The following is a 57,671-nucleotide window of genomic DNA, read 5'->3' on the forward strand; positions in this document are numbered from 1 at the left end:
TTGTTTCTCAACAAGTTTTAATCAACATCACCGCCGATGGATGTGCATTCTACAGCATTTTAGAGGGGTTGCAACACTTCTAAAAAACATTTTTTATCGTGTGTTTATTTTTCAAACCAATAAAAAAATAAGTTATTGTTATTTAATAACAATTTATTTTAATTATTTTTCTATTTTATTTAGACCCCTATTTAAAATCTAGCCAATTTAATATTAAGATATTGTTTTATATAAATTTTATTTAAAAAATTACTTTCAATATCAAGTTTATCGTTCAATATTAATTCTATTTCTGTCTTCTTATTCGCCAAGGTACTGTTCAAACATACAAAATACGCTGCAAAGCTCAATTTCTTACTATTCAAATTTTATAAAAGCTTTTCCTAACGTATCTTTGCTTACCTCCAAATAGTAAAAATCCATTGTTGTACAACAATGGCTTTTTTAACTTCATTTACTTTTATAAATACGAAATGATTAGAACTTCATACTCACACGTGCCCAATAATTACGACCAATATTATTGAATTGCTCATCAGCTGCAAATCCAAAGCCTGCACTACCGGCTTTATTTAGGTGCTCGCTATAGGTTTTATCCAATACGTTATCAATGCCTACAGAAAGATCCACTCCATCGCGAACATGGTAGGTGCCATTCAGTGACAAGGTTGCAAAACCACTGCTTTCAGCTAGATCATATCCCACAATATTGCCTTGATCTTTACTGATACGATTTTGACTATCTACCACACGCCATAATGCACCTAAAGTATATTGATCTTGCACATAGCGCAGATTGACACGCCCTTCTAAAGGAGAGATTTGCGGTAAAGGTTTATCATCGGTAGTGTTTTTACCCCATGCATACATAGCACTGACATCGGCCTGTAGATGATCGGTAAATTGGTAACCAATCCCTGCTTCAGCTCCGGCAATCGTGGCATCGACATTTTTAGCACCCGCTGTTTTACCATGGTTCATCATTCCAGGCATGCTATGCACGTGATAACTCATCAACACATAATCATTAATTAAACCTGCATAAGCAGAAACCCAAGAATTCAGGGCGCCATGCTCATGTTGATAGCCCAAATCCAGCTGTAAGGTTTTTTCGGTATCGATTCCATTAAAGGCATTCACTGTACCGGCATTTCCATGAGCTGTACTAAATAACTCCCAATAATCCGGCATACGCTCGACATAACCTACGCCAATATAGGTTTTGGCATCATGTTCCGGATGCTGATTTTCAAAACGAATAAATGCACTGGGTAGAGTTTTATCCAATTCGCGGTTATAGCCACTGATGAGAGATTCCGTACGCAGGTCCTTTACATTGACTTGATCTAAACGAGCACCACCGACCCATTTATTTTGCTCACTCAACTCATAACTAAGTTCGCCAAAAGCGCCATAAGAGCGGAATTTCATATCTTTACTACGCGCTTGATCTTGATAGGGGGTCATTAAGCTGCCGCTGCGCTTGGAATGTTCATTATTTTGACTATCCAAACCGCTAATAAATTGCAGCTTGTCCCATTCATGTGTCACAGCCAGACGCGCATTTAAGGTTTCTCGTGCGACGTTTGAAGCCATTGGCATACTCATCATCCCACTTGGTTTGAATTCACGTAAGCTAAAATTATCCATGACATGATCGTTAAAACTATAGTTCACCTGTGCTTCGATTTTCTTGATCACCTCAGTGACATTTTTCTTTTCTACACGAAGCCCAAGGCTTTCACGTGCAAATTGAGAACCATCCATTTCACGACCTGCATAGACCGCTTCGCCATCTGCTTTCCCGCCAGTAAGTTCGATCCAAGTATTTTCATCAGGCGTCCAACCTAACGCCACATCAGCATTCCAGCGTTGCCAATCCGAAGGAACCGTGTTGCCCTCCCCATCTTTATAACTATCTGAAACTGAGCGATTGGCATTTAAGCGAATATATTTTTTCTCATCCCCGACTGCCGCTTCGACATTATAATCAAGACGACCGTATGAACCCATCAGCACACTGGCTTGACCTCGGTAAGGCTTATCTTGACTCAGTTTTTCGGCTTCGCGCTCAAAGATGACGGTCGCAGCCGAACCAGTATTGGCATATTGCACCGTTTGCGGTCCTTTAATCACCGAAATACGGTCATAACTTTCAGGTGAAATATAAGAAGTCGGCGCATCCATACGGTTTGGGCAGGCCCCCAGATTTTCTGTGCCATCGGCTAAAATTTTAATCCGCGAACCAAACATGCCACGGAAAGTCACATCACCATTGGTACCGCCATTTTTGATCGAACTAAATCCCATAATACTTTGCAGATAATCAGCACCATCACTGGCTGGAATTGGCTGAATCGGCTGTTTAGCATCTGCACGCACAATGAGTCCATTGGCATCATTGCCGGAATGAGCTGTTGCCACAATCGGTGCTAAAGTTTGAACGATGGTATTTTGTTGCTCGGCAAATACCGAAGCTGAATAACAAGCCACACAAATTGCAGCCGCAAGAGGCTGTAAATAAAATTTAGGCTGAGCCATTTTTAAATCTCACTAATACATAAATACAACTGGGCTGGAGTCATCCAAGACCCAGAAATTTCAAATGGTTGATTTATGCAAATAGTGGCGGGGCTCGCCCTTGGGGCAGCAGAAAGAGTCGCTGTAAAACAAACCAGACATGACTAAACGTCTTTTGGAATGCAATTAAGCGAATTTGAATACGGTCTAAAACTTCTTTGACGTCTAATTCAGGGGGTAAAACCAAATTACCGTAGACGGTACAGTACTGACACTTATGACTGGCATCATGATCATGCCCAGCATGCGAATCATGCCGTTGAGTGTCTTGAGTTACTTGATGATGGGAGTGTTCAGAAGTTGAAGTTTGATGAATAGGAGTAGCGCTGAGTAATAATGCACGCGTAATGGTTTCACAGACCGGAGCAATCTGATATTGCTTCGGAAGCAAAGGCTGTAAAAAAACAGCAATCTGTAAAAATACCGCTATACACGATAGCAGCAGACCACTACGCAAAAGCACCAGCAGACCCTAAAATTTGTCTAACTTAAGTATAGCAAAACCCAATCGGAATTGGACTTTGTAAATGTTCATTTTACCTGCCAATTTGGGCTTAACGTTTTACCGTAACTTTCTCTTTCTGGCGTTGACGAATAGTTTTTTCGACTTTTTCACGTGCACGTTGACGTTTTAATGGCGATAAATAGTCGACAAATAACTTACCATTTAAGTGATCCATTTCATGTTGAATACAAACAGCGAGAAGTTCGTCTGCTTCTAGCTCAAATGACTGACCTTCAAGGTTAATTGCCTCGATTTTTACACGTGACGGACGCTCAACTTTATCGTATATTTGAGGCACTGATAGACAGCCTTCTTCATAGGGCTGAGTTTCTTCAGTTAATGGGGTGACTTTGGGGTTAATAAATACCATGGGTTGATCTTTATGTTCAGATAAATCCATGACAATCAGCTGAATATGATGATCGACCTGTGTTGCAGCCAAACCAATACCAGGCGCTTCATACATGGTTTCAAACATATCTGCTGCAAGCTGACGAATTTCATCAGTGACTTCTTCGACTGGTTTAGCAATGGTACGAAGACGGGGATCCGGGAAACTTAAAACAGGTAATAAGGCCATACGGTGTCCTCACTTATGCCATTGATCAAAAAACAAAATGAAGGAATGCTTCATCAAAAAAATGTGTGTAATATCGTTATTATAACGCAACTACATACATAATTTTAGGAATTATGATAATGAAAAAGGTTTTGAAGGGCACACCAAATTTTAGTGCCTTGGGGTTTAAAAAACAATTATTGGCACTTGCCGTATGTGTAAGTGTTGGAATCGGGATGGTAAGCCTTGCTGAAGCAGCCCCGGCCCGTAATATCAACCCACCTGCCTTAAAAGCCGGAGCACCACAAGTTTATGTGGTGAAAAAAGGTGATACTTTATGGGATATTTCTAAAAGATTCTTAAAGAATCCGGTACGTTGGCCTGAAATTTGGGCAAGCAACAAACATGTGAAAAATCCGCACTGGATTTTCCCGGGCGACCGTCTGCTCATGTGTACCTATAACGGCAAACCAATCATCGGTAAAGATGAAGGTGATGGCTGTGAAGGGATTATCCGTCGTTATACGGGTGGTACGGGTACAAAACTTCAACCTCAAGTTCGGGTTGAATCTTTAAACAACGCCATTCCTGTCATTCCACTGGAATACATTAAACACTGGTTAGAACGTAGCACCATTGTGGCGCCTGAATCTATTACAGGTACCCCATACATTTTAGGTACTGCGGATCAACGTGTTCTTGCTGCCAAAGGTCAAACCGTTTATGCACGCGGAAATGGCTTGGAAGTTGGTCAACGCTATGCAGTTTATCGTGAAGGCGAACCGTATATGTTTAGCGACGCCAAGGGTAAAAAGTACAATGCTGGTCTTGAGTTAATTCAAGTTGCTTCTGGTGTGGCTGTAAGCGGTGAAAATGACATTACCACCCTTGAACTGACTGATACGTATAATTCTGAAGTACGTCGTGGTGACCGTGTTCTGCCTGAATATGATGCAATGCTTCCAACCTTGTTCTACCCAACCAATGCAGAAGATGTGGTTGCCGGTGGCCAAGTGGTTCGCGTAATGGGTTCCATCGGAACAGCTGCAAAACACAGCGTAGTGACCATTGACCGTGGCAGCTTGCAAGGCGTCCAAGTCGGACATGTGCTCACAGTGAACCAAAAAGGTGAAATCGTAACTGATCCGAAAACTAAAGAACGTGTTCAATTACCGGGTCAACGTATTGGTAACATTATGGTATTCAGAAGCTTTGAAAACTTAAGCTATGCTTATGTGCTTGATAGCGAATTACCGATTAAAGTCGGTGCTGGCATTCAGCCACCACTGATGGATGACTAATCCTTATATCTAGAAATGAGGCTGCAATTCGGCCTCATTTCTAGGGTCTGTTGACAATTCGTCTATGTTTGCGACGACAAGTATTTTTTAAAGGATATGAGACGTGAACTACACAATTTAGTCATTCGAAGTGCGTAGTTCACAACGACATAGCATCAAAAAATACTCTAGTCTCCAGCTTCGCTTTGCGCTGCAAACCATTTATGAACTGGCAACAGACCCTATTTTAAACAATAAAAAGAAGACATATTTAAAGGTCTCGTTATGCTCAACTCATTAAGCTCCGTGCAGCTGGATTACATTCGCTTGTGGTTTCTGGTTCAACACTCGCTGACCAGCTTTTATAAAATTAATGCACACTATACCCATCTGGCCGAGGCAACCCTGCCTGATCAAATTGAAACGTGGCAAAAGCTTGGCATTCACAAAAATCATATTCAACGCCTGCGAGATTTTCACCTTGCCGAAGCACAGTTGCAATTTCAGCATTGTATTGCTCTGATTCAAAAAAATAGCGATTTTATCCTTACGCTCGACCATCCCGACTACCCGACTCAACTGTTACCCTATGCAGATAAACCGCCTATTCTGTTTGGTCAAGGAGATGCTCAAGCCTTGTTGCAACCGCAAGTTGCCATTGTCGGTAGTCGCAAACCCAGCAGTCATGGACGCCAAGTGGCTTATGATTTTGCTTTTTATCTCAGTGAAAAGGGCTTTTATATTGGTAGTGGTTTGGCGCAAGGGATTGATGAAGCCGCACATCAAGGGGCTTTACGTCATAGTCGAACTATTGCCGTAATGGGCACCGGCTTAGATCAAACCTATCCGACCCAGCATCAGCAGCTGCGACAACAAATTGTTGCTCATTCGGGTACGGTGGTGACTGAATTTTTACCGGGAACACCGCCTTTACAACACCATTTCCCACGGCGTAATCGAATTGTCAGCGCTTTAAGTCTGGGCGTAATTGTTGCTGAAGCCACGTTAAAGAGTGGTTCACTGATTACGGCCAAACTTGCTGCTGAACAAGGCAAATCGGTGTTTGCCATTCCAGGACATATTTATAGTGAGCATCATCAAGGCTGTCATCAACTGATTCGGGAAGGTGCTATTTTGGTCGAGCATCCTGAACAGGTGATTGAAGACTTGGCCCTCCCCACCCAATGGCATACTCAACAGCACAGCGAACAAACAAAAAATTCACATAGCCTTGAAGCACCAGCCGAATTACCGCCTCACTTAACGTCACTGTATAACCAGCTGGATTGGGTGGGGCAAAATATAGATGAGATTATTGTTAAACAGCCATTAGATATCGGCACACTGACCAGCCAACTGATGGAATTGGAATTGCTGGGCTTATGTATGCAGCAGGCGGGTTTGTATCTACGTTGTCGTCCAAGCAAATAAGGTTCACAATAAGCCTTTGAATATATTTGAAGGAATAAAATCCAATGATTACCACCTCTGTTGCCGAAGCTGCTGAATGTTTAAAACAAGGACATGTTTTAGCATATCCTACAGAGGCAGTTTGGGGCTTAGGCTGTGATCCTTTTAACCAACAGGCTTTTTTGGAAATTTTACGTTTAAAACAGCGTCCGATGGAAAAAGGGGTGATTTTACTGGCGGCTCAGATCGCACAAGTTGAGCATCTCTTAGAATCCCTCACCGCAGAAATGCGTCAAAAAGTGCTTGATTCATGGAGTCATCGCTCTCCCGGTGAACGAGCAACCACCTGGTTACTGCCTGCTGGCAACCATATTCCCAACTGGATTAGAGGTAATCATTCTAAAGTGGCCGTCCGTGTAACCACCCACCCTTTATGCGTAGCGCTATGTAATGCATTTGATGGTTTTATTGTATCGACCAGTGCCAATCCTGCCGGTGGCCAACCTGCCCGCTCACTGCAAGAAGCCAACCAATATTTCTCAATGCAAATCGATTACTTGAATGGTGATTTAGGGCTTAGCCAAGAACCGAGCCGCATCATTGATGCCGAAACAGGTGAAGTGATCCGCGCTTAAGCGGGGGTCATTTCATGATTTGATAATAAATGCTGATTTTTAGGCAAAAAAAAGCTCAGCCATATAGGGACGGCTGAGCATAAAAAGGATGTGCATAAATCACATCCAGAGGGTCGGTAAATCTGGTTGCAAAAGTCTAAATATTGTTAAGAATAACTTAAACATTCACGATATATATATTATCTAATAAATTGTTTTGTAATACAAATATCTTATTTATTTTATAAAACACTTAAAAACTATGAAACATTCATCATATTTTCTTAATAAGTTAAATTATCTCACTATTTTTTAATTATGTTTTCTTCAAATCACTGTTTTCTGTACACTGAGAAACCATGATTCATAGCCAAATTCGATGAAGAATAAATAAATAAAATAGATTCGTTTGCTTATTTTTTAAACCAAATTTTAACTTCAGCATTCAGTTTTTCTGCTGTCTTGACTGGAATTACTTTCTTTTGTGCCAATAAAATTCCCAGCAAAATGATGACTCCCCCAATACTGTGATAAATCGTCCACGCTTCTGCTAACCACACATAGGCAATAATTGCAGTGCAGACCGGCATTAAGTTCATAAAAATACTGGTTCGGTTCGGCCCAATCATTTGTACTGCCAGCATCCAGACGAATGGTGCAATCAAAGAGGGAAAAATTCCGGCATATAGCACACTGCCTAGATTGTGTTGATCAACTGGATCCAGTCCTAAATATAAAACAAAGGGTAAATGGTAAAGCAAGGCAAAAGCGATCTGCACATACAAACTAATCATCAATGGAATTTGGAGTTGCCACTTTTTAAGAAATACTCCATAAAAGGCATAGAAAAACACAGCAAGCACCATCATGGCATCGCCCAGATGTCCACCTGACTGAACCAGATTGAGCAGATTTCCCTGTGCCATCACATACAACAAGCCGATAAAAGATAAAATGCTGCCTACCACTGCAAAACGGTTGGGAATATCCTTCAACATAAGCATGGAAACAAAAATGGTAAACACCGGAATAAAGGCATTGATAATGCCCATATTAGTCGCAGTCGTATAATGTGCAGCGGTATAGCCCAGCCCTTGATACAACACCATGCCAAAAGCACTTAATACTGCGAGCTGTTTCCAATGTTGCATAATCAATTGACGTTCACGCCAGACTTTAACCAACATAAAAGGCGTTAAAACCACAAAGGCTACTAACCAGCGATAAAAACTGATACTGACCGGAGAAATATAGTCAGCGACATACCGGGTCACAGTAATATTCAAAGACCAGATTAAAACTGCCAGTAATGGCAAAGCCAGTGCCCACCAGACTGTTTTATTTTGCTGTGTCATACCCTTTCCCGTACCTGAATATTCGATATTCATTTTTACCGAAGTCTGAAATAATTAGAATATCGAATTTCAGACATCAGTATTGAGCTACAGACACTGATTGATCAGGTTGTGGTTATTCAAATCAGCTTCAGAATATTTCCATCATCAATCGATCAATAAAAAATGAGCACAAGGATTTTTATATGCTAAAGCATATTGAACAGTATATAGAAGTGAATGATTTCTTTTATCAAAAAGATGAAATTGTGGCGCCACACAGTTCTTTATGGGGTGATTTTAATTTTAGTCTGAACGGTATTCTGGAATATGAAATAGAAGGAAAAAGGTATCTGTCACCACCCAATTATGGTCTGTGGTTGCCACCAAAAACCGCGCATACCTCGATCGCGCTGGATGAACAAATTACTCACTATGTCTGTATTCGAGTGCATCCTTACCTGTGTGAGCATTTTTCTGCTTGCACCAAAACTTTAAGTATTCGCCCTTTTCTGCGTCATCTGGTGCATGAAATTCTGGGACAAAAACAGCAAGACATAACCACGCCCCATTATCAGCATTTATTACAGGTATTATTTGATCAACTGAAAACTGCACCTGCCTATGAGCATTATTTACCGCAAACCAACCATGTTTTGCTTCAGCCCCTATTACAGCAATTGGCCAGTCCAGAGCTATTTCACAAAAGCTTGCAGCAACTTCTTAGAGATTCATCCATCAGCGAACGACATTTACTGCGTTTAAGCCAGCAGGAATTACAGTTGAGTTTATCTGAGTGGCGCAATCGGGCCAAAATTTTATATGCGATCACCCAGATTCGCCAAGGCAAAACAGTAAAAAAACTGGCCTATGAATTGGGATATCAGCACAGTTCCAGTTTTATTGAATTCTTTAAGCGTTATACCGAACAAACCCCTGCACAATTGCGTGACATCTAAATTCTCATGTTATTAAATAAGTAACTCTTTTTGCAATTTGCAGCAGCTTACCAACAAAAACACCATAGTCAGCAGCCAGTCAGATATGCGACTTTACTGTTTGGACTCCGCCTAGTATGTGCCATATTTTTTAAATTTGAATGAATAGAATCAGGTTTAGTGATGTAAACCTGTGAGGATGCATTATGAAAAAACGATTATTAGCTTCACTGTGTTTTGCCACTTTGGCATTAACAGCATGTGATAAAAAAACAAATGAAGCACCTGCATCGTCATCGACGAGTAGCTCAGCGGTATCTACTCCTGCTAGTGCTCAGCCTGCAACTGTTGCCTTAAGCTCAAACAATGCTGCAGATATTAAAAACGATTTAAACCAGATCGAAACCCTCTCTACCAACCGAACCCAAGAAGCTTCTGCTTTGCAAAATAAAGCCAATGAAGCCGCGCAAAAAGGCGATAAAGCTTCTTTAAATACAATTGTTGCAGAAATGAAAACCTATATTGGACGCTTTAACCAAGACCTTGATGCTTTAAACCTGAAAAGTTCAGAAGTGGATGCATTACGTAAAAAAATTAAAGAATCCAATAATGTGGGTGTAGAGTTTTCTGAAGCAAGTATTGCCAATACCCCTGACAAGAAAAAAATAACCGAGCTTCAAAACCGTGTTGCTGCATTGCAAAAAGAACTGGTTTCCGAAACCCAAGCTTTGCAAAATAAAGCCAAAACAGCACCCTAATCTAAGCTTGATATTAAAAAACAGGTCTATTGACCTGTTTTTTAATTCTTTTATCCCAAATAAAATTAATCTACAAATCAAAATAAATGCTTGTCGATAGCGTTAATAACCGTTAAAACAAAACAGTGATTATCTCAAGTATTTAAGGACAATAGAATGGGCCATTCCGTTTATGACATTCCTGTCAAAACTATTCAAGGCAATGAAACCACACTGAACCAATATCAAGGTAAAGTTCTGCTCATTGTAAACACTGCCTCTAAATGTGGTTTAACGCCACAATATGAAGGTTTAGAAAAACTATATAAGGACAAAAAAGATCAAGGACTTGAGATTTTAGGTTTTCCGGCCAATAACTTCCTGGCACAAGAACCAGGTTCTGACGACGAAATTCAAGAATTCTGTTCACTCAATTATCAAGTAGATTTCCCGCTTTTTTCTAAAATTTCGGTTGCTGGTGAAGATAAGCATCCGCTTTATCAAACTTTGACTCAAGCCATTCCAGAACGTACTGGTGAAGGGCCGTGGTGGAAAGATCTGGTCGATTATGGTTTAACACCGAATCCAAAACCGGAAGTGCTGTGGAACTTTGAAAAATTCCTAGTGAATAAACAAGGTGAAGTGGTGGCACGTTTTGCACCGGATATTACAACGGATGATGCCCGTATTGTTGATGCAGTGAATGCCGAACTTGCCAAATAATTTGTAACAACAATGTAAGCATCTACATACCGTGTAGGTGCTTATTTTTTTATTATAAAAACAATAATTTAAAGTAATGAAAATCCATCTTCCCTACTTCATATTTCATCCTTTATTTTAATTATTCAATAACACGACGTTCACTATCTATCAATGACTTAGGCATAGGATGAACTTATCAACCAACCGCCATATAGACAAGGTGAAGTATGAATACTCTAGTCAAAGCAATTGTTTTATCATTTTCTACTGCTTTAGTTGCTGCACCTGCAATGGCTGCCCCACAAGATCATTACGGTCAATCTCATCAAGTTCAAAATCACCATAAAGCACCTGTTCAGCAACATCACCATACTGTCTATAAAAAAGCGGTCAATCCGTCACATGACTGGAGAGTGGGTCAAAAAGTCCCAACTCAATACTATAGTCAAAGCTATAAAGTGGATCACAAAAAATTTAAAAAATTGAGCAAACCCGGTAAAAACCAGCAATGGATTAAAGTGAATGGCGATTATGTGTTAACCAATGTCATGAATCATAAAATCATTAAAATTATTAGCAGTTAATTTCAACAATCTTAGTCAAAAAAGAGTGCTTCGGTGCTCTTTTTATACTTTAAAAATAAATTTGTTATCGCTTTGCAACAATCAGTTTTTTCTCCACATTTCGCCCTTATATTAACAACCATTAAAGTAAAGATATGAATTGATTATGAAAAAAATCATCCAAAATGTGGTTTCTCCTTTTGTGATGTTTAGTGCGGGTCTGTTATTGATTGGTTGTGAACAAGCAAACTCACCTGATTCAACAGAAACCCAAACTTCACAATCAAGCGAAATATCTGAACAGCCATCTAAAGAATCAGCTACAGAATCGGCAGCAACCTCTAAGGCTGAGCTGAAAAGTGGCAACATGTTTTATATCGTGCGTGACGTTGCGGATATGCAGCTTAAAGCCGGTGATTATGTTGAACAGCTGAAGCAAACTCAAAGTGAGTTGCAAACCGCAATTAATGATAAAGATCAACAGCAGCTGCAAGCTACTGCCAAAAATCTGCAACAGGAACTGACTGGATTTAATCAGGCATTGACTGGCTTGAACCTGAAAAGTCAGGAGATTGATTCGATTCGTCAAAATATTATGCAAGCCAATCAGCAAGTTTTAGCTACCCCGTTGTTAAATGGTGATGTCGATTTAAGTCAGGTCGATTTCAAGAAAATTGAAAAACAGATGGGCAGCATTCAAATGGAAATGATCAAACTGGCTGGTATGATCATTCCACAAGGTCAGGATGAATCAGATCAGAATGAACAAGACTCAAATGAACAAAACCAGGAAAGCTAATATTTCAACCAGTTTCGACCCATTCAGCATAACTGGGTGGGTCGAAATTGATCATTGATATTCTCTAGAGTTTTCTACACTGATATCTGCTTTCACCGTGCTATGAACGATTATCTCTGGTGCTTCTTTTAGAGTTAGACTTATTATAAAAATTTCATCATCTTTATGCATTCTAACTACAACTAAAATAGATAATTTAAGTCCTGTCATTCACGGTAAATTTCGCCATATCCTTCATTGCATGATTTAATCAGGTCTCTCTTTCTAGTTCGCAGATTTTTTCATGCAACTGATTATTTTTACTGGTGTTCAGGCTTCGGGTAAATCTTCTTTTTATTTACTGAATTTGCATCACAGCCATTTGCGGATTAATCTGGATATGCTGAAGACCCGGCACCGTGAAAATTTAATTTTTGAAGCGTGTTTAGCCAGTAAAGCCAAATGTGTCATTGATAATACCAACCCGACAAAAGCAGATCGCGCACGTTATATTGAGCGTGCTAAAGCTGCTGGCTTTTGAAGTGATTGCTTATTATTTTGAAACCGATTTAACCAGCACTTTAGAGCGTAATAGTTATCGTATCGGTAAAGCCAATATTCCTGAAGTCGGGGTTCGAGCGACTTATAAAAAACTGGAAATGCCCACTTTAGAGGAAGGCTTTACTGAAATTTACGTAGTGAAAATCATCGGTAATGGCGAGTTTTCTGTATTGCCTATGTCCTGCTAATCTTTTCTGATCAATTGATTTTACTGTTCACGCCATGTTTTAAAAGCAGTTTGCATCGCTTGCTGTGCTTCAGGTTTGGCTAAACGGCTTTCCATTATGGAAAAATCACCTTTATAAGCTGCAGCAACCATGGATTTTGCTAGCTCCTGAATACCCGCTCGACCCTGCTGTTTATAGGTTTGAATTTCATCCTCTGTTAAAACCAAGTCCCAGCAAGATACGACTGAACTCATATCTACAGCAATGCCGAGATAATACTGTTCAAAGTCTTGGTAAAGTTCCCAAAAGTGGGCTTCATGTTCAATGAGGTTCATAAGATAAAATTTGTGAATGGAATGAATTCAACTTAATACAGGGGATGAATAAAATATATGCAACTTTAGATATATCAATTAAGAAACTCATGCTTTTAATTGGGCATAAAAAAACCACCCTTTCGGGTGGTCTTTCAATCTCGAACCGTCTCTTATTGAGCGCGGTTTTTGATTTTGCGGATGGTTTCCAACTGAGCAGCAGTTTCTGCAAGAGCAGCCAAAGCAGCAGCAGAGTCCAAATCGCTCTTTTGATTAGCTAGCAAAGTTTCAGCATTTTTACGCGCTTCAAGAATTGCAGCTTCATCTAAGTTTTCAGCACGAACTGCAGTATCTGCAAGAACCGTAACAACATGCGGTTGAACTTCTAGAACACCACCAGATACATAGATCAACTCTTCTGTACCGTTTTCCAAAATAACGCGGATCGCGCCAGGTTGGAGCAAAGTTACTAGCGGAGCATGGCCAGGCATAATACCCAACTCACCGCCAGCACCTTTTGCAATTAGCATCGTTACAGTGCCAGAGTACAAAGACTCTTTTACACTTACAACATCACATTGCATAGTCGCCATGAGAATCTCCTAAATTAGAGCAGCTAATTAAAGTTTCTCGGCTTTAGCAATCACTTCGTCAATACCACCAACCATGTAGAACGCTTGTTCTGGGATGTGATCGTATTCACCAGCGAGAAGACCTTTAAAGCCACGAATCGTTTCTTTAAGAGATACTAATTTACCAGGAGCACCAGTAAATACTTCAGCTACGTGGAACGGTTGAGAGAAGAAACGCTGGATTTTACGCGCACGGTAAACAACCAGTTTATCTTCTTCAGCAAGCTCGTCCATACCAAGAATTGCGATAATGTCTTTCAATTCTTTATAACGTTGAAGAACGTTTTGAACTGAACGAGCAATTTCGTAATGCTCAGCACCAACTACTAGTGGATCAAGTTGGCGTGAAGTTGAGTCTAGTGGATCGATCGCTGGATAAATACCAGAAGATGCGATGTCACGGCTCAATACAACAGTTGCGTCTAAGTGAGCAAACGTTGTAGCAGGCGATGGATCTGTTAAGTCATCGGCAGGTACGTATACCGCTTGGATTGACGTAATAGAACCAGACTTAGTAGATGTAATACGTTCTTGAAGAACACCCATCTCTTCTGCAAGAGTTGGTTGGTAACCTACTGCAGATGGCATACGACCTAGAAGTGCAGACACTTCGGTACCAGCCAATGTGTAACGGTAAATGTTGTCAACAAACAACAATACGTCACGGCCTTTACCGTTTTCGTCTTTCTCGTCACGGAAATATTCAGCCATAGTCAAACCAGTCAACGCTACGCGTAAACGGTTTCCTGGTGGCTCATTCATCTGACCGTAGACCATTGCTACTTTGTCAAGAACGTTAGAATCTTTCATTTCGTGATAGAAGTCGTTACCTTCACGAGTACGCTCACCAACACCAGCAAACACAGATAAACCTGAGTGAGCTTTCGCGATGTTGTTGATTAATTCCATCATGTTTACAGTTTTACCAACACCGGCACCACCGAACAGACCAACTTTACCGCCTTTAGCAAACGGGCATAGTAAGTCGATGACTTTAATACCAGTTTCTAAAAGGTCAGTAGAAGCCGCTTGTTCAGCATAAGAAGGTGCTGCGCGGTGAATCGGTAAACGTGCTTCAGTCGCAACAGGACCAGCTTCGTCGATTGGTCGACCAAGAACGTCCATGATACGACCCAAACATGCAGTACCTACAGGTACAGAGATTGGAGCACCAGTATTAACTACGTTCAAACCACGCTTAAGGCCTTCAGTAGAACCCATTGCAATAGTACGAACTACGCCATCACCAAGTTGTTGCTGAACTTCTAAAGTAGTTTCAGTACCATCAACATGGAGAGCGTCATAGATCTTAGGAACGCTGTTGCGTTCAAACTCGACGTCGATTACCGCGCCGATGATCTGAATGATACGACCGCTATTCATTGCTGTCTCCTCAATTCAAAATAATGTTAAACGGCAGCGGCACCACCAACGATCTCAGAAATTTCCTGAGTAATCGCGGCTTGACGCAGCTTGTTATAAATAAGTTGTAGGCTCTTGATGATGTCACCTGCATTGTCGGTCGCAGCTTTCATTGCCACCATACGTGCAGATTGCTCACATGCGATGTTTTCAATCACACCCTGATACACCACAGACTCGATATAGCGAACCAACAAACCATTTAATAGCTCTTCAGCCTCTGGTTCATAAAGGTAATCCCAACCGTATGAACGGTTCAGATTCTCGCCTTCTTCAGCCGCTGCCAAAGGAACGAGTTGCTCAATCTTTTGATTTTGAGTCATGGCATTCACAAAGCCGTTTGATACAAGATAAATACGATCTAACTCGCCTTTATCATACGCATCCAACATCACCTGTACAGAACCAGATAACTGTTCAAGACTTGGAGCATCACCCACCTGAGTGGTTGCACCTAGCACTTTACCGCCGTAGTTTTTAAAAAACGAAACCGCTTTTTGACCAATTAAAGCAAATTGAACTTCAATTGACTGCTCTTGTTGCTGTTGGACGTGTTTAACCACTTTCTTGAACAGGTTAATGTTCAAACCACCAGCAAGGCCACGATCTGAAGACACAATGATATAGCCAACGCGTTTTACCGGACGTTCAACCATATAACGGTGTTTGTATTCAGGGTTCGCTTGGACCAAATGAGCAATTACACGGTGCATATTTTCGGCATACGGACGGCCTTGAGCCATGCGCTCTTGCGCACGACGCATTTTAGAAGCAGCTACCATCTGCATCGCACGCGTAATTTTCTGCGTCGACTTGATACTAGCTACTTTGGCGCGAATTTCTTTTAAATTTGCCATACGCTTAACCTAGTATTCGAAGGCTCTTTCAAGCCTCCGAAGGTTGATTCCGTGAACCAAGCCCACTAGCTTTTAGCAATTGCTAAAATTAGTAAGTTTGAGTCGCTTTAAAGCTTTCAATACCAGCTTTGAATGCTGCTTCGATTTCTTTATCCCAAGCACCAGTCTCGTCAATTTTTTGCATTAACGCAGCGTGTTCTGAACGGAAGTAAGAAACAAGCGCAGCATCAAATGCAACGATTTTCTTCACTTCAACGTCAGTCATATAACCTTCGTTAGATGCATAAATTGAAACAGCTTGGTCAGCAATTGAATATGGAGCATATTGTTTTTGCTTCATTAATTCAGTTACACGTTGACCATGTTCAAGTTGCTTACGAGTTGCTTCATCAAGGTCAGAAGCGAACTGAGCAAACGCTGCCAATTCACGGTATTGCGCCAAAGCAGTACGGATACCACCAGACAATTTTTTGATGATCTTGGTTTGCGCAGAACCACCTACACGAGATACAGAGATACCCGCGTTCACAGCAGGACGAATACCTGCGTTGAATAATGATGTTTCTAAGAAGATCTGACCATCTGTAATCGAAATCACGTTGGTCGGTACGAATGCAGATACGTCACCTGCTTGAGTTTCAATAATCGGCAATGCAGTTAATGAACCAGTTTGGCCTTTAACTTCACCGTTAGTGAATTTCTCAACGTAGTCAGCAGATACACGAGAAGCACGTTCAAGTAGACGTGAATGTAGATAGAACACGTCACCTGGATACGCTTCACGACCTGGTGGACGACGTAAAAGCAATGAAATTTGACGGTAAGCAACAGCTTGTTTAGACAAGTCATCATAAATGATTAACGCGTCTTCACCACGGTCACGGAAGTATTCGCCCATTGTACAGCCAGAATACGGAGCCAAATACAGCATTGCTGCTGGATCAGATGCACCTGCTGCGACAACAGTTGTATACGCCATAGCACCAGTTTCTTCCAGCTTGCGTACAACGTTAGCGATAGTCGATTGTTTTTGACCAATTGCTACGTATACACATTTAATGCCAGAGTTTTTCTGAGCGATGATCGCGTCGATCGCCATTGCTGTTTTACCAGTTTGACGGTCACCAATGATCAACTCACGTTGACCACGGCCTACAGGGATCATTGTATCTACTGATTTATAACCAGTTTGTACAGGTTCATCCACTGATTGACGCCAAATTACGCCTGGTGCTACTTTTTCAACAGCATCAGTTAATTTTGCATCAATTGGACCTTTAGCATCAATCGGGTTACCCAAAGCATCTACTACACGGCCTAAAAGTTCTGGACCAACCGGAACTTCTAATACACGACCTGTGCAACGCGCTTTTTGACCTTCTTGAAGGCTTAAGTAGTTACCTAAAACAACGACGCCCACTGAATCCTGTTCTAGGTTCAGTGCCATACCAAATAAGCCGCCGTCGAATTCGATCATTTCACCGTACATTGCATCAGCAAGGCCGTGAATACGCACAATACCGTCGGAAACCATAACAATGGTCCCTTCGTTCTTAGCGGTTGCGCTGGTGTCCAGATCGCCGATACGCTGTTTAATGAGCGCACTGATCTCGGATGGATTCAGTTGTTGCATTGCGCTATACCTCAATCTTTTTTAAGTTCAGTCTTCTTCTATGCAGTAATTTTTTACAAAAAATTACGCAAGAAGACGAGTCCGCATTTTTTCAAGCTTGTTAAGTGCAGAGTCATCTATCACTTGGTCGCCTGCACGAATAACCACACCCGCAATAAGGGCTGGATTAACTTCTACAGTTACATTTACTGCAGCGTTAAATTTTTTCTCTAACGCTTGAGCCAGTAATTGTTCCTGTACAGAAGTCACAGGGAATGCTGATTCAATCACAACATCCACAGTGTTGTTATTCTGTGATTTGAGCAGTTCATATTCTGTTTCAATTTCAGGTAACAACGCTAAACGATCGTTGTCTGCAAGAAGAGTCAAAAAGTTTGACACTTCTTGAGTTTGATTCTCACCTAAAACTTTTGCAAAAACACTGACCTGCTCAGCAGGAGTAAGCTCAGGGCGATTCAAATAAGCGGAAAATGCTTCGTCTTGCACCGCAGCACTGAGCACTTGTAACACATTCGACCAATTGTCAGTTGCACCTTGCTCAGAAGCGAAAGCAAATGCTGCTTTTGCGTACGGGCGTGCCAACGTCAAGAGTTCAGCCATAATCGCCTCGCTTAAAGTTTAGCAGCCAGCTGAGTAAGCATGGCATTGTGAGCTTCCGCATCAACTTGCTGGTTCAGAATTTTTTCTGCGCCAGTAACTGCCAAGGCAGCAACTTGTTGACGTAATTCTTCGCGTGCAGCATTGATTTCAGTGTCAACAGTTTCTTTCGCCTGTTGACGGATACGCTCACCTTCAGCAGATGCTTGAGTACGCGCTTCTTCGATCAATTGTGCACCACGACGGTTCGCTTGCTCGATCAATTGAGCCGCTTGTGCTTTTGCCGCATCTAATTCAGCTTTCACTTGAGCTTGCGCATCGGCAAGGTCAGCTTTTGCTTTTTCAGCAGCATTTAGCCCATCAGCGATACGACGCTGACGCTCACTAATCGCATTGATTAGTGGTGGCCATACAAACTTCATGCAGAATGCGACAAACATCGCAAATGCAATCGCTTGGCCAATCAATGTGAGGTTGATATTCATAGCTATTCCTCAATAGTTTAATTTAGGAATTAAGCTGATTAACCTACAAATGGATTAGCGAAGATGAAGAACAAGCCAATACCAACACCGATCATAGGCACAGCATCAAGAAGACCTGCGATTAAGAACATACGAGTTTGAAGTTGTGGAGCCAATTCTGGTTGACGTGCAACAGCTTCAAGGAAACGGCCGCCTAAAAGACCAAAACCAATCGCAGTACCTAAAGCACCAAAAGCGATCAAGATAGCAGATGCAATTGCAACTAGACCTAAAGTGAGTTCCATGAAAAATTCCTCAGAGGTTAGGTTTTACCCAATTAAATTAAAAATTGTACCCAACCATCTTATGATAGTTAGGCAATTACCATTAATGCTTTTCGCTTGCCATGCTCAAATATACGATAGTCAGCATCATGAAAATAAATGCTTGTAGCGTGATAATTAAGATATGGAAAATAGCCCATGGCACAGACAATGCCCATTGGATCCAGAACGGTAGTAACGCGATAAGGATGAAGATTAACTCACCCGCATACATGTTACCGAACAGTCGCAGAGCCAATGAAATTGGACGTGCAAGGAAAGTTACCAATTCCAAAAGCAAGTTAAATGGAATTAAAAGCGCTTTAGCGATTGGATTCTTTGGATTGAACGGGTTCAGCGCCAACTCACCAACAAAGCCACTCACACCTTTTTCACGAATACTGTAGAAAATGATTAGAGCGAATACAGATAAAGACATCCCTAATGTGATGTTTGGATCTGTTGTTGGTACGATTTTGAAATACACACTATGTGGATCCATTCCGAATACATTGCTACCAATAAGCGTAGCTAAATGAGGAATGAAATCTACCGGCATCAAATCCATTAAGTTCATGAGGAAAATCCACACGAAAATGGTCAGTGCAAGCGGTGCAATCAAACGTGACTTTCCGTGGAAAGTATCACGAACACTTGAATCAACAAACTCAATGATCATTTCAATTGCTGACTGGAACTTGGTAGGAACACCAGAGTTTGCAGCTTTCGCTACACACCAGAACAACAAACAGAAAATCAGACCAAGTCCGATAGACCAACCCATTGAATCCAAGTGAATAGCAGTGAACCCCATCTGTTGAGCTTCTTCAGCAGTCTCAGCCAACTTCCACGAGCCATCAGGCATCTTGCCATAGGTCATATTGGTCAAGTGATGCTTGATATACTCGGTCGAAGTGAGGGCATGTTCTTCAGCAGCCATAAATCACACCTGGTCAATGTCAAATACTAAATAGAGTGAACGAACATCGCGTGCTGCCTGATATCTCGTCCATCTCCTAAAAAACTTTTCAATTTTTTGTTGTGCTTAAACCCGTTTTTGTAGACGTGACGCTAAAAAAGGAGCGACCCACGACATGGCTTGAACGAGGATAAAACCACAAAACAACGCTGCCGCTGACAACGGTTTAACGTTACTTAAAATTAAAATGAAACCAACGATCACAATTGCAAACTTGCCCATCAGACCTCTATACATGTTCGAAAGAACCTGCTTTGAAGCTCGCGCACCTGCAGCTCGAAACGATTGCCAAGAAAAATAACAACTTGCAAGCCAGCACACCAACGCACCAAGTGCAGCGCTGTAAGCTGCAGTTGAGTCTTTCAGGACCCACCCTATCAAGGCTGAAACAGGAATCATGCATGCTTGTAAGATGACCAAAGCTTTCGCTAATCGTCGATCAATCATGCGACTAGTTCGGCTCATTATTTATTCACTCACAGCAATCATGCTTGACAAGTTTAGCTGATGATCGTTTTTAATCGCAGGCATTATAGAGTTACACCCCTGAACATGCAATCTTTTCCCGACCTAAGTCTGGTTTTTTTCAATGATTAAGTTGCTTTGTTACTAATCAATCACTGTTTATTTTTTGTATTACTTTCGTGCATTTAGCACACAGTTATGGGTTTGCTCGGCAAGTTTTTTCCAAGCCACGACAAAATCCCCTGCCCCACTCATACTTTCATCTACTGCTTGGAAGGTAATCGGATTCAATTTTTGGTATTGGTTTTTACTGGCATGTCCTTCTGCCAACAAGCACATATTACGATTTGGACGGCTATCATTTAGGTATTTAATTTGCGCCATGGTAGGTGCAACATGCGGATCATCGGTCAATGCGCCAGCGAATTTCAAATTTAAGGCACGCTCTAAATATTGATAAGCATCGTGATATGCCCAGTAAGTCTTTGCAGATGAGTTGGTATTATATTGTTGTGCAGTGAGTAACATCTCTTGTGCAAAGCGCTTGGCGTTCGCCCAATAGAGATCTTTATGTTCAGGTAATTGTTGTGAACGCAATGCAGCTATAAAGAAGCCAATCCGCACCGCATTATTTGGATCAAGCCAGACATGGGTATCCACAGTATTGTTTAAAGCGACCCTACGGGTATTGCGCTGCGGCAACGTTTGCACGATACCTGACTCTAAAACAGAAATAGCTTTGGGATTATCAGACAACAGCTTATCAAGCGGTGCTTCATGTGCCTTACCCAGCCAGATCACCAGTGATGCATCTAGAATGGCTTTGCGATGTGCAGGCGTAAGGGTGACATCATGTCCGGTTTGATCTGCCAATAACAGTACAGGCTTTTCAACCCCTTGCGTGATTTCTTCAGCAATAAGATAAATTGGATGCGTAGAGACCACTAAACTCTGTGACCAGCTTAAGGTACTGAATAAAGCAAGTGCACAAAATGCAAAGAAACGGGACATGAAAGAAGATCACCAAATATTCAACAGGTGTTATAATATAACAAATCGACAAAAATACCTACGTCTAATCGAAACCGGTGTCGCTTCATGTTAAGATTTAATGTCCATTTGTTTTTATAAATTTCGCACTTGAGGTTGGCTATGAGCTCATGTTCTCACGAACATCATAATGCATTACATGGCGTACATGACCATCATAATGTCGAAACACGACTTGCTGAAGCGGAAAGCCTCTGTATAACAAAAGGCGCGCGTTTAACTCCGTTACGCAAAGAAGTATTAGGACTAATTTTAAATGCCACAGGTCCTATGGGGGCATATGACTTATTGGCTAAAATCAAGAGCGATTCAGACCGCCCTGCTGCCCCACCGACGGTTTATCGTACTTTAGACTTTCTATTAGAAAAAGGCTTGATCCACCGTTTAACGTCTATTAATGCCTACATTCCTTGTTGTCATCCGCGTGAGGGCCATCAGGCTGCATTTTTAATTTGTACCAATTGTAAAAATGTCACAGAAGCCTCTGCACAGGGTTTATTAACACAATTAGATGCGCTTTCAGCATCTGATCAATTTACTGCACATCACAGTATTATTGAAATTTCTGGGATATGTCAGCAGTGTCGCAACAAATAATAACCGCCCTTCCATTGATTACATTAGACAAAATCAGTGTACGTATCGATGAGCGTGACATTTTAAAAAATGTCGATTTCGCCTTGCATGAGCGAGAAATTGTCACGCTGATTGGTCCGAATGGTGCGGGAAAATCTACCCTGATTAAAGTCCTTTTAGGGATTGTTAAAGCCAATGCAGGCAAAATTCATAGCAATAAAAAATTAAAATTTTCTTATGTACCACAAAAGTTTAATCCGTCGCATAGTCTGCCTTTACGCGTAAGCGACTTATTGGCTTTAGAAAAATGTGATGCCAATAGAAAAGCAGAAATTATTTACGATACCGGTATTACTAAATTACAAGATGCTAAAGTTCAGCAACTCTCAGGTGGTGAACGGCAACGTGTCTTGTTGGCACGTGCTTTACTGCGCCAACCCGATGTTCTGGTTCTGGATGAACCGATGCAAGGCTTAGATATTCAATCTGAAGCTGAACTATATGAATATGTTAGAAGCTTGCCGCTCAAATATGGCTGTGCGGTGTTAATGGTATCGCACGACCTGCAATGGGTCATGCAAGGAACCCATCGCGTGGTATGTTTAAATAAACATATCTGTTGCAGCGGCTTACCTGAAAACGTGCAGAAACATCCAGAGTATCAAGCCATTTTTGGCACCAACCGAGCATTCTATCAACATCATCATGATCATTGCGCGCATGGCGACAGTGCAACTCCGTGCCAACATGACCCCCGCCCTCATATTCACCCAGAACCGGAAGCTTAAGCCATGATGGAATGGTTACAACTATTGTTACCTGCATGGACCATGGGAACTTTACTGGTGTTTCTAACTGCGCCACTGGGTTGTTTAATGTTATGGCGACGGATGTCTTTTTTTGCCGACACCATGGCACATGGAACTTTACTAGGTGTAGCGATTGCCGGTGCCTTAAGCCTGCCGCTATGGTTAGGCGTGACTGCGTTGGCATTTTTATTGGTCGGTATTTTATGGGTGCTGCATGACCCTCGTCTGCCCAATGATGCACTGCTGGCTCTTTGTTCAGCCACCTTGCTCTGCTCTGGTTTAATGTTTATTCAACATATTCCAAGTTTGAGACCGGAACTGCTCAGCTATTTGTTTGGCGATCTGCTACAAATTTCATGGTCAGATCTACCTATGTTTGCTTTTGTCATTATTGCGGCTTTAGCTGTGTTGTATAAAAACTGGCAAGCACAAATTCAAATTGCGATTGATCCTGACATGGCAGTCAGTGAAGGCGTGAATGCTAAATGGCAGCGTCTGGTTTTTATGTTGTTATTGGCATTATTTACAGTTTTAGCACTTAAAGCGGTCGGTTCATTGCTGATGGGTGCTTTACTGGTGATTCCAGCATTAACTGCACGCTTACTGGCTAACTCTCCAAAACAGATGGTGATTTGGGCTTTTGTGATTGCACAAATCGGGATTAGTGTCGGTTTATGGTCAAGTGCAGGTTTAGATACCTCGACCGGCTTAACCATTGTGCTGACCATGGCAATTTTATTTGCGCTGATTTTTGCAGTGCAGAAAATGAAGAAGATTGCTTAGTCTTTCCTTTATATCCATTATTTTTTTAAGATGCTTTTTATTTTCCAACAACCTCTGCCTAACCCTCTCCTTTCAAGAGAGGGAAAAATCTTTACTAATTACTGATTAAACTCAGTAATCCGGCTGCACAGCTAAACAACACAGCAAAAGTTCGGTTCATATATTTCTGCTGTTTTTGAGATTTCAATAATCTTAAAACTTTAGCAGCCAGACCGGTATAGCCCGCCATCACGATCAAATCAATTGTGACCATGGTTGCGGCCATAATCAGATATTGAATCCCTTGTGGTTTGGACAAATCCAAAAACTGTGGCAATACTGCAAGTAAAAACACAATCGCTTTGGGATTACTCATATTGATCAAAAAACCATGCAAGACCAATTTGGCAATTGATTTATCCGGTTGTTCCTGTTGAATTTCAATCGACTGAGTCGGTGCTTTCCATTGCAGATAAGCTAAATACAATAAATAGCTTACCCCGAACCATTTCACCACTAGAAAAGCCCAAGGCGTCGTTGCAAAAAGCACCCCTACCCCAGCAGCCACAATTCCGATTTGTAGCAATAATGCGAGTTGTAAACCTAACGCATTCCAGTAGCCACGGCGGAAGCCATAATTCAAACCACTGGACATAGATGCAATTGCACCTGCGCCAGGTGAAATGCTAATCACCCAACAAGCCAACATATACGCTAGCCAAACTTGGTAAGACATAAAATATAAGCAGATAAAAATTTGTGACTATTATATGACTTTTTATCTTTTAAATGCTTTAAAAATCAACCAACAAAAAATAAGTTTTAGACTATTCACCTCTGCAGTGATAAGGCACAATAAAGCCAGCCACGTATTTTATAAAAATTGTTAGGAGCCATGTATGACTGCCCAATCTGTAATTTTACCATTACCTTCAGATCATGCCCGGTTTATTGTTTTGCGTTTAAAAGACTTAACAATTGATGAGTTAAAAGAAAAACTTGAAGATTTATTTACTACACGGGATCGTTTAATCACCCAGCATCCTAACGCGCAAATTAAGACGGGTGTCGCTTTTGGTCCTGAACTTTGGGCAAAACTATATAGCCAGACACCTGCAGGTTTTAAACAACTAGAGCCGATTCAAGGGTCATTTCAAATGCCTGTTGCCGCTGCTGATCTATTGATTCATGTGGCATCTCAACGCACTGACATTTGTTTTGCTTTAAGTCAGTCTTTCTTTGAAGGGATTCAAGATAAAGTTGAAGTACTGGATGAACGTGTATGTTTCCGTTATTTCGATGGACGTGATATTACCGGTTTTATTGATGGAACTGAAAATCCACAATTTCCCGATGACCGTGCCGAAGTCGCTTTACTGGGTGAAGATGCCGGAATTTTTGCCGATGGTTCATTTGTATTCGCCCAACGTTATGCACATAATCTGGAAAAATGGAAACAGTTAAAAGTTGATGCCCAAGAAAATGTGATGGGTCGAACCAAGTTAGAATCGATTGAAATGGATGATGAGGTTAAACCGAAGAATGCCCATATTGCCCGTGTAGTGATTGAGGATGAGAAAGGCGAAGAAATGGAAATTTTACGTCACTCTCTTCCGTATGGAGAAGGTCGAGGTGACCAAGGTTTGTTCTTTATTGCTTATACCAAGAACTTAGAAATTATCGACCATATGTTAAAACATATGTTTGGTACAGCTGGCGACGGTATTCATGACCGCCTGCTTCACTTCGTAACGCCGATGGATGGGGCTTATTATTTTGCGCCGAGTGAGGAGTTGTTAGAAGAAGTTTTGGAAGGTTAATTTAAAAAGAAGCAGCTAAAAATTCAGCTGCTTCTTTTTAACTAATTTTTAGATATCAATTCTGCAGTTTGAATACCAATATTTTCACAACCTAGGGTAGAAGATAGGCATTTTAACTTTTTATTTAAATTTACTTTAAATGTTCCGATTTTATTTTTTTCAGCATATTTTATATTGGCTAAATATACATAGTTACTAGTTTTAGTATTAAATGTAAATTGATCTTCTTGCAATAAATCAATTTTACCATCTATTGTATTACTATCTGAGTTCAAAACATCAATTAACACATAATTATTATTCTTAATATCATAAATATAGGTTTCAACAGAATTATTTCTATATGGAGATTCCACATAATCAATAATACTATTTTTCCGTACTCTAAATGCAAATACATCTTTATCATTATATAGAAGATGAAAATCAACATCTGATTTTAAAGAGACTGTACTTCTAAAAACTCTATAGATACCTGAATTATTAAGAACCTCTACTCCATAATTTTTTAAAGTATATTTAATATTTTTTTTATTCTTTTCTACATTTCCATAATCCACCAACTTAACTTTAAGTTTAGAGTTAATCATAGAGTATTTATTATAAATATCAATATATTCTATTGGTTTATTTACTTGTATTGAGTCTTGTTCTATATCATTCCATGAATTATTTGATTTAGCAAAAACATTAACAACAAAAGCATTACTAATAAAAATTATTGCAAAAAAAATTAGTTTTTTCATAATTAACCTATTATATTAATTTAGTATATTAACTGAGCATCTATAAAGGGTATGGGATCTATTCTTCCTACTAAACCTTTACCCAGTAATGCTGAGCTTCTTGCTTCAAAATGTAAATGTGCACCTTTAGCGATAGTAGTCATAGTATTCGCATTACCAGTTGCTCCTGATAATCCTAATTTTTCCCCCACATCAACTATATCATCTACATTCACTTTAATATCCGATAAATGAGCATAAAAAAAGTATATATATTTACCAGTTATATTTTTTTGTGCTTGTTTTTTCTGCTTATCTGGCAAATCACTAATAGCAACTTTTAGAACAATCACTTTGCCATAATCACCACCAGTATTCTTTGCAAAAACAATCGTTCCACTGCAAACAGCATAGATCGGATTTCCAGGATTCACTTGTAAGTCAACACCTTGATGATTTTTTTTACCATTATCTCTGACCTTGCCAAATGTAGCCCCCTTTGCATTAGCTAAACCTGCTGTTCTTAACTTACAAATATTTAAAGGATTATGCCAACCGTCTGCTCCACCTACTTCATTTGTTCCACCTTGCACTGTAGTTTCTATATTTCTTATTTTTTCTTCTTTGGAGGGATTATTAACTGGAGCTGAGTTTGATGCTTTAGGAGTCGGGTTAGGAATAGCTTGCCCTTTTAACAGTTTAATCGTTTCATCCATACTTAAGTTAACACCAGAAGTTTTTCTTTTATCTACAACATACTGATATATATTAATATGACCATCAATATAGTTCCTTAGCCAAGCCCCATACGCTGCCTTTGCATTATTGTTATATCTTTTTAAAATTTCATCAGCTTGTTTAGAATCCATCTGGTTATAAAGTAAATGCTTGGCTCTATCTTGGCTAAAAGAATTATTTACGAATTGTCTAGCACCGCCGGCACCTTCATGATGTAAAAGATAGGCAAACTTAGCCATAGCACTAGGTTCTATTAAATTTTGATATGGTAGTTTTGAAGTTTTAAAATTACAAACAGCATACGCCGCAGCAGCATCAATTGACATTTCACCATCATACCGAAGATCTAATTTTGCTTGTCTCGAAAGACTAGAATGCTTGGCAACAAACTGACCTATTAAAGAATTACTATTGCTGCACATTTCTAACCAAGTACCTTCGAGAAATTGGGTTAACCCGGCAGCCTTACTTTTTTTATTGTAACTTTTCTCATTCCATTCCCCTGTATTTTTTTTTGCAGCTTCAGCTTCTATAAATGCAGTTAATGCCTCAGGAGCAAAACCATGTTTTTTTGAAGCACTAATAATATATGCCCTATATTTATTATTAATGGGCTTCAATAAAAGATTATCTTCTGTAAATTGAGATGCGATTACATGTGTACTATTTCCATTTTCTGTTCTTTTTTGTTCATTTCTATCGTGAGGCATTTGGAATTTTTCTGATGACGTTACAGTTTTAGCTTTACTTGGACCTTGAGATATGTTATTTACACCATCAATAATCGGTTTTCCAATACTTTTTAAATGTTTAAGAATACTTAGTGTTGAATCTTGAGCTATTCCTTCTTTTGGGTAATGTGTTCCTTTAACTTTTACCTTACGAGAGGTTAAACGTAGAATTTTTGTACCTATTGGCAAACTTTTATGATTAGCAATAAGGTCAAAATCTCCCTGAATATTCTTAAAATAAACCTTTAAACCTTTTGAATGATCTTCCACTAAAATATTATCAAAATTAGCATTTAATGTATTTTTAGTTATTGTTTTACCATCAAATTCCAGTTTAATTGTTGCTTTTAAGATGGGATTAAAAGATAAATCCATTAAAACTATTTTTAGTTTAGTTTCATATTTATCAATATTATTTTGATCTTCAACTAAATGTATTTTTTGTCCTATATGTAAATTATGAATTTTTTTAGCTGATATTGAATTGATTCTACTTAGCTCTTTTACTGTTATTTGATATTTTTTAGAAATACCCCAAAGAGTATCTCCAGCTTTAATCACATGAAAATTTGACATAAACACACCTTTTTTATAATTCATCTACTTCGCCTTGTATGCCATGATCACCAACTTCAAACTCTTCTTCACTATCTGAATCAATTTCATCATTTTCAAAAATACTTGACCAATCTTCAAATCCTATTAGAGCCTCATATTGTCTTGATTCACTTTGTATAGATATATCACTTTTCCCTTTTGAATTAGTTTGACCTTCCCAAATTATTTCTTTTTTATCAGGTGTATACATTTGTATTTTTGCATTTTCTATCCCTGTACCCCCCAAACTACTAAATAAAAAATCTACTGCAATGGGTCCAGCTTTCGGTAATTCATGAACCTCATAAACAACTTTCCCCCCTCCCACAAAACTATGCTGCCCCGCCTTACTTTCAAACTTGCCACCCGTAGTAGTAAAAATCCCTTCACCATTAATTTTTAACTGCGAACCGCCAGCAGTCAGTACAATTTCTTTCGGACTGATCATTTCAATCTTATCTTCGGTCGAAATCAGCTTAATGACTTTGCGTGCAATGAGTTCAACTGCATCATCTTGAGCTTGTAATTCAACCTTTCCTTTTGCAGCGAAAGCCCTGAATCCCTCTTGTGCTGCAAAAAGACTAATTTTTTTACTCGCATGTCCAATCAAAGACTTTTGCGTACTGAAACTAATGCTCTCTCCGGCACTATGATTAATTTGTCGATCTGTAGAAATATAAATATTTTCATTGCTGGAAAGTGCAATCGAATGAGGCGAAGCGAGTAGCATTAAAGCCTGTTTAAAATTATCCGCCTTTTCTTTTTCCCTACTTTCAATTTGCTCAAGAAAAGCCTTTAAATTTTCCAAAACATCCAACGGATCTGTCAGCTGATTTTCCGCAACTTGACTCAATACCTGAGCATTATGCAAACTCGATTGCAGTTGCGTGCTTGCTTCATTTGTACTGAGGTGTTTACCACTAGCTTGATCTTGATTATGTGTCGAAATAAGTAGACCTTTACCCGCTCGTAGGGCTCCCCATTGATCTGTCCTTAACTCAAAACCTTCGCCACGACCATCACTGGTCTCGGCAGCTTTAGGGTGGCTCAAGTTACCGAGGTTCAGCTGACTTACACCATGGCTGCTGTGCAATTGGGTACTGATCTGTCCTGCCGTATCATCAAAACGGAGCTGGTTAAAGCCGGCACCACCCACCTCTTGAGAGCGAATACCGCTGAGCTTTTTCGTATCAGGTAGCTGTCCTTGAATATCGAACATGGTCTGATGACGTTCAGCTTCATGAATTCGCCCGACCACAAAAGGTCTATCCACATCACCTTCAAAGAAATCAATCACTACAATTTCACCAACTCGAGGATGGAATCGCGCGCCATAACCTTCCCCTGCCCAAGGGGTCAACACATCTACCCAGGCCGAGTCAGTATCATTATCATTGCTTCCGGCTCCGCCATCATGACCATGGTCGTCCGCACGCGTAAACAAGAAGCGCACCTTGATGCGGCCCCATGCATCTACAAAAATGGTTTCACCTTCAGGCCCAACGACTTTGGCACGTTGTGGATAGGCCGCAGGTCGATGCATTAAAGGACTATATTCAGGCACCACGGGGACATTGCGACGTACCACATACAGCTCATTGGCTTGTCGTTCATCACCTTGATGTTGCCAGCGGCTTAAAGTTAATAAGGCATCAAGCTGACGCAGAATGTCTTTGGGTAAATTATTCTGGTTATAAAAAGCTTTGCCTAAAATCAGAAATTCTTTATCTGAACCTGAATGCCGGTCAATTTCTGGATGATCGATTAATTCAAACCAGTAGCCTACCTGGGCATCACGCACGCTACTCTGCGCAGTGAAATATTTGGCCTGCAACGCTTGGTACTGGCCCAGCTGCTGATTCAATTTTTCTAACTGCTGACTGCCTGAAGTGGTTGCTTGATCCGCACCGGTTAAATCGGATGTCCATGCAGGGCTAATGCTCCAGGCTTGCTCCAAGCTTAAGGTTTCATTGTCCTGCAACTCACTATGTTGATGATGACTGAGCAGGCTATCGGCTTGATCTTGAGACAGACTGCTGGCTTGCCAACGCTGTACCTGAATTGCGGTGGATTGCAAATAGCGTTCGGCGATAAAACTGGTAATGCTATCCAAGCGTTCTGTAGCATGACTGCGATGAAATCGGATTGATCTTCTGCTTAACGCCTTATATTGATGATTATCATCAATCAAACGCAGTTTCTGCGGCTGAATCGCTGAGGAGGACACTGCAACTCTGTGTTCAGATTCATCAATTAGCCAGTTAATGCCTTCACTGCGCCACAGCCGTGTCAGAAATTCATAATCGGTTTCATTGGATTGCATCACAAAAGGACGGATATCGTATTCTCGGGTTAAGCCTTGGGTATTTAGACTTAAGCTGGCTGCAAATAAGGCACTTTTACCTTGCCATTCTTTAAACAGTATTTCACTGATATCACGCACGCTTTTGTTCATAAACACACGACTATTGCGGCGCTTGTGCCAGAGTGCTGTCGCATCTTCAATGGTGATTTTATAGAGCGTGAGTGCCCCATCACTTTGACCTTGGCTGGCGCCCGTAACCACACCTGTAATTCGGGAGAGTTCACCTAGATCAGTCACTTGGTCGACAGCTACTCGCCCGCCTATAAATTGCTTCAGGGGAATATAGGCATTGGTCGACAGGCAAATCAGTTCTGCTTTCAGCCCTTGATTGATTTGATGTTGTCCTTCAATTCTTTGAATAAAGACCTGAGGATTGAGCAGTTGGTTGGAAAAATATAAATGCAGGGCACGTTTTTGCAAACTTAAGCCCATAGCTTCAATCACAGTATGGATCGTATTTAATATAGTCATTTATTATTCTAATAATTTTATTTTTATTCGTGGCTGTATTCTAGGAAATGTTGTTTTTTTAGTCTAGTGCATTTTTTGTTATTTTGATAAAAAGCTGCATTCACTTAAATGGATCAGATGAGTTAAAAAATGTAGCGATTAAATCAGACTTTTATTTTTCAGCCCCACGCTTGCTGCTACACTAAAAAGAATAACAATATTCAAGAGTTCGGGTCATGATTGACATCCATTCCAAACTACCTGCACAAGGTGTCACTATTTTCAGTGTGATGACTGCAATGGCACATCGCCTGAATGCCTTAAATCTCTCTCAAGGTTTTCCAGACTTTGCAGCCCCGCCTGCCTTATTAAAAGCCTTAAGCCAAGCCACTTTAGATGGCTTTAATCAATATGCACCAAGTGATGGACTGATTTCGCTACGTGAACAATTGGCACATCAATTTTTAAAACGTGATCAATTGGTGATAGATCCCATCTCTGAAATCACCATTACCCCCGGCGCAACCATTGGAATTTTTTGCACTATTCAGGCACTCATTCATACCGGTGATGAGGTCATCATTTTCGATCCCTGTTATGACAGTTATGGACCCAGCGTGAAACTGGTTGGCGCTAAAGCAGTCCATATTCCTTTGCTTGCGCCCGGATTTTCCGTGGACTGGAATCAAGTCAAAGATGCCATCAGTGACAAGACCCGCATGATCATTGTGAATACTCCCCATAATCCGACCGGAGCGACTTGGTCTCATCAGGACTGGTTAAATTTAATTGAACTGATTCGTGACAAGAACATTGTGGTGCTGTCCGATGAAGTCTATGAACATCTAGTTTATGATGGTCAAAAGCATTATTCCGCACTGTCTTTTCCTGAATTGCGTGATCGAAGTATTGTGGTCGGCTCTTTTGGTAAAACCTTCCATGTCACTGGTTGGAAAACCGGTTACTGTATTGCCTCACCCGAACTGATGAAACTATTTAGACAGGTGTATCAATTTGTCAGTTTCTGCGGTGTCACACCCATACAGATGGCACTGGCGACATTTATGCAGCAACATCCTGAACATATTGATCAGCTTGCCGACTTCTATCAGGAAAAACGCGATCTTTTTAATTCTGGCATCCGCAACTCACGCTTTCATTTTACCCCGTCGCAAGGAACTTATTTCCAGAACTTAAATTACAGCGCCATTCGCCCCGATTTAAACGATGTCGAGATGTGTAAATTTCTCGCTGAGCATCATGGCATCGTTGCAATTCCAGTTTCGGTTTTTTATCAGCAAGCTCCCGAAAATTTACGTTTAATCCGTTTTTGTTTTGCCAAAAAAGATGAAACCCTAGAACAGGCATCTGCCATTTTATCCGCTGTTTAAGTTCATGATTTTTTCATCATTTCAAGCCTTAGTTACTTAATCACTAAGGCTTTTTTAAGCGAACTCAGGTAGGGTGAGCTTAAGTCTGAAAATGATAAAAATACCTTTTACAGGACGTTCAATGCCTCATCATCAACCATTACTCAATCAACAAAAATTATGGAAAACTTTTTTAATTTTCCTGTTGCCATTGATTGCGACCAATATTTTACAAAACCTATCTGGAACCATTAATACCATTTTTGTCGGGCAAATGATGGGGGTAAATGCCATTGCCGCCGTGGCTGTATTTTTTCCGATTTTGTTTTGTCTGATGGCTTTTGTGATTGGTCTTTCAGCGGGCGCGACGGTATTGGTTGGGCAAGCCTGGGGCGCTCAAAATGTTGAAAAAGTCCGCTGTGTGGTCGGTTCAACCCTGTTCATGACTTTAATTGGCGGTAGTATTATTGCCCTGTTGGGAGTGTTTTTTGCTGAACATATTTTGCTTGCCTTAGGGACAGATCGGGATGTGATGCATCTTTCATTGCCTTATGTACAGTGGATGCTTGCCGGCAGCCCCTTGCTGTTTATCTATATCATTTATACTTCAATTTTGCGCGGTGTCGGCGACAGCACTACACCGCTAATTGCTTCTGGTATGACTATTCTGATTGGCGTATTCATTACTCCGGTACTAATTGCAGGGTATTTTGGCTTTCCTAAAATGGGCATTGTTGCACCTGCCATTGCCACCATTGTCGGTTATCTGGCAGTACTAATCTTTTTGGCCCTGTACTTAAATAAAAAAGATCATCCTTTAAAACCTGACCGTCATCTGCTCGGCCATATTCGTCATCAACCTGAACTCAGTAAAATTATTCTGCGTTTAGGCATTCCAACCGGTATTCAAATGGTCACGACATCCGTTGCCGGTTTGGTGATTGTAGGCTTGGTGAATCGTTATGGTTCACATGCGACCGCCGCTTATGGTGCAGTCAATCAGGTATTGAATTATATTCAGTTCCCTGCCCTGTCTATTTCTATTGCCGCTTCCATTTTTGCCGCTCAAGCCATTGGTGCGGGGAAATCGGAACTCCTGAACAAAGTGACGCGTACTGCCCTCGGTATGAATATCCTGATTACCGGTGGTTTGGTGGCTTTGGCTTATCTATTTTCAAAATATTTGATGGCGCTGTTCATCACTGACCCGACGGTGGTTGTCCTTGGGCAGCAACTTTTATTTATTGTGTTGTGGTCGATTATCTTTTTTGGTGCGAGCGCCATTTTTGCTTCAATCATGCGTGCCAGCGGTACCGTAACTGTTCCAATGATCATTAATATTGTTGCCATTATTGGCATTGAAGTGCCATGTGCCTATTTGTTCAGTCAATGGTGGGGTTTACAGGGCATCTGGTATGCTTATGCATTGGCTTTTGTCTGCTTGTGTATTCTACAAGGTCTGTATTATCAGTTTGTGTGGAAGAAAAAAACGGTTCAAGCCCTAATTTAAAAATCAATTTAAGCCAGTTATTGCCTTTTCCAACCACCTTACAGCACGCTGCCGGGTGGAGTCATCCGCAGTCTCGTTCCCAGAATAATTTAAGCATTAATTACGTTATTGAATTGGCAAAAACTGCAGTAAAAAATTGATTTGATGGATTTTTTTTGCCAATGGTTTATCGGTGAATAGCAACCATAGTGCTTCTAAAAACAAGCAAAGGATGGGTTTCAAACCGGTAATATTATTCGTGGCCATTTCAGCAGTCACCAAACACATTGGTTTTATTGCCACGTCCTCGACCCCCTATGAAGAATCCTAGCGTTTGGTACCTAAATATGCCTCTTTAGACCATATCAGTAAAGGTCATGTGACACGAAATGTGGTGACTACCCTTTCCGCGGATACGGCACGCAGCTTTGGGTTTACTGCGCATCTGGACGCAAAAGTCCGTTGCGAACGTGCGGATGATTTTATTGAAGTGACACAAAAATTTGGAGATTGCTAGGAAGTGGATGCTTTCTTCTACACTATGCGGCTGGTTTGCTCTTTAGTCTTTTTTTATTTACTGAAACAAACTTCGGATAATTCACATGATCAATAATCCAGATCATCCAACAGGGATTTTTTAAATCTATTTCTGTTAGCGATAGCATCTCTAACCACAAATGGGCATACAAATCAGGAACTGAACTGAACTGAACTGAACTGAACTGAACTGAACTGAACTGAACTGAACTGAAATCATGTTGACCATGCTTAAGCGTTGCGGTATTGCTTTTAAATTATGTAAATTGCATCTAGGCAGTGGGCTATTTTTCATATTTTCGTCTTTGCTGTTTCGCAAAATGCATGCCCACTCTATAAGATTTTTTTGATCTAACTTATTTTTTCTATTATTAAAAAATTTGATTTTAACGTAATTTAAGTACTGATATTTAAACCCTTACTTATTTAAATTCTGTTAGTTTCTCTATTTTTATTTCTTATTTCTAGATATAAGTTCTTTTTGATTTCAATCCTGTTTTAGCCAGTTTTGGGGTATTTAAGGCATAAAGAAACCCGCTATTTGCGGGTTTTAATATCTAGGTTTTAAGCCGATTTCTTGTTCCTATTGCCTAATTTTGTGGCCAATGCAATAACACGCTGATACCCGGTCGGCAAAATACGCTGCATCAAATCAACAGCTTTAGCATCATTACCAATCAATAAACGGCGCTTGTCTTTTTGCACAGCCTCAATAATTTGACGCGCTGCTTCTTCAGGAGGACAGCGCAATAATTTATTAAAAGATTTTGCTGATCTTTCAGGATGCATGCCTAGGCTTCGAATACTGTCATTCATTTTTGCTGCATTGGCAATATTGGTACGAATACCGCCTGGGTGAACACATAGCGCACTCACCCCACAGTTTTCCATATCCAGTTCCTGACGTAAGGATTCAGTAAAACCACGTACTGCAAACTTGGTGGCATTATACGCAGACTGGGTCGGTTGAGCCGTTAAACCAAACAGACTGGAAATATTGATGACATGGCCTTCACCCGATTTCTTGATTAAAGGTAAAAACTCTTTGGTACCGTAGACTACGCCCCAGAAGTTAATGTTTACAATCCATTCCAGTTCTTCATAACTTGCCCCTTCAACAGTTGAACCTAGGGCAACTCCGGCATTGTTAAAAATCATATTTACTGAACCATGATCCTGCACGGTATCTGCAGCCCATTCTTTCATGACATCACGGTCAGCCACATCAAGCTTTTTGGTGGTTACGCGCACATGACTTTGTTTTACCAATTCAGCAGTTTGTGCCAAGCCTTGTTCATTCACATCACTTAAAGACAAATGACAACCTTGCTTGGCCAAAAGTACAGCCAATTGCTGACCAATACCTGAACCGGCACCGGTAATCGCAGCAACTTTATTTTTAAAATTCTTCATTACACATCCTTATTCAATTTTTTTCTGCGCCACCTATCTAAACATTTCGATTCTTTTTCTGTAGGGATGATGTGCAGTTCATCCCTCTAATATAATTTTGACAATCATCATTGTCAATATAATATGGAATCAATCGCAAGATCAGACAGCATCTGTCCATTTCGAGCATAGGTCTACGATTAAATTATTGTTAACATAGGGCAAACCTGGATTTAATTCGGCACACGACATTTATGACTGAACAACACGAAAATCTTGAAGAAAAACAAAATAAACCCTCAAAAACCAAAGAACGCCAATTTAAAGGCCTGTCTTTAACTGAGCGTAAACAGGCACGTCGTGAAAAGCTGATTGAAGCGGGTATTGAGGCTTATGGCACGCATGGTTTTTTTGCGGTGACGGTAAAAGATATTTGTAATGAAGCCAAATTGACTGAACGCTATTTCTATGAATCTTTTAAGAAAAGTGATGAACTTTTTCAAACCATCTTCTTAAAATTGATTGATCAGTTACAACACAATGTCATGCAAGCCATCATGCAGGCATCAACCGATCCGCGAAAAATGATTGAATCTGGCTTAACCGCTTTACTCACCACTTTAAAAGATAATCCAGGTATGGCACGAATTATTTATATTGATGCCATGCTGGTTCAGGAGCTGCATAATCAAGCCACCATTCATGAAACCATGTTGCGTTTTGACCGCATGATTCATGCTTTTGTCATGTTGATGATGCCGCACATTAACCGTTCTGAACGTGAAATTTCTTTAGTCGCAACTGGGCTAAATGGATATGTCACACAAATTGCGATTCGCTGGGTAGTCAGTGGCTTCAAACAATCGATGCAAGATGTTTTATCGTCTTGCAGTCTTGTTTTTCTATCTTTACTCGATACTTTTTCAGAAAAAGAAAAAATAGTGAAAAAACAAAGTTGATCTTAAAATTTAGGTTAAAAATCATCACAATCTATTGAAATAGTTAAATTTATATGACTGATTTATTTTAAATTGTTTATTTTTTCGCATAAAAATTGTCACATTTCTTTGCTAAAATTGGCATATAGCCCTTTTCTGCAATGATACTGTCATAATTAATCTTTGTAATAAGCCTGTCATAAATACAAAACGGTTCACCGTTAACATCAAATAGGATATTGCGTTGTGAAAGATGACTATATATTAATCGTCGATGACGAACTTCCCATTCGAGAGATGATTCATACATCTTTAGACATGGCAGGCTTTCAATGCTTACAGGCAGAAGATGCCAAACAAGCCCACCAAATGATCGTGGATCAACGCCCTGCGCTTATTTTATTAGATTGGATGTTACCAGGTGGTATCAGCGGAGTTGACCTCTGCCGTCGCTTGAAACGCGATGAAAGCTTAAATGAAATTCCAGTGATTATGTTGACTGCGCGCGGTGAAGAAGACCATAAAGTACAAGGTCTCGATGCAGGTGCAGACGACTATATGACCAAACCTTTCTCGACTCGGGAACTGGTTTCACGCATTAAAGCGGTGTTACGTCGTGCCAATGCATTAAGTGGCGAAAAAACCATTGATGCCAATGGCCTGATCCTTGATCCAGTCAGCCAGCGTGTCAGTTATGGAGACAGTATTTTAGAGATGGGACCTACGGAATACCGTCTATTGGCCTTCTTCATGACCCATCCAGAACGTGCCTATACCCGTGCTCAATTGCTTGACCAGGTTTGGGGTGGTAACGTATATATTGAAGACCGTACTATTGATGTGCATATTCGCCGTTTACGTAAAGTGCTGGAACCTTTTGGGGTAGATCGCTACATACAAACCGTTCGTGGCACAGGTTATCGTTTTTCTACCCGCACAGATGTCGCTTTAGGTTAGTCGTTTTTTAGGTAAATTGTGTTTTATGTATGAACCCTACCCTGTCCCAGAACTTGCACGAGACCATAAACGATTCCGTTACAGCAGTTTATGGACTTTTGCCAAGCAAGACTTACGTTTACTCGCCTTTTTACTGCTGATAGCAGGTTTAATGGGTATCGGGATTGGGTATTTCTGGATTTTTATTTTTATCGCTTTCGCGATGTTTTTTGCTTTGCAACTCCGCTCACTGTATTTGGTGAATGAATGGATTTCTAACCGCCCTTACGATGTCCCACCCAATTTGGGGGGGATTTGGGGTGCCTTGCTGTTTAATGTTTATCGCGCACAGCGTCACGAACGTATTGTCCAGGCAGAAATGGTCGGCTTAATTGATCGCGCTCAATCGTCCTTGGTTGCATTAGCCGAAGCTGTGGTTTTAATTGATGAATTACACCAGATTGAATGGTGGAATCCGGCAGCGGAAAAGTTGCTCGGCATTCAACCTTTAGATCGTGGTCGTAATATTTTAACCTTGCTGCGTCAGCCAAATTTTATTGAATATTTCAACCATATTGACGAGGCACCTGATGGCTTAAAAATGAAATCTTCCGCCTTTGAAGATCATTATGTCCAAGTCAAAATGACCCGTTTTGGGGGCGAAAGTCGTCTATTGGTGGCTTATGATGTCACCCGCATGCATAACCTAGAACAAATGCGTAAAGACTTTGTCGATAATATTTCGCATGAATTACGTACTCCCCTAACCGTACTCAGTGGTTATATTGAAACCTTTACCGACCAGGAAGATTTAAATCCGCGCTGGAAACGTGCTTTTGACCAGATGCAGGCACAAACCAAGCGCATGAATGCCTTGGTCAATGACTTGCTGTTACTCTCACGTTTAGAAAGTAGCAAGCAAATTGCCAAAAACCAGATTATTGAAATGCCAAGTCTGATGAACCAACTGTTTGATGATGCTCAAGCCTACAACGTTGACTACCATCACACGCTGAATCTGGATATCGACAGTCATTGCGACCTGATTGGTTCAGATACCGAACTTGCCAGTGCCTTCAGCAACCTGATTACCAATGCCATTAAATACACCCCTAAAGGCGGAACTGTTACCATGGGCTGGCATGATGACGGTGAACACGGCATCTTTACGGTTGAGGACACCGGGATCGGGATTGACCCGAAACATCTGCCGCGTTTAACCGAGCGTTTCTACCGTGTCGATAGTGCACGTAGCCGTCAAACTGGCGGAACCGGTTTAGGACTGGCGATTGTGAAACATGTACTGATGCAACACGGCGCATATTTAGAAATTGAATCGAAAGAAAATCAAGGTTCGACCTTTAAAGTAATCTTTCCTAAAGAACGCCTCTATCACATGAGCTAGAGGTACAGCATATCTAATTCAACTCAAGCCAAGTTCTGTTCTTTAAACTTTGCTCGCTGATAAGCCGGACGTTCCGCCAAACGTTTTACATAAGCCGCGATATAAGGATAAGACCCTGATGTTCGTGACTGCAGGGCTTCAAGTGGAAAACCCATCTGAATATCGGCAAAAGAAAATTCGCCTGCCACATATTCATGCTTAGCCAAATAGTCTTCCAAATAGTTAATATGATCTTTTAAACGCGGCTGAATGAATCCGGCTTTCACTCCTCCAGTAATTTTTTTTGCAACCGGTTTCACCAGCCAGGGTACATGTTTTGGTACATTGCTCATCACCAACTGCATCACCAATAAAGGCATGAGTGAACCTTCCGCATAATGCATCCAATAGCGATATTGCTGCTGATCTTTTTTATTCTGCTGTTTAAATTTCTGCTGCTGATCATAGGTTTCTTGCAGATATTGTAAAATCACCGCAGATTCGGCAATGGTTTGATCAGCATCGGTCAATACCGGCGCTTTGGCTAAAGGATGAACCAGTTTTAACTCAGGCGGCGCAGCAAAAGTGGGTAAGCGCTTATAAAACTTGACCTGATAATTGAGGGCCAGTTCTTCTAAGGCCCATAAAATTCGAAAAGAACGCGATTGATCTAAGTGGTGCAATGTAATCATTATTTTGCTCTCTATTTTTTCTGCTTTGACTATACGCATAGCCCTAAAAAAATGACATCCTGCTTTACACAAAATGTCATTTTTATCTGTATATCAACTTAGACAAGTACCGTATGAATCTCTAGGCTACGTAACAATGTTTTGGTCACTGGTGTCTTACTGCTAATGTCTAAAATTTTTTGCTTTAGCTCATCCGATAAGGGCTGTGCAAAAGACAAACGGCGTTCAATCCACTCTTTGCCTTCTTTATTGGCATTAAAATCGGCTTCAACAGAAAATTCGCCCAGCTCTATGCCTTTATGACTGGCATACATTCGCAGCGTAATCATAGTACAAGAAACCAAGCCTGAACAAATAAAATCATAGGGTGCAGGACCTTTATCTTGCCCCCCAAAAGATTCAGGTTTATCGGTCATCAATGAGTGTGTACCCGTCCTGATCTCGCCTGACCAAGGTTCAGCCAAGCGATGTACTTCAGCATTTGCAATAATGGCCATAAGAATCATGATTCCTAAATGTTATCTTTATTTAAAATTTTATCTTTATCTAGAGGCACGCATTTTATCTGGGAATGTAGGTGCTTCCAAGCGTGGTCCTGGATAATCAGGAATATTACCAAAGCGTTCATGTTGTTCAATCCAGTGGTCACGTGCCTTGCAAAGTTCTTCCTGAGTACGGCCGACAAAGTTCCACCACAAAAGTATTGGCGACTCAAAAGGTTCACCACCCAACAACAAAATACGACTACCCTTATGCAGCTAGATTTCAATTTCAGTAATCCCGGGCTCCAGAACGACCATATTGTCTTCAGTCAGTTCATGACCATTTACGACAGCAGCCCCATCTAAAGCCATGAAACCGTATTCAAATTTTGGATTGAGCTTAATTCGGGTGGTGGTCGATTCTTTTGCGGTTAAATCTACCCCGAGTAATTCTGTATGCACGGCTACCGGCGATCTGGTTTTTAAAAACTCACCCACCAATACAGTAAATTCAACCTGATCTTTTTCAACCACAGGGAGTTCTGGATAATGGTCAAAGCAGGGTGCCATATTTATTTTATCATCCGGCAACGCAATCCAAAGCTGTGCAGCATGCATATGGGTTTCCGTCTCCGGTGTAACTTCAGTATGTGAAATACCATAACCTGCAGTCATTAAATTGACCTGCTTTGGGCGAATCAACTGTTTTGTACCCAGACTGTCAGTATGCATCATGGTGCCTTCAATCATCCAGGTGAAGGTCTGCAAACCGATATGTGGATGAGGGCCAACATCCAGTCCATCACCTTGCGGAAACGTCACGGGACCGGCGTGATCCAAGAAACACCATGCCGCAATTAAGCGTTTATGGCGACTTGGCAAAGCGCGTTTAATCACGGTTCCCTGACCAATTTCCGCGCTACGTAAAGGAAATTCCTGAATAAATTGATTTACATATTTTTCACAATCATCTGAATCGGAAAGCTCTGTATAGTTGCTATTGGTCATATTTGTATCCTGAATCGTACGGCCTAACCGTTTTTTAATGGCCTGAATCTATTGTTATGATCATATAGACTGTTACGGATTCAGCCTATAGCTAAGTTAATACGCTGAATACTATGTATAGGACAATATGAGTTTTGAAATTTTCCTTCATAAAACAATCCCTTCACTTTTTATATACGTCACTATTTATCTCCTATTCATATGAATTTTATACATAAATAAAATTTTGTCACAATTGTCTGCTTTATTGATTGTTTAAGTTATATACAAAGTCTATTCCCCTCCCTATTATTCTTGCTCTATGAATCCCACACAGAAAGGGGTATCTTCATGTTGAGCGGAGATCAAAAAAATTCTTATAACAATAATAAAAATCCTCATCAGATTGGGATAAATGAGGCTAAAAATTCAAATTATGAAACTGCTTATATTCTACCTAAGCAACTGTGTACGATTGAAAATCGAAAAGTGATAGAACAGGAATTACAAGATCCAACCACACGCATTCCAGATCAATTTCAACAATATTACTTGGACTATCAAAATAAACACCAACGACAATTTTTAAAATGCGTCAATTTTATTGGTCAGATTACATTTTTAAGTTATTTCTTTGTAGACTGGTTGCTCATACCTGAAATTGGTATATTTTCAGGTATTTCACGGCTCATTCTTGTACTCTGTGCCATCTTAATCAACTGGCTTGCCTTCCGTTACTGCAAAAATATTAAAATTCTAGATAGCTTGCTTCCCCTATCCGTCGCAGCAGCAGCAGCACTGTGGCTAGGTCTTCTGGTTTTGTCACATAGTGCACTTGTGACCACCTATATATATGCTGCCGTAATTTTTATTTTATTGGGCAATTTATGTGTACAAGTCTCCTTTCGAAATTCAATCTTTACTTCTTTGCTGATTAGTGCGGTCATTTTTCATGGCGTATTTCAACTGATCAGCTTGGAGGAAACTGTTTTATTTTCGTTCATCTACGCCCCTATTTTATTACTCAGCATGTATATCAGCTGGAATAATACTTTAAATTCAAAACGCAATTTTTTGCGGGTTCTATTAAATGATTGGAACTACTATGCCCTAACTGAACTGGCGCATACAGATGAGTTAACACAACTCAATAATCGTCGACAGTTTTTGCAGGTTGCTGAACAAGCCATTCAGAAATGGCCAAAATATAATTTAGCCTGTTTATTGATGCTCGATATCGACTTTTTCAAAAACATTAATGACACTTATGGACATGATATAGGGGATGAAGTCCTTCGAATACTTGCTGAAATTGCTCGTAAGGAAATGCGACACACCGATGTATTAGCACGTTTTGGCGGAGAGGAATTTATTGCATTACTGCCAAATACTACACTGGAGGATGCTGTCGCGATTGCGAATCGCTTATGCCGCACCATTGAAAATCATCAAATCTGTATTAAAGATAAGTTCTTTTTCAATTTTAGTGTCTCGATTGGGGTATCCCAACTACAACCCAATCAAAATGATCTGAATTTACTGATTAAAAATGCCGATATTGCCCTGTACCAAGCCAAGAAAAATGGACGTAATCAAGTCGCTATTTATACGTGTGAATAATTAAAATAAATCACTAAAAAGTTTCTTCATCAAAACGGTCTTGGTCGATTTTATAGATATGAAAACTTCGCTCAACTTGAACACCCAGTTTAAATTCGATCATGAGTGACGTGAGTTTATCGCCATCAATTAATACAATTCCAGATTTTTTAGCTGATTCATTCGCTTCTTTACTAAAATTTGATGTCGTTATAAATACACCTTTCTTCGCTACTTGATCCGCCAAAGCACCTTTGAATTGTTGAATATCCGGACGCCCAACAGTATTTTCCCAACGCTTGGCTTGAATATATATTTTATCCAAACCTAGACGATCTTCACTAATCACACCATCGATACCGCCATCGTTGGTTTTACCAATTGCTTGAGCTGCATCTTGATGTGATCCGCCATATCCCATTGCAACGAGTAAATCGACAACCAATCTTTCAAAAAAAGATGGAGAGTTCTCTTTTATAAATTTAAGTAAATCATTTTTTAAATTTAATGTTAAAAGATTGATTGTATTTTGAATCGTTTCTTCAGGTGTTTGCGTTTCTTGGTATTTTTTTTGATGTCCTTCGTCATTACTAACTAGGCTATTTTCTATCTCAACTTTATTTGATCTACTAAATTTAAAATCCTTGAAACTGTCAAACTGAGATAAAAAAATCATTCGTAATCGAGTTCAAGCCATTTAAATCAATTGTCTTACCTAAATCACTGATCTCACAAAATGCTCTTTTAGGCTGTTGTACTAGACCTGCTTTTACCAAATATGTTTTTGCCCACGAGACTCGATCTTTAAATATATTTTTACCACTTGGGAGTGATTGACCTAACTCTTCATCTGATAGATTAGAACTCGCTGCTAATAAATCGACTATATCTGAAATTTTTATTGGCCTATTTTGTTCAGCTAAAATTTTCATCAATGGCAACATGAGTTGATCATAGGTCGGTAAAGGCATTCTTATACTCATTAAAGTATTATTTTTATTCGGTATAAAATAAGAAAGGACGCTAAAGCGTCCTTTCTTAATAGGTGTCTATTTATTTAAACACTGCCGCGAGCATCTTGCACAAAATTCAAAGCAACCCTTTGAATTTTGCTCATGGCGTAAAACTGGCAAGCAGCAGTGATATCCGAAATCCTTCACTGCCGCAGGCACAGCCTTTGGCCTAAAACTGGCAAGCAGCAGTGCTGCTTGCCAGTTTTACTCCCATTCAATCGTTGCTGGTGGCTTAGATGACACGTCATATACAACACGTGAAACATCTTTAATTTCGTTCATAATACGAGTCGAAATCTTATCAACCAGTTCATATGGAAGATGAGCGAAACGTGCTGTCATGAAGTCAACCGTTTCAACCGCACGAAGTGCAATCACCCATGCATAACGACGGCCATCACCCACTACCCCAACAGATTTAACCGGTTGGAATACAGCGAATGCTTGAGCCGTCTTGTCATACCAACCGCTGGCACGAAGTTCTTGCATGAAAATGTCATCCGCTAAACGAAGGATGTCAGCATATTCTTTTTTCACTTCACCCAAAATACGCACGCCCAAACCTGGACCCGGGAATGGATGGCGATAAAGCATCTCGTGTGGCAAACCTAAAGTGGTGCCTAAACGACGTACTTCATCTTTAAACAAGTCACGAATTGGCTCAACCAATTCAAAAGCTAAATCTTCCGGTAAACCGCCCACGTTGTGGTGTGATTTAATCACGTGTGCTTTACCGTTTTTAGTCGCAGCAGATTCGATCACGTCAGGGTAAATCGTACCTTGAGCAAGGAAGTTCACGCCATCTAAACCACGTGCTTCTTCAGCGAAGACTTCAATAAATTCACGACCAATGATTTTACGTTTTTTCTCAGGATCAACTTCACCTGCAAGTGCAGTTAAGAAACGTTCTTCAGCGTCAGCACGAATTACACGGATACCCATGTTTTTCGCAAACATGTCCATCACTTGCTCGCCTTCGTTTAAACGAAGCAAACCGTTGTCTACAAATACGCAAGTCAATTGGTCGCCAATCGCACGGTGTAAAAGTGCAGCTACTACAGATGAATCTACGCCACCTGAAAGACCCAGCAATACTTTTTGGTCGCCGATTTGAGCACGCAATTGTTCAACACGCAGGTCAATAATATTTTCAGAGTTCCAGAGATTACGACATCCGCAAATGCTATGGACAAAATTAGATAATAACTCTGCGCCTTTGGCAGTATGGGTTACTTCTGGGTGAAACTGGACACCGTAGAAACGACGTTTTTCATCGCTTACTGCTGCAAATGGACAGCTAGGTGTGCTGGCAGTCACAGAAAAACCTTCTGGAATTGCACTTACTTTATCGCCATGGCTCATCCAAACATTCAGTTTGTTTTCACCATCGTTTAAATCGCCTAGAAGTTGGTCACGGACTAAAACGTCAACTGCAGCATAACCAAATTCATGCACTGTACCTGGCTCTACTTTACCGCCAAGTTGTTCAGACATGGTTTGTAAGCCATAGCAAATACCCAATACAGGTATACCCAAGTTAAATACAACTTCAGGTGCGCGTGGACTACCTTCTTCATGAACACTTTCAGGACCACCAGACAAGATGATACCGTTTGGATTAAATGCGCGAATGTCTTCTTCAGACATGTCATAGGCATACATTTCAGAATATACACCAGCTTCACGTACACGACGTGCAATAAGCTGACTGTATTGAGAACCGAAGTCCAAGATCAGGATGCGGTCTTCAGTGATTTGAGTATTGGTAGTCATGACGAACAACTATGTAAGGCAAACGAAATAAGCGCTGCATTCTATCATTTTTCGTCGCATTAAGCACACTATTCGCACAAGGCCTGCATTCAATTGATTGCATTATATTTCGATCATAAAAAAGCACCCTTTTCGAGTGCTTTTCTATTTTGCATTTTTTATTTTAACTGCATTTATATTGATCTGTTGATGACGACAAGTTTTGATTTCACTACTGGTTGTACCACATCCATTTATCCGATTGATTGTCCATTTTTCCAATTTGAACCCCATCTATTTCCGTCGGCTGTCCCATATGAGTATCCACTTCACCAATCACCTTAACTTTATCGCCTGCTTTCAATCCCATCGGTTTCCATAAGTCAGCATCCACTTCTATACTAATTTCACCCGAGCTATCTTTCAGTTCAAAATGATCCTCATGTGTTTTTCTAACAATTACGCCAGAAAGCGTTACCGCAGTTTCATCTGGGAGTTGTTTTGCTTCTGCAACAGTCACCATGTTTTGAGCAGCTTCACTCATGATCACCTGATCACTTTTACCTGCCCATGCAGATGCTGTAGAAAGAATTGAACCCGTAACAAACAGTGCCAATAACATTTTGTTCATGATTGACTCCACTATTGCAGCTTCAACCATTATTGAAACAAAATTCGGGCTATCTGTACGCAGGTTTTATGTATGGTACGCAGCATTTATGTAATTACAAAAATGAAATAATGGCACTGATATGATCCTGCTATTTGCTCAATTACACTGAGGGTTTCTCAAGCATATTATCCATACTGAATTTTCCTGCACCATGCAGCATCAGGAACAATAGTCCGCCAGTCATAGCCATGTTTTTCATAAAGTTAATTGCATCCTCAGCCCCACCATGGAACAGAAAAGCAGTGATTAAACTAAATCCAGCTAGACCCAATGCGGCCAAACGTGCCTGAAAACCCAACAGCAAAGCCAAGCCACCACCAAACTCAACCAAAATGGTTAAAGGTAATAGCATCCCAGGTACACCCATCGATTCCATATAACCCACCGTGGCATTATAAGCCGTGATTTTTCCCCATCCTGCCATAATAAAAATATAAGCCATAAGCACACGTGCGATCAGGCTAATCAAAGCATCACTTTGTGAGCCTTAAACCAGATTTTTTACCACAACATTCGGATTGAACATGAGGCCACCTATTCGATATTTTTTAATGATGAATTCATACTAGGCTAATTTTATTGCTGAATAAAGCAGCAATTTGTATATACATCGTTGCAAATATAGAATGATAAAACCGGAATTTATTTCCTTTTTTATACTGACTTTCCCCCCTTAGACTGCTAGGATTTCAGCACATTTTCGCTGTCTGTGACCCCATGGAACTGATTGATTTTATATTACATGTTGATACCCATCTGCTCGAATTTATCACCAATTATGGCGTCTGGATTTATGCCATTCTTTTCCTCATTATTTTTGTGGAAACCGGTTTGGTGGTTATGCCATTTCTACCGGGTGATAGCTTATTATTTGCTGCAGGTGCATTAGCGGCGTCAACTGGAGCAATGGATCCTGTTGTTTTGATGATTCTGCTGTTTATTGCTGCCGTATTAGGTGACACGCTAAATTATCATATTGGTAAATATATCGGACCACGTGTTTTTGAAATGGAGTCACGTTTCATTAACAAACAGCATTTAACCTATACGCAAAAATTTTTCGAAAAACATGGTGGTAAAACCATTATTTTTGCACGTTTTGTGCCTTTTGCCCGCACCTTTGCTCCATTTGTCGCAGGTGCCGGCAGCATGAATTACAAATTTTTTCTGACCTACAACCTGATTGGCGCGTTCTGCTGGGTCGGTTCATTTATTACTTTGGGCTATTTGTTTGGTAATATGCCGATTGTCAAAGACAATTTCACTCATCTGATTTTTGGCATCATTATTATTAGTGTATTGCCCGGCATTATTGGTTTTATGCGTCAAAAGCTGAAAAAGGCACATTAATGGACCTGTGAAGACAGCGCTAAAACTTAAAAGAAACGAATCACCACAGGTAACATACACACCAGCAATAACATGGCCGATCCTTTATATAAAAGATCGGCTTTTATTTGCTTGGATTGGCCTGCCAAAATTGCACTTCCAAACGACATCCAGAACATCACTGTAGGCAATAGCACCAAACTGAATGCTGCAAACACCAAGACAAAATTGGTTGGATTATTCCAGGTTTCAATCGGTAAAATGCCCGTGGCAAACAATAAGGCTTTAGGGTTTTTAAAGGTGGAAAAGAACAGTTGTCGAGGACGGATAGAAGGATGACGTTGATTATGCTTTTCTAAATCTGAAGCTTTCCATAGATGGAAAGCCATCCAAACCACATAAAGAGCACTAAAAAAATGCACAATGTGAATAAAGTTAGGCCAGACTGGACTACATAAATGAATCAGCAATGCCCATAAATTAATCGCATAAAAATATCCGAGCAACTCTGCTGGAATAAATAAACTGGTCTTGGCAATGCCTTGTTGATGTGCAGAGCTTGCAAGTAATGCGTTAGTTGGACCTGGGATCATCAGAACCGCAATCATTGCCAACACAAAAAGCCAACTCTCAATCATAAAGACCTGATATCACCACTAGAAGAGTGGCACACCTTATACGAAAGTCACAAAAAGTAACAAGTATTTCGATCAGAAAATCATAACCTTATACGTTTAAATTTCATTCTCAAAAAACCAAGTATTTGATATTAAAATTATTTTCTTGAAACATTTTGCTAAAATTTTATCACTCTGCTGTATCTTTAATCCACACAACAGAGTGATTATTCAAATCATTTTTGTACTTTATTACGAATAATAATCGGACAATTTTTGAATTGAGCCGCCTGAACCACAGCTTCCTGTTCGCCTAACAGACGTGATAATTCAGTTTTTTTGGTATTTGAAGACTGTCCCATATTGACTGAAACACTTGGGCCAATACCCCAGCCACCACGACTGCCCCAACCACCGCCAACACCGACACCCACGCCTACACCAGTGCGCTTCGGTGTCTGTACACCATTGTCGACATATTGCTGAATGCGGTTATATTCACTTTGTAATTGTTGACAGTTCAATGCCTGATACTGCGTTGGTGATACATAAGTCGGTTTGACCGTGGTCGCACATGCAGCTAATACAAGCGTACTACCTAGTAACAGGGTTAAATATATTGTTTTCATGGAAAACCTCAAATCTTTTTTTGCTCAATTTCATTGAACAATGATTGATAGGCTTGCGTCAATTTATGATCAGTAGCCAAATGAATTAAAGGCTGATTTTTAAGATGTGATTCTTTCATTAAAATGGACGGCGGCAACATACTTTCCAAAACAGGCAAACCTTCATCTTTGAGTTGTTGTACCACTTCACGTGGCAATTTTGCCTGAGCTTGAAACTGATTCACCACAATGCCTTCAATTTCCAGACGGTCGTTATGATCATCTTGGGTTTCGATGACATTTTCAATCAGGGTTTTTAAAGCACGTTTCGAGAAAACATCACAATCAAAAGGAATCAGTACCCGCTCGGCGGCAATCAGTGCAGATAAAGTAAAGAAGTTGAACGCGGGTGGCGTATCAATATAAACCCGGTCATATTGTCCAGCCAACTGTTGCAAGGCATCACGTAATTTATAAATTTTATGTTTCGATTCCAACGCATGTGCCAGTGTACCCAAGGTCGGACTGGCAGGAATCACATCCAAATTCTTAAAGGGTGATTGATGGACATAGCTTTCCAGGCCTTTGGAACGATTCTTTAAAATTGAACCAATCGCATTGCTTAAAAGCCCCTTACTTTGGGTATTGCCCAGAACTTCTTCAAAATAATTTTCAACATTCGGCTCCAATGCAGGTTTATCAACCGAGTAAGTCGCATCATCTCCCAACAAATATTGGCTGGAATTGGCTTGAGGATCGAGATCAATCAGCAAAGTTTTAAAACCTTGATGTGCACTGATTGCCGCTAAATTTACGGCAATACTTGACTTGCCTACCCCACCTTTTTGATTAAAAACCACACGTGTCCGCATTGCAGCCCTCTATGCTTTATATTTATGTATTACTTACAGTTTAACCTACCCGCCTTGCTTCAAAAACAATTATGTCTAACAATTAACCGAAATTTGGCTTAATAATAACTAGACCAATAATTCCAATCAGTGCTATTACAGCAATGGCTAAGCCTGCGCGACGTTGTGCCAATAAAATACTGTCATCTTTTTTATACGCTTTGATTAAAGATGAAAACAAAACCAAGAATAAAACCACCTTGGCATAGAACCATGGTTGCACTTCAAAATTTTTAATTACTAAAGAGGTTACACCAGTCAATATAATTAAGGTCATTGACAAATGTTGAAGTGCCACCAAGAGTTTCCATGCTACAGGATTAGGCTGATTCCCTTTAACCCCGACAAACAGAGTAAAAGCCCGAGCAATCACCACACCAATCAGCAATGCCACAATGCTCATATGTATAATTTTAACTGTCAACTGCATGTCCATTGTTCAATATCCCTTATTCAGATTTGGGTGCCTGGGCACAGTCAGGACTCGGCGTGGCTTGCCCTTCCCATTCCGACGGAACAAAAGCGTGGATTGCCAGTGCATGAATACGGCTTGGGCTCAGTAAATCACCTGCAGCAGCATAAATTTTTTGATGACGTTGCACTAAACGTAAACCCTGAAAAATATCACTGACCACAATCACTTTAAAATGCGATTCTTTACCCGGGAAATAACCGCCATGACCTGACGATTCATTTACCACTTCTAAATGTGTCGGAGATAAATCCTGAAGGCGTTGAATCAGTTGTTGTTCTAAAGTCATAATCATATTCCCAAATTACTTAAGCGCTGGGTTGATTATAGCCTGTTCCGCTTCAATCTTTACCCTAAACCCGCTAAATCATTCAACAGTTTTAATGAGTGATCATTCTGATTTAGATTATTTTTGCTTACAAAATCATCAAAAGCCTGAAAAATGGTTTTATTTTATGCAATTGATACAAGTTTTTTCACAAAGTTATTGACCCTGTTTTTGCATACTGTATTATACACGGCATGCGGGAATAGCTCAGTTGGTAGAGCATAACCTTGCCAAGGTTGGGGTCGGGAGTTCGAGTCTCCTTTCCCGCTCAAATTTTTAAGTGTAAGTTTTTTATAAAACTGCTCAATTTGCGGAAATAGCTCAGTTGGTAGAGCATAACCTTGCCAAGGTTGGGGTCGAGAGTTCGAGTCTCTTTTTCCGCTCCAAATTCAAAAAGCCCTTACCGGAAGATAGGGGCTTTTTTTATATTGATTTTTAAGTATATTTTATATATTTCATTCAATATATCTCAGGTAACTTTATTATTTCTCATCGCAATATAATTTAGCTTTGTGACCCAATCGTGCCCAACTTTTATAAATGATCTTAAATTACATTAAATTTTCTTAAACTATTTACAAAATATCCAGTCATATCATTTCGCTTTCTTAAAGTCTATTTTAAGCAAAAAATTGTGACCGTGGCCATTTTTTTATGACCAAACAACTACCCAATACCATGATTATTAATAATTTTATTAAAAACAAATAAATCTCTGACTTAGATATCTACATGCTCACAAATACGATCAAGTGTATCTAAGTCGATTCGGGTCAACTCTCCATTATAAAGTTTATGCAAAGTCGTTTTATTAATTCCAGTACCACAAATTAAATCAGTAACCCGCATTTTTCTTTCTGCCAATAAAATTGGTAATTTGCAAATAACCAATAAAAATTCTACCAATCCAATGAATTCTTGCAAAAATACAATTATGACATCTACCTACCTTGCCGCCCAACAACTGGCTGAAAAAACTCAGTACGACGCCCGTACTATTTGCAACCAACTTAAAGACAGTATCTTTAATGAAGGTGTTCACTACATCCGTCCTTTTGGTGGTTAATGTGTGCTGATAAAAACGTAGGCTTGAACTTGGTAAACAACAATATTCATGAGGAGTTTACATGAGCAAAAAACAAAAGATTTATAACGATCAATTCAAAGCTGAAGTCATTAAATTGATTAAACAGAAAGATGACAATGTCAGTGCTACCGCACGTGAACTTGGCATCTCAATGCAGACACTTTCAAATTGGTTCAACAAGGCAAAAACCGGAAGGCTAGCAGGGACAAAACAAGATAATCCAAATCTTATTGCCCCTATTAGAAGAAAACAAAAAAATGAAGAATCTGCTTAAAATTGCTGAAATGGAGCGAGAATTCTTAAAAAAAGCGGCAGCGTACTTCGCCAAAGAAAGTCAGTGAAGTACGCACTAATGAAAAAGTATAAATCTTCTTTCCCGATTAGTTTCTTGGTTCGTCAATTGAGTGTTTCTGTTTCAGGTTTCTATGATTGGTTGCGTAACGGATTGAGCCGTCGAGCTATACAATTTAATCAAAAATCAATCCTCGTTAAATTAGTGCAGCTAGAAACTCAAGAAATTTATGGGCAATTTACTTGGCGCTATTTTACTGATTTTCTCCGCAGCCATCTTGTCTTTACAGACACAAAAAACCCGGCAGGTGTCGGGCTTTTTTCATTAAATTTAGGAAGCGAGCAAATTGCGCAAGACATAGTGCAAGATACCACCGGCCTTAAAGTATTCCACCTCATTCAAGGTATCAATGCGGCACAACACTCGAAAATGGCTACACGTACCATCGCTATCTTGCACATCAACTTGCAGCATTTGATGCGGATGAATATCGTCCGACAAGCCTAAAATTGACAGTGTTTCATGTCCGGTTATGTTCAATATCTGCCGGTTCTGACCCTCTACAAACTGTAAAGGTAACACCCCCATGCCGATCAGATTGGAACGGTGAATCCGCTCAAAACTTTCAGCAATCACCGCTTTCACTCCCAATAGGTTGGTGCCTTTGGCCGCCCAGTCACGTGAAGAACCAGTGCCATATTCTTTCCCGGCAATAATCACTAGTGGGGTTTGTTCTGCCTGATAGCGCATTGCCGCATCATAAATCGAGAGTTTTTCTGCACTTGGAATATGCAGGGTATTGCCACCTTCCTCCCCACCTAGCATTTCATTTTTGATGCGGATATTGGCAAAGGTGCCTCGCATCATCACCTCATGGTTGCCACGGCGGGAGCCATAAGAGTTAAAGTCTTTTGCATTAACCCCCTGTTGCTGCAAATATCGTCCAGCCGGACTATCTTTTTTGATATTGCCTGCAGGGGAAATATGGTCCGTCGTGACTGAATCGCCCAATACAGCCAAAATCCGTGCCTGTTTGATCTGCTGAACTGGTCGCACCGGCTGATCAATTTCTGCAAAAAAGGGTGGATGTCGGATATAGGTCGATTGTTCATCCCAAGCATAGGTTTGACTTTGTGGAATCTGGATCGCTTTCCACTTAGCATCGCCTTCAAATACTTCCGCATATTCTTTATGGAACATCTCGGTATTCACGTTCTGCAGTGCGGCATCGATTTCCACCTGTGTCGGCCAGATATCTTTTAAATAAACCGCTTGGCCATCAAAGCCCTCACCTATCGGCTCAGTAGTGAGATCAGTTCGAATATTCCCGACCAAACCATAGGCAACAACCAAGGGTGGAGACGCTAGCCAGTTTGTTTTCACCAATGGATGCACCCGTCCTTCAAAGTTACGGTTTCCGGAGAGCACTGAGGCTACATTCAAATCGAAACATTGCACAGCCTCTTCAATCGCTTCAGGCAAAGGTCCCGAATTACCAATACAGGTGGTACAGCCATAACCAACCAGGTTATAACCCAGCCGATTCAAATAAGGCATCAACCCTGCTGCATTGAGATAATCGGTGACTACCTTGGAACCTGGAGCCAGTGAACTTTTCACCCAAGGTTTCCGCTGCAAACCTTTTTCGAGTGCTTTTTGGGCTAATAGTCCTGCTGCCAACATGACACTGGGATTCGAGGTATTGGTACAGGAGGTAATGGCTGAAATCACCACATCGCCATGCTGCAACGGATATTTTTTATCATCAATGACGCAAAAAGCACTTTCATGGGGCAGATTGGCTTGTTTCGCTTCAACAGCCATGCCTCCCCCCCCTTCATTTTCCAGACGCTCTTTTTCCTCTTTGACCGGTTTCAACGTCAGTTCCATGAAGGCATCAAAGGTTTTTGGTACTTGCGACAATAGCACACGATCCTGTGGACGTTTCGGACCCGCCAGACTGGCTTCTACCGTTGACATATCTAAAGCCAGAGTGTCTGTAAAGACTGGTTCATCCCCCGGATTGCGCCACAATCCTTGCAACTTGCTATAGGCCTCTACCAAGGCAATTCTTTCGGGCTGACGTCCAGTTAAACGTAAATAGGAAAGAGTCACCTCATCAATCGGGAAAAAGCCACAGGTAGCGCCATACTCGGGTGCCATATTGGCAATAGTGGCACGGTCAGCCAATGGTAAATCGGCCAGACCATCGCCATAAAATTCGACAAATTTTCCAACTACGCCTTTTTTGCGCAGCATCTGGGTAATGGTCAGCACCAGATCAGTTGCTGTAATACCTTCTTTGAGTTTACCGATGAGCTTAAAACCGATCACTTCCGGAATCAGCATGGAGATCGGTTGGCCCAGCATGGCCGCTTCCGCTTCGATGCCGCCTACCCCCCAACCTAATACGCCTAAGCCATTGATCATGGTGGTATGTGAGTCAGTACCGACCAAGGTATCAGGAAAGGCAAAGTGCTGCCCCTCGACCTCATTGCTCCAAACAACTTGTGCCAGATGTTCCAGATTGACCTGATGGCAAATCCCGGTTCCTGGCGGTACCACGCGAAACTGATTGAGCGCCGCCTGTCCCCAACGCAGAAACTGGTAGCGCTCGCCATTGCGTTGCATCTCAATTGCAACATTCTGCTCAAAAGCTTGCGGGCTGGCAAAGTAATCGACCATCACCGAGTGATCGATGACTAAATCCACCGGTGACAACGGATTAATTTTTTCCGGATCACCGCCGGCTTTGGCCACCGCTGCACGCATCGCGGCAAGATCAACCACTGCGGGAACACCGGTAAAATCCTGCATCAGCACCCGTGCCGGACGATACTGAATTTCCTGTTCTGAGGTTTGGTTGTTTAACCACTCTGCCAGCGCATGAATATGCTCGGTTTTCACCGTGAGCTGATCTTCAAAACGCAGTAAATTTTCCAGTAAAATTTTTAAAGATTTTGGCAGCCGGGACAGGTCGCCCAACTGCACTTGCAATTTGGATAGGTTGAAAATCTGATAGTGTTCTGAACCGACGGTTAATGTTTCTAAGGTATTAAAACTATTGATATCACTATACTTAGCCATCTAGTTTCCCTCCGGCTTGAGATGTTATTTTTATGATCACAGTCAACTACTTCTTTACTTACTGTATGCCAACTGCGCGGCGGGTTTGTTATTATTTATTATCGGATTGCGCTAGGCAGTTAAAATGCAGGGCTGCTAGATTGTAAAGTCTAATTAGATTTCTTTAATCTAATAGGATCTAATCAGCTAATACAGCACTTCATTACCAATCTATCCTATCAACCGGTACAGTTCATTTAGCTGCCTTTACTGTGGCTGAGTTTAAATCAGCCAGAACTTTAAACTACAGTAACTTTTCTTGGCGTTGCACACTTTTGTACCAACAATGTTCGCGAAAAAGTAATTGCATTCAAGCAAGCAGTCTTCAATGTGGTTTTAATAATCGAGATGATTATTGCAGAAAAAATTCACTTCTGAGTCCCAAAATAGGCAATCGAAACTCCCCCCTGCCTACGACGTTACTTTTTGCGAAGGCTCAATTGGATATCATCAGATGGATATTATGGGTGAAGCATTGGGTATTCCTCGACAAACCATTGTAAAACTAGGCACGCAAGAGGCAGATCTTTCTGTTAAAGAAGTCGATGAAATTATTAGCTCTATTTGTGAGGTTGCAAGCCGATTCAATAAAATCACTCAAGAAAGATTACCTGAGCAGATTAGATCGGAGACTCTCCAAATAATCCAAAGCCGGATTGAAAATAAATTGACCTTTTAACTAAAAAATAAATACCGATCATTCATCAATATTTTGATTACTTCTACTTGCGAAATTGAGTACTCAAAACCAACTTTTTACCAATCAGTAAAAATTAAAAATAGTAAAAAATGTATGTTGGCAATTATTGTTGAATATAAACAACTTTAAAAGTGACCAACTTCTTTTTACTCTACCCTACATTAAATTACATCCAAAAACATTAACAACATAAATATATGTTTTATATATATTTAATTTAGTGTCACTTTAATAAATTTAATGTAATTTATGTCGGTGAATCTTGCCAAGGTTGGGGGGTCGAGAGTTCGAGTCTCTTTTTCCGCTCCAAATTCAAAAAGCTCTTATCGAAAGATAGGGGCTCTTTTTCATGCCGTAACAGTTTAAAATCCAATCCATCATTCCCATTTTGCATAAGCTTTTCGTCATTTACGCATTTCAATCGCTTAAAGATTAGGCATAATCTTACCCTTTTAAAATACCCCCTCTTTTCAAGCATTCCACGACTGTGTATAACAATGGACAGTTTAGGGAAATCAATAAGCATAGGCAAATGACGTCAAAACACGTTAGACTATGCAGCAATCAATGCAAGCAAAATGTCATTTGAGACAAAAAGAAGGTGAAGATTGATGCCGCTCAATACCGTTGAAGAGCTCGTAGCAGATATCCGTGCAGGAAAAATGGTCATCCTGATGGATGATGAAGATCGTGAAAATGAAGGTGATTTAGTCATTGCGGCCACACACGTACGTCCGGAAGACATCAACTTTATGATCACCCATGCACGTGGTTTAGTCTGCCTGACTTTAAGTAAGGAGCGTTGCCAACAGTTAAATCTACCTCTTATGGTCGATGCTAACGGCGCACAACACGGTACCAACTTCACACTTTCAATTGAAGCCACGAATGGCATTACTACAGGTATTTCCCCTGCAGAACGCGCACATACAATTCAAACTGCGGTTGCGGCACATGCAAAACCGGCGGATATCGTACAACCCGGTCATATTTTTCCATTGATGGCTCAACCAGGTGGTGTATTGCACCGTGCCGGTCATACTGAAGCCGGTTGTGACTTGTCTCGTTTAGCAGGTCTTGAACCCGCTTCTGTAATTTGTGAAATTATTAATGAAGATGGCACAATGGCACGCCGTCCAGACCTTGAAGTTTTCGCAGAAAAACATGGTTTGAAAATTGGTACGATTGCTGACCTAATTCACTATCGTATGACCAATGAGCAAACAGTTGAACGTATTGATCAACAAATGCTAGATACCGAATACGGTACCTTTGAATTGTTCCGTTACCGTGAACTGGGTAATCCAGATATTCATTTGGCTTTGGTCAAAGGTCAGCCCAAAGAAGGCATCACCACTGTGCGTGTCCATGGCTTCAATCCGGCACGTGACTTACTTAAACTGAATAAACAAGATGGCGAACCCGCTTGGAATTTAGATAAAGCATTGAAAACGATTGCCGATAGTGATCGCGGGATCTTGGTCTGGATTGGTCAACGCCACCTACAAGATTTAGGCCCTGCACTGGACAGCTTAACTGCACCGAAACCAACAAAATCCAATGCTGCCCTTTCACAGCAATATCAAACCATTGGGGTTGGCGCACAAATTTTACGTGATTTGGGCGTTGAAAAAATGAAGCTGCTTAGCTCTCCATTACGTTTCAATGCACTCTCAGGCTTTAACTTAGAAGTGGTGGAATACGTCACCGCACAACAAACATCTTAAGAAATAAACGAGGTTGCTATGGCAGTTCGCCGTATTGAAGGTATGTTACATCTCGCGAGCGAAGGCCGTTACGCGATTTTAGTCGGTCGCTTTAATAGCTTTGTGGTTGAACATTTACTAGAAGGTGCAATTGATACATTGAAACGTCATGGTGTATCAGAGGATAATATCACTGTTGTTCACGCACCTG

56 protein-coding genes, 2 tRNA genes and 5 pseudogenes (1 of these 63 running past the window's edge) are annotated in these 57,671 nt (G+C 40.6%); 28 read left to right on the plus strand and 35 right to left on the minus strand.

Annotation, left to right across the window (positions count from 1 at the left end):
- Window positions 1-477 precede the first annotated feature (477 nt).
- The 3 genes from AC3CAU_RS14470 to def form a co-directional block, all read right to left on the minus strand.
- Window positions 478-2,541 (minus strand): TonB-dependent copper receptor, encoded by a 2,064-nt coding sequence (locus AC3CAU_RS14470; RefSeq protein WP_447053894.1) that lies wholly within the window; start codon window positions 2,539-2,541, stop codon window positions 478-480.
- Window positions 2,542-2,614: 73 nt separating this feature from the next.
- Window positions 2,615-3,043: a DUF2946 family protein gene (locus AC3CAU_RS14475; RefSeq protein WP_447053893.1), complete on the minus strand. Its 429-nt coding sequence runs from the start codon at window positions 3,041-3,043 to the stop codon at window positions 2,615-2,617.
- A gap of 91 nt (window positions 3,044-3,134) precedes the next feature.
- Window positions 3,135-3,665 (minus strand): peptide deformylase, encoded by a 531-nt coding sequence (gene def / locus AC3CAU_RS14480; RefSeq protein ID WP_131217705.1) that lies wholly within the window; start codon window positions 3,663-3,665, stop codon window positions 3,135-3,137.
- A gap of 119 nt (window positions 3,666-3,784) precedes the next feature.
- Between def and AC3CAU_RS14485 the strand changes: the two genes are divergently transcribed.
- The 3 genes from AC3CAU_RS14485 (at window position 3,785) to tsaC (ending at window position 6,969) form a co-directional block, all read left to right on the plus strand.
- Window positions 3,785-4,945, plus strand: coding sequence for a LysM peptidoglycan-binding domain-containing protein (locus AC3CAU_RS14485; protein WP_447053892.1), 1,161 nt, complete (start codon window positions 3,785-3,787; stop codon window positions 4,943-4,945).
- 264 nt (window positions 4,946-5,209) lie between these two features.
- Window positions 5,210-6,355 (plus strand): DNA-processing protein DprA, encoded by a 1,146-nt coding sequence (gene dprA / locus AC3CAU_RS14490; protein WP_447053891.1) that lies wholly within the window; start codon window positions 5,210-5,212, stop codon window positions 6,353-6,355.
- 44 nt (window positions 6,356-6,399) lie between these two features.
- A complete protein-coding gene (tsaC, locus tag AC3CAU_RS14495) occupies window positions 6,400-6,969 on the plus strand; it encodes an L-threonylcarbamoyladenylate synthase type 1 TsaC (protein ID WP_131217708.1) in 570 nt (189 codons plus the stop codon).
- Between the two features lie 392 nt (window positions 6,970-7,361).
- On the opposite strand, the gene AC3CAU_RS14500 is transcribed toward tsaC, so the two are convergent.
- Window positions 7,362-8,303 (minus strand): DMT family transporter, encoded by a 942-nt coding sequence (locus tag AC3CAU_RS14500; protein WP_447053890.1) that lies wholly within the window; start codon window positions 8,301-8,303, stop codon window positions 7,362-7,364.
- Window positions 8,304-8,461: 158 nt separating this feature from the next.
- On the opposite strand from AC3CAU_RS14500, the gene AC3CAU_RS14505 reads away from it, so the two are divergent.
- The 6 genes and pseudogenes from AC3CAU_RS14505 (at window position 8,462) to AC3CAU_RS14530 (ending at window position 12,752) form a co-directional block, all read left to right on the plus strand.
- Window positions 8,462-9,241 (plus strand): helix-turn-helix transcriptional regulator, encoded by a 780-nt coding sequence (locus AC3CAU_RS14505; RefSeq protein ID WP_447054356.1) that lies wholly within the window; start codon window positions 8,462-8,464, stop codon window positions 9,239-9,241.
- A gap of 185 nt (window positions 9,242-9,426) precedes the next feature.
- The gene (locus AC3CAU_RS14510) at window positions 9,427-9,978 is read left to right on the plus strand and encodes a hypothetical protein (protein WP_447053889.1); all 552 of its coding nucleotides are present in this window, start codon (window positions 9,427-9,429) and stop codon (window positions 9,976-9,978) included.
- 156 nt (window positions 9,979-10,134) lie between these two features.
- The gene (locus tag AC3CAU_RS14515) at window positions 10,135-10,680 is read left to right on the plus strand and encodes a glutathione peroxidase (RefSeq protein ID WP_131217712.1); all 546 of its coding nucleotides are present in this window, start codon (window positions 10,135-10,137) and stop codon (window positions 10,678-10,680) included.
- A 209-nt stretch (window positions 10,681-10,889) separates the two neighbouring features.
- On the plus strand, window positions 10,890-11,246 hold the full coding sequence (locus tag AC3CAU_RS14520; RefSeq protein WP_131217713.1) for an RcnB family protein: 357 nt from the start codon (window positions 10,890-10,892) through the stop codon (window positions 11,244-11,246).
- Between the two features lie 145 nt (window positions 11,247-11,391).
- Entirely contained in the window at window positions 11,392-12,024 is a 633-nt protein-coding gene (locus AC3CAU_RS14525; RefSeq protein ID WP_131217714.1) for a hypothetical protein, read from the plus strand.
- Window positions 12,025-12,307: 283 nt separating this feature from the next.
- Window positions 12,308-12,752 (plus strand): annotated as a pseudogene (locus AC3CAU_RS14530) (AAA family ATPase).
- A gap of 20 nt (window positions 12,753-12,772) precedes the next feature.
- On the opposite strand, the gene AC3CAU_RS14535 reads toward AC3CAU_RS14530, so the two are convergent.
- From AC3CAU_RS14535 to AC3CAU_RS14585, 11 genes are all read right to left on the minus strand, one after another.
- On the minus strand, window positions 12,773-13,066 hold the full coding sequence (locus AC3CAU_RS14535; RefSeq protein ID WP_424621176.1) for a hypothetical protein: 294 nt from the start codon (window positions 13,064-13,066) through the stop codon (window positions 12,773-12,775).
- A 152-nt stretch (window positions 13,067-13,218) separates the two neighbouring features.
- Window positions 13,219-13,638, minus strand: coding sequence for a F0F1 ATP synthase subunit epsilon (locus AC3CAU_RS14540; protein ID WP_447053888.1), 420 nt, complete (start codon window positions 13,636-13,638; stop codon window positions 13,219-13,221).
- A gap of 27 nt (window positions 13,639-13,665) precedes the next feature.
- Window positions 13,666-15,060 (minus strand): F0F1 ATP synthase subunit beta, encoded by a 1,395-nt coding sequence (gene atpD, locus AC3CAU_RS14545; protein WP_131217717.1) that lies wholly within the window; start codon window positions 15,058-15,060, stop codon window positions 13,666-13,668.
- Window positions 15,061-15,086: 26 nt separating this feature from the next.
- Window positions 15,087-15,956 (minus strand): F0F1 ATP synthase subunit gamma, encoded by an 870-nt coding sequence (gene atpG / locus AC3CAU_RS14550; RefSeq protein ID WP_131217718.1) that lies wholly within the window; start codon window positions 15,954-15,956, stop codon window positions 15,087-15,089.
- A gap of 88 nt (window positions 15,957-16,044) precedes the next feature.
- Window positions 16,045-17,589: a F0F1 ATP synthase subunit alpha gene (atpA, locus tag AC3CAU_RS14555; RefSeq protein WP_131217719.1), complete on the minus strand. Its 1,545-nt coding sequence runs from the start codon at window positions 17,587-17,589 to the stop codon at window positions 16,045-16,047.
- A 63-nt stretch (window positions 17,590-17,652) separates the two neighbouring features.
- Window positions 17,653-18,189 carry a F0F1 ATP synthase subunit delta gene (locus tag AC3CAU_RS14560; RefSeq protein ID WP_067725897.1) on the minus strand — a complete coding sequence of 179 codons (537 nt, stop codon included), beginning with the start codon at window positions 18,187-18,189 and terminating at the stop codon, window positions 17,653-17,655.
- 11 nt (window positions 18,190-18,200) lie between these two features.
- Window positions 18,201-18,671 (minus strand): F0F1 ATP synthase subunit B, encoded by a 471-nt coding sequence (locus AC3CAU_RS14565; RefSeq protein WP_067725895.1) that lies wholly within the window; start codon window positions 18,669-18,671, stop codon window positions 18,201-18,203.
- Window positions 18,672-18,709: 38 nt separating this feature from the next.
- On the minus strand, window positions 18,710-18,955 hold the full coding sequence (gene atpE / locus AC3CAU_RS14570; protein WP_000424060.1) for a F0F1 ATP synthase subunit C: 246 nt from the start codon (window positions 18,953-18,955) through the stop codon (window positions 18,710-18,712).
- 82 nt (window positions 18,956-19,037) lie between these two features.
- Window positions 19,038-19,913 (minus strand): F0F1 ATP synthase subunit A, encoded by an 876-nt coding sequence (atpB, locus tag AC3CAU_RS14575; RefSeq protein ID WP_131217720.1) that lies wholly within the window; start codon window positions 19,911-19,913, stop codon window positions 19,038-19,040.
- Window positions 19,914-20,018: 105 nt separating this feature from the next.
- The gene (locus AC3CAU_RS14580; protein ID WP_131217721.1) at window positions 20,019-20,417 is read right to left on the minus strand and encodes an ATP synthase subunit I; all 399 of its coding nucleotides are present in this window, start codon (window positions 20,415-20,417) and stop codon (window positions 20,019-20,021) included.
- 171 nt (window positions 20,418-20,588) lie between these two features.
- The gene (locus AC3CAU_RS14585; RefSeq protein ID WP_447053887.1) at window positions 20,589-21,428 is read right to left on the minus strand and encodes a metal ABC transporter solute-binding protein, Zn/Mn family; all 840 of its coding nucleotides are present in this window, start codon (window positions 21,426-21,428) and stop codon (window positions 20,589-20,591) included.
- Window positions 21,429-21,569: 141 nt separating this feature from the next.
- Between AC3CAU_RS14585 and AC3CAU_RS14590 the strand changes: the two genes are divergently transcribed.
- Genes AC3CAU_RS14590 through znuB form a run of 3 tightly spaced genes read left to right on the plus strand, consistent with a single transcriptional unit; the run spans window position 21,570 to window position 23,635 of the window.
- Entirely contained in the window at window positions 21,570-22,064 is a 495-nt protein-coding gene (locus AC3CAU_RS14590) for a transcriptional repressor (protein ID WP_131217723.1), read from the plus strand.
- The gene (gene znuC, locus AC3CAU_RS14595) at window positions 22,040-22,831 is read left to right on the plus strand and encodes a zinc ABC transporter ATP-binding protein ZnuC (protein ID WP_447053886.1); all 792 of its coding nucleotides are present in this window, start codon (window positions 22,040-22,042) and stop codon (window positions 22,829-22,831) included. The genes AC3CAU_RS14590 and znuC overlap by 25 nt, the downstream gene beginning before the upstream one ends.
- Window positions 22,832-22,834: 3 nt before the next feature.
- Window positions 22,835-23,635 carry a zinc ABC transporter permease subunit ZnuB gene (znuB, locus tag AC3CAU_RS14600; RefSeq protein ID WP_424621170.1) on the plus strand — a complete coding sequence of 267 codons (801 nt, stop codon included), beginning with the start codon at window positions 22,835-22,837 and terminating at the stop codon, window positions 23,633-23,635.
- 94 nt (window positions 23,636-23,729) lie between these two features.
- Here znuB and AC3CAU_RS14605 read toward each other — a convergent pair whose 3' ends face one another.
- A complete protein-coding gene (locus AC3CAU_RS14605) occupies window positions 23,730-24,350 on the minus strand; it encodes a LysE family transporter (RefSeq protein ID WP_424621168.1) in 621 nt (206 codons plus the stop codon).
- Window positions 24,351-24,513: 163 nt separating this feature from the next.
- Here AC3CAU_RS14605 and AC3CAU_RS14610 point away from each other — a divergent pair, with 163 nt between their 5' ends.
- Entirely contained in the window at window positions 24,514-25,434 is a 921-nt protein-coding gene (locus AC3CAU_RS14610) for a Dyp-type peroxidase (protein ID WP_447053885.1), read from the plus strand.
- Between the two features lie 41 nt (window positions 25,435-25,475).
- Here AC3CAU_RS14610 and AC3CAU_RS14615 read toward each other — a convergent pair whose 3' ends face one another.
- The 3 genes from AC3CAU_RS14615 to AC3CAU_RS14625 are packed head-to-tail and all read right to left on the minus strand — an operon-like array spanning window position 25,476 to window position 31,055.
- Window positions 25,476-26,180, minus strand: a complete 705-nt coding sequence (locus tag AC3CAU_RS14615; RefSeq protein WP_447053884.1) for a hypothetical protein — start codon at window positions 26,178-26,180, stop codon at window positions 25,476-25,478.
- 20 nt (window positions 26,181-26,200) lie between these two features.
- Window positions 26,201-28,204, minus strand: a complete 2,004-nt coding sequence (locus tag AC3CAU_RS14620; RefSeq protein ID WP_447054355.1) for a LysM peptidoglycan-binding domain-containing M23 family metallopeptidase — start codon at window positions 28,202-28,204, stop codon at window positions 26,201-26,203.
- A gap of 13 nt (window positions 28,205-28,217) precedes the next feature.
- A complete protein-coding gene (locus AC3CAU_RS14625; RefSeq protein ID WP_488368507.1) occupies window positions 28,218-31,055 on the minus strand; it encodes a type VI secretion system Vgr family protein in 2,838 nt (945 codons plus the stop codon).
- Between the two features lie 221 nt (window positions 31,056-31,276).
- On the opposite strand from AC3CAU_RS14625, the gene AC3CAU_RS14630 reads away from it, so the two are divergent.
- On the plus strand, window positions 31,277-32,431 hold the full coding sequence (locus AC3CAU_RS14630) for a methionine aminotransferase (protein WP_447053883.1): 1,155 nt from the start codon (window positions 31,277-31,279) through the stop codon (window positions 32,429-32,431).
- Window positions 32,432-32,552: 121 nt separating this feature from the next.
- Window positions 32,553-33,920 (plus strand): MATE family efflux transporter, encoded by a 1,368-nt coding sequence (locus AC3CAU_RS14635; protein ID WP_447053882.1) that lies wholly within the window; start codon window positions 32,553-32,555, stop codon window positions 33,918-33,920.
- 105 nt (window positions 33,921-34,025) lie between these two features.
- Here AC3CAU_RS14635 and AC3CAU_RS14640 read toward each other — a convergent pair whose 3' ends face one another.
- Window positions 34,026-34,202, minus strand: a complete 177-nt coding sequence (locus tag AC3CAU_RS14640) for a hypothetical protein (RefSeq protein WP_447053881.1) — start codon at window positions 34,200-34,202, stop codon at window positions 34,026-34,028.
- A gap of 31 nt (window positions 34,203-34,233) precedes the next feature.
- Between AC3CAU_RS14640 and AC3CAU_RS14645 the strand changes: the two genes are divergently transcribed.
- Window positions 34,234-34,416 carry a hypothetical protein gene (locus AC3CAU_RS14645; protein WP_447053880.1) on the plus strand — a complete coding sequence of 61 codons (183 nt, stop codon included), beginning with the start codon at window positions 34,234-34,236 and terminating at the stop codon, window positions 34,414-34,416.
- A gap of 584 nt (window positions 34,417-35,000) precedes the next feature.
- Here AC3CAU_RS14645 and AC3CAU_RS14650 read toward each other — a convergent pair.
- The gene (locus AC3CAU_RS14650; RefSeq protein ID WP_447053879.1) at window positions 35,001-35,849 is read right to left on the minus strand and encodes an SDR family NAD(P)-dependent oxidoreductase; all 849 of its coding nucleotides are present in this window, start codon (window positions 35,847-35,849) and stop codon (window positions 35,001-35,003) included.
- Window positions 35,850-36,082: 233 nt separating this feature from the next.
- Here AC3CAU_RS14650 and AC3CAU_RS14655 point away from each other — a divergent pair, with 233 nt between their 5' ends.
- The 3 genes from AC3CAU_RS14655 (at window position 36,083) to phoR (ending at window position 39,107) form a co-directional block, all read left to right on the plus strand.
- Window positions 36,083-36,787, plus strand: coding sequence for a TetR/AcrR family transcriptional regulator (locus AC3CAU_RS14655; protein WP_131217734.1), 705 nt, complete (start codon window positions 36,083-36,085; stop codon window positions 36,785-36,787).
- 225 nt (window positions 36,788-37,012) lie between these two features.
- Complete coding sequence (gene phoB / locus AC3CAU_RS14660) at window positions 37,013-37,723, plus strand: phosphate regulon transcriptional regulator PhoB (RefSeq protein ID WP_131217735.1); 711 nt, start codon at window positions 37,013-37,015, stop codon at window positions 37,721-37,723.
- 25 nt (window positions 37,724-37,748) lie between these two features.
- Window positions 37,749-39,107, plus strand: coding sequence for a phosphate regulon sensor histidine kinase PhoR (gene phoR / locus AC3CAU_RS14665; protein WP_131217736.1), 1,359 nt, complete (start codon window positions 37,749-37,751; stop codon window positions 39,105-39,107).
- 23 nt (window positions 39,108-39,130) lie between these two features.
- On the opposite strand, the gene AC3CAU_RS14670 is transcribed toward phoR, so the two are convergent.
- From AC3CAU_RS14670 to AC3CAU_RS14680, 3 genes and pseudogenes are all read right to left on the minus strand, one after another.
- Complete coding sequence (locus tag AC3CAU_RS14670) at window positions 39,131-39,778, minus strand: glutathione S-transferase (protein ID WP_131217737.1); 648 nt, start codon at window positions 39,776-39,778, stop codon at window positions 39,131-39,133.
- 98 nt (window positions 39,779-39,876) lie between these two features.
- A complete protein-coding gene (locus tag AC3CAU_RS14675) occupies window positions 39,877-40,275 on the minus strand; it encodes an OsmC family protein (RefSeq protein WP_131217738.1) in 399 nt (132 codons plus the stop codon).
- 45 nt (window positions 40,276-40,320) lie between these two features.
- A pseudogene (locus tag AC3CAU_RS14680) lies at window positions 40,321-41,268 on the minus strand (pirin family protein).
- A 330-nt stretch (window positions 41,269-41,598) separates the two neighbouring features.
- Here AC3CAU_RS14680 and AC3CAU_RS14685 point away from each other — a divergent pair.
- Complete coding sequence (locus AC3CAU_RS14685) at window positions 41,599-42,867, plus strand: GGDEF domain-containing protein (RefSeq protein ID WP_131217740.1); 1,269 nt, start codon at window positions 41,599-41,601, stop codon at window positions 42,865-42,867.
- Window positions 42,868-42,880: 13 nt separating this feature from the next.
- Here the strand turns inward: AC3CAU_RS14685 and AC3CAU_RS14690 are convergent.
- From AC3CAU_RS14690 to AC3CAU_RS14705, 4 genes and pseudogenes are all read right to left on the minus strand, one after another.
- Window positions 42,881-43,817 (minus strand): annotated as a pseudogene (locus AC3CAU_RS14690) (restriction endonuclease).
- 246 nt (window positions 43,818-44,063) lie between these two features.
- The gene (gene guaA / locus AC3CAU_RS14695) at window positions 44,064-45,632 is read right to left on the minus strand and encodes a glutamine-hydrolyzing GMP synthase (protein ID WP_131217742.1); all 1,569 of its coding nucleotides are present in this window, start codon (window positions 45,630-45,632) and stop codon (window positions 44,064-44,066) included.
- A gap of 211 nt (window positions 45,633-45,843) precedes the next feature.
- Window positions 45,844-46,242: a NirD/YgiW/YdeI family stress tolerance protein gene (locus AC3CAU_RS14700; RefSeq protein ID WP_447053878.1), complete on the minus strand. Its 399-nt coding sequence runs from the start codon at window positions 46,240-46,242 to the stop codon at window positions 45,844-45,846.
- A 142-nt stretch (window positions 46,243-46,384) separates the two neighbouring features.
- Window positions 46,385-46,753 (minus strand): DoxX family protein, encoded by a 369-nt coding sequence (locus AC3CAU_RS14705; protein WP_447053877.1) that lies wholly within the window; start codon window positions 46,751-46,753, stop codon window positions 46,385-46,387.
- Window positions 46,754-47,001: 248 nt separating this feature from the next.
- Here AC3CAU_RS14705 and AC3CAU_RS14710 point away from each other — a divergent pair, with 248 nt between their 5' ends.
- Window positions 47,002-47,634: a DedA family protein gene (locus AC3CAU_RS14710; protein ID WP_424620616.1), complete on the plus strand. Its 633-nt coding sequence runs from the start codon at window positions 47,002-47,004 to the stop codon at window positions 47,632-47,634.
- Between the two features lie 26 nt (window positions 47,635-47,660).
- On the opposite strand, the gene AC3CAU_RS14715 is transcribed toward AC3CAU_RS14710, so the two are convergent.
- The 5 genes from AC3CAU_RS14715 to AC3CAU_RS14735 form a co-directional block, all read right to left on the minus strand.
- Entirely contained in the window at window positions 47,661-48,251 is a 591-nt protein-coding gene (locus AC3CAU_RS14715) for a LysE family translocator (protein WP_424620618.1), read from the minus strand.
- Between the two features lie 215 nt (window positions 48,252-48,466).
- Window positions 48,467-48,859 carry a hypothetical protein gene (locus AC3CAU_RS14720; protein WP_131217747.1) on the minus strand — a complete coding sequence of 131 codons (393 nt, stop codon included), beginning with the start codon at window positions 48,857-48,859 and terminating at the stop codon, window positions 48,467-48,469.
- An 8-nt stretch (window positions 48,860-48,867) separates the two neighbouring features.
- Entirely contained in the window at window positions 48,868-49,710 is an 843-nt protein-coding gene (locus tag AC3CAU_RS14725) for a ParA family protein (RefSeq protein ID WP_447053875.1), read from the minus strand.
- Window positions 49,711-49,792: 82 nt separating this feature from the next.
- A complete protein-coding gene (locus AC3CAU_RS14730; protein ID WP_447053874.1) occupies window positions 49,793-50,185 on the minus strand; it encodes a SirB2 family protein in 393 nt (130 codons plus the stop codon).
- 13 nt (window positions 50,186-50,198) lie between these two features.
- Window positions 50,199-50,510: a BolA family protein gene (locus AC3CAU_RS14735; protein ID WP_447053873.1), complete on the minus strand. Its 312-nt coding sequence runs from the start codon at window positions 50,508-50,510 to the stop codon at window positions 50,199-50,201.
- Between the two features lie 235 nt (window positions 50,511-50,745).
- On the opposite strand from AC3CAU_RS14735, the gene AC3CAU_RS14740 reads away from it, so the two are divergent.
- Together AC3CAU_RS14740 and AC3CAU_RS14745 are read left to right on the plus strand one after the other, a co-directional pair.
- Window positions 50,746-50,818: transfer RNA gene (locus AC3CAU_RS14740), tRNA-Gly, on the plus strand.
- Window positions 50,819-50,859: 41 nt separating this feature from the next.
- Window positions 50,860-50,935 (plus strand) — tRNA-Gly (locus AC3CAU_RS14745).
- A 334-nt stretch (window positions 50,936-51,269) separates the two neighbouring features.
- Here AC3CAU_RS14745 and AC3CAU_RS14750 read toward each other — a convergent pair.
- Complete coding sequence (locus tag AC3CAU_RS14750; protein ID WP_447053872.1) at window positions 51,270-51,440, minus strand: helix-turn-helix domain-containing protein; 171 nt, start codon at window positions 51,438-51,440, stop codon at window positions 51,270-51,272.
- Between the two features lie 43 nt (window positions 51,441-51,483).
- Here AC3CAU_RS14750 and AC3CAU_RS14755 point away from each other — a divergent pair, with 43 nt between their 5' ends.
- Together AC3CAU_RS14755 and AC3CAU_RS14760 are read left to right on the plus strand one after the other, a co-directional pair.
- A complete protein-coding gene (locus tag AC3CAU_RS14755) occupies window positions 51,484-51,615 on the plus strand; it encodes a hypothetical protein (RefSeq protein ID WP_447054374.1) in 132 nt (43 codons plus the stop codon).
- A gap of 61 nt (window positions 51,616-51,676) precedes the next feature.
- Window positions 51,677-52,162 (plus strand): annotated as a pseudogene (locus AC3CAU_RS14760) (transposase); the annotation flags it as partial.
- Between the two features lie 96 nt (window positions 52,163-52,258).
- Here AC3CAU_RS14760 and acnA read toward each other — a convergent pair.
- Window positions 52,259-55,015, minus strand: a complete 2,757-nt coding sequence (gene acnA, locus AC3CAU_RS14765; RefSeq protein ID WP_447053871.1) for an aconitate hydratase AcnA — start codon at window positions 55,013-55,015, stop codon at window positions 52,259-52,261.
- A 236-nt stretch (window positions 55,016-55,251) separates the two neighbouring features.
- Between acnA and AC3CAU_RS14770 the strand changes: the two are divergent.
- The 3 genes and pseudogenes from AC3CAU_RS14770 to ribH form a co-directional block, all read left to right on the plus strand.
- Window positions 55,252-55,733 (plus strand): annotated as a pseudogene (locus tag AC3CAU_RS14770) (HipA domain-containing protein); the annotation flags it as partial.
- A gap of 632 nt (window positions 55,734-56,365) precedes the next feature.
- A complete protein-coding gene (gene ribBA / locus AC3CAU_RS14775) occupies window positions 56,366-57,481 on the plus strand; it encodes a bifunctional 3,4-dihydroxy-2-butanone-4-phosphate synthase/GTP cyclohydrolase II (protein ID WP_447053870.1) in 1,116 nt (371 codons plus the stop codon).
- Window positions 57,482-57,499: 18 nt separating this feature from the next.
- Window positions 57,500-57,671 carry the beginning of a 6,7-dimethyl-8-ribityllumazine synthase gene (ribH, locus tag AC3CAU_RS14780; protein ID WP_004649641.1) on the plus strand. The gene runs 299 nt beyond the window's last position, so 172 of the gene's 471 nt are visible here — the first part of the coding sequence; its start codon is at window positions 57,500-57,502; its stop codon lies off the right edge, out of view.

The organism is Acinetobacter sp. GG23, assembly GCF_057766365.1.

Coding starts and splice junctions, on each gene's coding strand:
- AC3CAU_RS14515 (WP_131217712.1), top strand. CDS start 10,135: ATGGGCCATTCCGTTTATGACATTCCTGTCAAAACTATTCAAGGCAAT.
- znuB (WP_424621170.1), top strand. CDS start 22,835: ATGATGGAATGGTTACAACTATTGTTACCTGCATGGACCATGGGAACT.
- AC3CAU_RS14755 (WP_447054374.1), top strand. CDS start 51,484: ATGACATCTACCTACCTTGCCGCCCAACAACTGGCTGAAAAAACTCAG.
- AC3CAU_RS14525 (WP_131217714.1), top strand. CDS start 11,392: ATGAAAAAAATCATCCAAAATGTGGTTTCTCCTTTTGTGATGTTTAGT.
- AC3CAU_RS14540 (WP_447053888.1), bottom strand. CDS start 13,638: ATGGCGACTATGCAATGTGATGTTGTAAGTGTAAAAGAGTCTTTGTAC.
- AC3CAU_RS14715 (WP_424620618.1), bottom strand. CDS start 48,251: ATGATTGAGAGTTGGCTTTTTGTGTTGGCAATGATTGCGGTTCTGATG.
- AC3CAU_RS14685 (WP_131217740.1), top strand. CDS start 41,599: ATGTTGAGCGGAGATCAAAAAAATTCTTATAACAATAATAAAAATCCT.
- AC3CAU_RS14650 (WP_447053879.1), bottom strand. CDS start 35,849: ATGAAGAATTTTAAAAATAAAGTTGCTGCGATTACCGGTGCCGGTTCA.
- AC3CAU_RS14470 (WP_447053894.1), bottom strand. CDS start 2,541: ATGGCTCAGCCTAAATTTTATTTACAGCCTCTTGCGGCTGCAATTTGT.
- ribBA (WP_447053870.1), top strand. CDS start 56,366: ATGCCGCTCAATACCGTTGAAGAGCTCGTAGCAGATATCCGTGCAGGA.
- znuC (WP_447053886.1), top strand. CDS start 22,040: ATGTCAGCAGTGTCGCAACAAATAATAACCGCCCTTCCATTGATTACA.
- AC3CAU_RS14565 (WP_067725895.1), bottom strand. CDS start 18,671: ATGAATATCAACCTCACATTGATTGGCCAAGCGATTGCATTTGCGATG.
- AC3CAU_RS14620 (WP_447054355.1), bottom strand. CDS start 28,204: ATGTCAAATTTTCATGTGATTAAAGCTGGAGATACTCTTTGGGGTATT.
- AC3CAU_RS14615 (WP_447053884.1), bottom strand. CDS start 26,180: ATGAAAAAACTAATTTTTTTTGCAATAATTTTTATTAGTAATGCTTTT.
- AC3CAU_RS14590 (WP_131217723.1), top strand. CDS start 21,570: ATGAGCTCATGTTCTCACGAACATCATAATGCATTACATGGCGTACAT.
- guaA (WP_131217742.1), bottom strand. CDS start 45,632: ATGACTACCAATACTCAAATCACTGAAGACCGCATCCTGATCTTGGAC.
- AC3CAU_RS14520 (WP_131217713.1), top strand. CDS start 10,890: ATGAATACTCTAGTCAAAGCAATTGTTTTATCATTTTCTACTGCTTTA.
- AC3CAU_RS14485 (WP_447053892.1), top strand. CDS start 3,785: ATGAAAAAGGTTTTGAAGGGCACACCAAATTTTAGTGCCTTGGGGTTT.
- AC3CAU_RS14655 (WP_131217734.1), top strand. CDS start 36,083: ATGACTGAACAACACGAAAATCTTGAAGAAAAACAAAATAAACCCTCA.
- phoR (WP_131217736.1), top strand. CDS start 37,749: ATGTATGAACCCTACCCTGTCCCAGAACTTGCACGAGACCATAAACGA.
- acnA (WP_447053871.1), bottom strand. CDS start 55,015: ATGGCTAAGTATAGTGATATCAATAGTTTTAATACCTTAGAAACATTA.
- AC3CAU_RS14700 (WP_447053878.1), bottom strand. CDS start 46,242: ATGAACAAAATGTTATTGGCACTGTTTGTTACGGGTTCAATTCTTTCT.
- AC3CAU_RS14630 (WP_447053883.1), top strand. CDS start 31,277: ATGATTGACATCCATTCCAAACTACCTGCACAAGGTGTCACTATTTTC.
- tsaC (WP_131217708.1), top strand. CDS start 6,400: ATGATTACCACCTCTGTTGCCGAAGCTGCTGAATGTTTAAAACAAGGA.
- AC3CAU_RS14560 (WP_067725897.1), bottom strand. CDS start 18,189: ATGGCTGAACTCTTGACGTTGGCACGCCCGTACGCAAAAGCAGCATTT.
- AC3CAU_RS14735 (WP_447053873.1), bottom strand. CDS start 50,510: ATGACTTTAGAACAACAACTGATTCAACGCCTTCAGGATTTATCTCCG.
- AC3CAU_RS14500 (WP_447053890.1), bottom strand. CDS start 8,303: ATGACACAGCAAAATAAAACAGTCTGGTGGGCACTGGCTTTGCCATTA.
- AC3CAU_RS14585 (WP_447053887.1), bottom strand. CDS start 21,428: ATGTCCCGTTTCTTTGCATTTTGTGCACTTGCTTTATTCAGTACCTTA.
- AC3CAU_RS14580 (WP_131217721.1), bottom strand. CDS start 20,417: ATGAGCCGAACTAGTCGCATGATTGATCGACGATTAGCGAAAGCTTTG.
- AC3CAU_RS14535 (WP_424621176.1), bottom strand. CDS start 13,066: ATGAACCTCATTGAACATGAAGCCCACTTTTGGGAACTTTACCAAGAC.
- dprA (WP_447053891.1), top strand. CDS start 5,210: ATGCTCAACTCATTAAGCTCCGTGCAGCTGGATTACATTCGCTTGTGG.
- AC3CAU_RS14635 (WP_447053882.1), top strand. CDS start 32,553: ATGCCTCATCATCAACCATTACTCAATCAACAAAAATTATGGAAAACT.
- AC3CAU_RS14610 (WP_447053885.1), top strand. CDS start 24,514: ATGACTGCCCAATCTGTAATTTTACCATTACCTTCAGATCATGCCCGG.
- atpB (WP_131217720.1), bottom strand. CDS start 19,913: ATGGCTGCTGAAGAACATGCCCTCACTTCGACCGAGTATATCAAGCAT.
- AC3CAU_RS14510 (WP_447053889.1), top strand. CDS start 9,427: ATGAAAAAACGATTATTAGCTTCACTGTGTTTTGCCACTTTGGCATTA.
- AC3CAU_RS14675 (WP_131217738.1), bottom strand. CDS start 40,275: ATGGCCATTATTGCAAATGCTGAAGTACATCGCTTGGCTGAACCTTGG.
- def (WP_131217705.1), bottom strand. CDS start 3,665: ATGGCCTTATTACCTGTTTTAAGTTTCCCGGATCCCCGTCTTCGTACC.
- atpG (WP_131217718.1), bottom strand. CDS start 15,956: ATGGCAAATTTAAAAGAAATTCGCGCCAAAGTAGCTAGTATCAAGTCG.
- atpA (WP_131217719.1), bottom strand. CDS start 17,589: ATGCAACAACTGAATCCATCCGAGATCAGTGCGCTCATTAAACAGCGT.
- AC3CAU_RS14670 (WP_131217737.1), bottom strand. CDS start 39,778: ATGATTACATTGCACCACTTAGATCAATCGCGTTCTTTTCGAATTTTA.
- AC3CAU_RS14710 (WP_424620616.1), top strand. CDS start 47,002: ATGGAACTGATTGATTTTATATTACATGTTGATACCCATCTGCTCGAA.
- AC3CAU_RS14720 (WP_131217747.1), bottom strand. CDS start 48,859: ATGAAAACAATATATTTAACCCTGTTACTAGGTAGTACGCTTGTATTA.
- atpE (WP_000424060.1), bottom strand. CDS start 18,955: ATGGAACTCACTTTAGGTCTAGTTGCAATTGCATCTGCTATCTTGATC.
- AC3CAU_RS14730 (WP_447053874.1), bottom strand. CDS start 50,185: ATGGACATGCAGTTGACAGTTAAAATTATACATATGAGCATTGTGGCA.
- AC3CAU_RS14725 (WP_447053875.1), bottom strand. CDS start 49,710: ATGCGGACACGTGTGGTTTTTAATCAAAAAGGTGGGGTAGGCAAGTCA.
- AC3CAU_RS14605 (WP_424621168.1), bottom strand. CDS start 24,350: ATGTCTTACCAAGTTTGGCTAGCGTATATGTTGGCTTGTTGGGTGATT.
- atpD (WP_131217717.1), bottom strand. CDS start 15,060: ATGAATAGCGGTCGTATCATTCAGATCATCGGCGCGGTAATCGACGTC.